Origin of the sequence: Mesorhizobium sp. M1006 (assembly GCF_040318825.1) — a bacterium.
Taxonomy (GTDB): domain Bacteria; phylum Pseudomonadota; class Alphaproteobacteria; order Rhizobiales; family Rhizobiaceae; genus Mesorhizobium.
The window spans coordinates 1-56,347 of record NZ_JAMYMZ010000009.1 but is presented as its reverse complement, the minus strand read 5'-3'; the positions used below and the strand labels follow the sequence as shown (position 1 = coordinate 56,347).

General features: G+C 63.1%; 54 protein-coding genes and 1 riboswitch (1 of these 55 cut by a window edge). Of the genes, 25 read left to right on the top strand and 29 right to left on the bottom strand.

Translation table 11 applies throughout. The features are described from left to right. The 7 genes from NKH60_RS11025 to murA all read right to left on the bottom strand — a co-directional run. On the bottom strand, positions 1–595 hold the 5' end (the start) of the coding sequence (locus NKH60_RS11025; RefSeq protein WP_352472237.1) for an ABC transporter ATP-binding protein. 1,154 nt of this gene lie to the left of the window's left edge; only the first 595 of its 1,749 coding nucleotides appear in the window; the start codon lies at positions 593–595; its stop codon lies off the left edge, out of view. Continuing rightward, entirely contained in the window at positions 592–1,431 is an 840-nt protein-coding gene (locus NKH60_RS11020) for an ABC transporter permease (protein ID WP_352472238.1), read from the bottom strand. The genes NKH60_RS11025 and NKH60_RS11020 overlap by 4 nt, the downstream gene beginning before the upstream one ends. Then, entirely contained in the window at positions 1,431–2,390 is a 960-nt protein-coding gene (locus NKH60_RS11015) for an ABC transporter permease (protein ID WP_352472240.1), read from the bottom strand. The genes NKH60_RS11020 and NKH60_RS11015 overlap by 1 nt, the downstream gene beginning before the upstream one ends. A gap of 32 nt (positions 2,391–2,422) precedes the next feature. Next, the gene (locus NKH60_RS11010) at positions 2,423–3,943 is read right to left on the bottom strand and encodes an ABC transporter substrate-binding protein (protein ID WP_352472241.1); all 1,521 of its coding nucleotides are present in this window, start codon (positions 3,941–3,943) and stop codon (positions 2,423–2,425) included. 99 nt (positions 3,944–4,042) lie between these two features. Continuing rightward, positions 4,043–4,966, bottom strand: coding sequence for an N-acetylmuramic acid 6-phosphate etherase (gene murQ, locus NKH60_RS11005; protein WP_352542256.1), 924 nt, complete (start codon positions 4,964–4,966; stop codon positions 4,043–4,045). A 183-nt stretch (positions 4,967–5,149) separates the two neighbouring features. Continuing rightward, positions 5,150–6,040 carry a glucosamine kinase nucleotide-binding domain-containing protein gene (locus tag NKH60_RS11000; RefSeq protein WP_352472242.1) on the bottom strand — a complete coding sequence of 297 codons (891 nt, stop codon included), beginning with the start codon at positions 6,038–6,040 and terminating at the stop codon, positions 5,150–5,152. After that, the gene (gene murA, locus NKH60_RS10995; RefSeq protein WP_352612225.1) at positions 6,037–7,293 is read right to left on the bottom strand and encodes a UDP-N-acetylglucosamine 1-carboxyvinyltransferase; all 1,257 of its coding nucleotides are present in this window, start codon (positions 7,291–7,293) and stop codon (positions 6,037–6,039) included. Before murA ends, NKH60_RS11000 begins: the two co-directional genes overlap by 4 nt. A 187-nt stretch (positions 7,294–7,480) precedes the next feature. Between murA and NKH60_RS10990 the strand changes: the two genes are divergently transcribed. The 3 genes from NKH60_RS10990 to NKH60_RS10980 all read left to right on the top strand — a co-directional run bounded on the left by NKH60_RS10990 (position 7,481) and on the right by NKH60_RS10980 (position 10,593). Further along, the gene (locus NKH60_RS10990) at positions 7,481–8,329 is read left to right on the top strand and encodes a MurR/RpiR family transcriptional regulator (RefSeq protein ID WP_352872115.1); all 849 of its coding nucleotides are present in this window, start codon (positions 7,481–7,483) and stop codon (positions 8,327–8,329) included. Between the two features lie 212 nt (positions 8,330–8,541). Beyond that, a complete protein-coding gene (locus NKH60_RS10985) occupies positions 8,542–9,651 on the top strand; it encodes a carbohydrate kinase (RefSeq protein WP_352502989.1) in 1,110 nt (369 codons plus the stop codon). 12 nt (positions 9,652–9,663) lie between these two features. Then, the gene (locus NKH60_RS10980) at positions 9,664–10,593 is read left to right on the top strand and encodes a pseudouridine-5'-phosphate glycosidase (protein WP_352502990.1); all 930 of its coding nucleotides are present in this window, start codon (positions 9,664–9,666) and stop codon (positions 10,591–10,593) included. A gap of 35 nt (positions 10,594–10,628) precedes the next feature. Here the strand turns inward: NKH60_RS10980 and NKH60_RS10975 are convergent, their stop codons facing one another. The 7 genes from NKH60_RS10975 to NKH60_RS10945 form a co-directional block, all read right to left on the bottom strand. Further along, entirely contained in the window at positions 10,629–12,020 is a 1,392-nt protein-coding gene (locus tag NKH60_RS10975) for an FAD-binding oxidoreductase (protein ID WP_352612228.1), read from the bottom strand. A gap of 605 nt (positions 12,021–12,625) precedes the next feature. After that, positions 12,626–13,906 carry an amylo-alpha-1,6-glucosidase gene (locus NKH60_RS10970; RefSeq protein WP_352612230.1) on the bottom strand — a complete coding sequence of 427 codons (1,281 nt, stop codon included), beginning with the start codon at positions 13,904–13,906 and terminating at the stop codon, positions 12,626–12,628. A 32-nt stretch (positions 13,907–13,938) separates the two neighbouring features. After that, positions 13,939–14,979 (bottom strand): ABC transporter ATP-binding protein, encoded by a 1,041-nt coding sequence (locus tag NKH60_RS10965; protein ID WP_352455248.1) that lies wholly within the window; start codon positions 14,977–14,979, stop codon positions 13,939–13,941. A gap of 21 nt (positions 14,980–15,000) precedes the next feature. Continuing rightward, the gene (locus NKH60_RS10960; protein WP_352612232.1) at positions 15,001–15,843 is read right to left on the bottom strand and encodes a carbohydrate ABC transporter permease; all 843 of its coding nucleotides are present in this window, start codon (positions 15,841–15,843) and stop codon (positions 15,001–15,003) included. Beyond that, complete coding sequence (locus tag NKH60_RS10955; protein ID WP_352612234.1) at positions 15,840–16,685, bottom strand: carbohydrate ABC transporter permease; 846 nt, start codon at positions 16,683–16,685, stop codon at positions 15,840–15,842. The genes NKH60_RS10960 and NKH60_RS10955 overlap by 4 nt, the downstream gene beginning before the upstream one ends. 75 nt (positions 16,686–16,760) lie before the next feature. Continuing rightward, positions 16,761–18,029 (bottom strand): ABC transporter substrate-binding protein, encoded by a 1,269-nt coding sequence (locus tag NKH60_RS10950; protein ID WP_352872111.1) that lies wholly within the window; start codon positions 18,027–18,029, stop codon positions 16,761–16,763. Positions 18,030–18,065: 36 nt separating this feature from the next. Further along, positions 18,066–19,109: a LacI family DNA-binding transcriptional regulator gene (locus NKH60_RS10945; protein ID WP_352872109.1), complete on the bottom strand. Its 1,044-nt coding sequence runs from the start codon at positions 19,107–19,109 to the stop codon at positions 18,066–18,068. Positions 19,110–19,335: 226 nt separating this feature from the next. Here NKH60_RS10945 and NKH60_RS10940 point away from each other — a divergent pair, with 226 nt between their 5' ends. From NKH60_RS10940 to NKH60_RS10895, 10 genes are all read left to right on the top strand, one after another. Further along, positions 19,336–20,310 (top strand): sugar-binding transcriptional regulator, encoded by a 975-nt coding sequence (locus NKH60_RS10940; RefSeq protein WP_023676028.1) that lies wholly within the window; start codon positions 19,336–19,338, stop codon positions 20,308–20,310. Positions 20,311–20,354: 44 nt separating this feature from the next. Further along, a complete protein-coding gene (locus NKH60_RS10935) occupies positions 20,355–21,800 on the top strand; it encodes an ABC transporter substrate-binding protein (protein ID WP_352472259.1) in 1,446 nt (481 codons plus the stop codon). Between the two features lie 152 nt (positions 21,801–21,952). Beyond that, complete coding sequence (locus NKH60_RS10930) at positions 21,953–22,876, top strand: carbohydrate ABC transporter permease (RefSeq protein WP_352452414.1); 924 nt, start codon at positions 21,953–21,955, stop codon at positions 22,874–22,876. Positions 22,877–22,885: 9 nt separating this feature from the next. Then, entirely contained in the window at positions 22,886–23,743 is an 858-nt protein-coding gene (locus NKH60_RS10925; protein WP_023676025.1) for a carbohydrate ABC transporter permease, read from the top strand. A 4-nt stretch (positions 23,744–23,747) separates the two neighbouring features. Continuing rightward, complete coding sequence (locus NKH60_RS10920; protein WP_352612240.1) at positions 23,748–24,866, top strand: ABC transporter ATP-binding protein; 1,119 nt, start codon at positions 23,748–23,750, stop codon at positions 24,864–24,866. Beyond that, on the top strand, positions 24,863–25,987 hold the full coding sequence (locus tag NKH60_RS10915) for an ABC transporter ATP-binding protein (RefSeq protein ID WP_352612242.1): 1,125 nt from the start codon (positions 24,863–24,865) through the stop codon (positions 25,985–25,987). Before NKH60_RS10920 ends, NKH60_RS10915 begins: the two co-directional genes overlap by 4 nt. Next, positions 25,987–27,549, top strand: a complete 1,563-nt coding sequence (locus tag NKH60_RS10910; RefSeq protein ID WP_352612244.1) for an FGGY-family carbohydrate kinase — start codon at positions 25,987–25,989, stop codon at positions 27,547–27,549. Before NKH60_RS10915 ends, NKH60_RS10910 begins: the two co-directional genes overlap by 1 nt. A 7-nt stretch (positions 27,550–27,556) precedes the next feature. Next, positions 27,557–28,597 carry a 2-hydroxyacid dehydrogenase gene (locus NKH60_RS10905; RefSeq protein ID WP_352612246.1) on the top strand — a complete coding sequence of 347 codons (1,041 nt, stop codon included), beginning with the start codon at positions 27,557–27,559 and terminating at the stop codon, positions 28,595–28,597. Between the two features lie 19 nt (positions 28,598–28,616). Then, positions 28,617–30,134, top strand: a complete 1,518-nt coding sequence (locus NKH60_RS10900) for a glycerol-3-phosphate dehydrogenase (RefSeq protein ID WP_352872105.1) — start codon at positions 28,617–28,619, stop codon at positions 30,132–30,134. Further along, complete coding sequence (locus NKH60_RS10895; RefSeq protein ID WP_352472317.1) at positions 30,134–31,072, top strand: sugar phosphate isomerase/epimerase family protein; 939 nt, start codon at positions 30,134–30,136, stop codon at positions 31,070–31,072. Before NKH60_RS10900 ends, NKH60_RS10895 begins: the two co-directional genes overlap by 1 nt. Positions 31,073–31,119: 47 nt before the next feature. On the opposite strand, the gene fba is transcribed toward NKH60_RS10895, so the two are convergent. Further along, positions 31,120–32,184, bottom strand: a complete 1,065-nt coding sequence (fba, locus tag NKH60_RS10890) for a class II fructose-bisphosphate aldolase (RefSeq protein WP_352612250.1) — start codon at positions 32,182–32,184, stop codon at positions 31,120–31,122. Positions 32,185–32,439: 255 nt separating this feature from the next. Between fba and NKH60_RS10885 the strand changes: the two genes are divergently transcribed. From NKH60_RS10885 to derI, 3 genes are read left to right on the top strand one after another with little or no spacing between them, the layout of a single operon-like run. Continuing rightward, positions 32,440–33,204, top strand: coding sequence for a DeoR/GlpR family DNA-binding transcription regulator (locus tag NKH60_RS10885; protein WP_023676017.1), 765 nt, complete (start codon positions 32,440–32,442; stop codon positions 33,202–33,204). A gap of 10 nt (positions 33,205–33,214) precedes the next feature. Next, the gene (locus NKH60_RS10880) at positions 33,215–33,973 is read left to right on the top strand and encodes a triose-phosphate isomerase (protein ID WP_352472271.1); all 759 of its coding nucleotides are present in this window, start codon (positions 33,215–33,217) and stop codon (positions 33,971–33,973) included. 26 nt (positions 33,974–33,999) lie between these two features. Next, positions 34,000–34,443, top strand: coding sequence for a D-erythrulose-4-phosphate isomerase (gene derI, locus NKH60_RS10875; protein WP_023676015.1), 444 nt, complete (start codon positions 34,000–34,002; stop codon positions 34,441–34,443). Here the strand turns inward: derI and dhaL are convergent. The 10 genes from dhaL to mtnK form a co-directional block, all read right to left on the bottom strand. Then, complete coding sequence (gene dhaL, locus NKH60_RS10870; RefSeq protein ID WP_352472272.1) at positions 34,440–35,078, bottom strand: dihydroxyacetone kinase subunit DhaL; 639 nt, start codon at positions 35,076–35,078, stop codon at positions 34,440–34,442. The genes derI and dhaL overlap by 4 nt on opposite strands. Before the next feature lie 9 nt (positions 35,079–35,087). Beyond that, positions 35,088–36,095 (bottom strand): dihydroxyacetone kinase subunit DhaK, encoded by a 1,008-nt coding sequence (locus tag NKH60_RS10865; protein ID WP_352612252.1) that lies wholly within the window; start codon positions 36,093–36,095, stop codon positions 35,088–35,090. A 68-nt stretch (positions 36,096–36,163) separates the two neighbouring features. Beyond that, the gene (locus NKH60_RS10860) at positions 36,164–36,637 is read right to left on the bottom strand and encodes a 6,7-dimethyl-8-ribityllumazine synthase (RefSeq protein WP_352612254.1); all 474 of its coding nucleotides are present in this window, start codon (positions 36,635–36,637) and stop codon (positions 36,164–36,166) included. A gap of 77 nt (positions 36,638–36,714) precedes the next feature. After that, positions 36,715–36,861: riboswitch (FMN riboswitch) on the bottom strand. Positions 36,862–36,977: 116 nt separating this feature from the next. Further along, positions 36,978–39,287 (bottom strand): xanthine dehydrogenase family protein molybdopterin-binding subunit, encoded by a 2,310-nt coding sequence (locus NKH60_RS10855; protein ID WP_352612256.1) that lies wholly within the window; start codon positions 39,285–39,287, stop codon positions 36,978–36,980. A 98-nt stretch (positions 39,288–39,385) separates the two neighbouring features. Continuing rightward, positions 39,386–39,856 (bottom strand): nuclear transport factor 2 family protein, encoded by a 471-nt coding sequence (locus NKH60_RS10850; RefSeq protein WP_352503006.1) that lies wholly within the window; start codon positions 39,854–39,856, stop codon positions 39,386–39,388. 71 nt (positions 39,857–39,927) lie between these two features. Continuing rightward, the gene (locus NKH60_RS10845) at positions 39,928–40,914 is read right to left on the bottom strand and encodes an FAD binding domain-containing protein (protein ID WP_352612260.1); all 987 of its coding nucleotides are present in this window, start codon (positions 40,912–40,914) and stop codon (positions 39,928–39,930) included. Between the two features lie 3 nt (positions 40,915–40,917). Then, complete coding sequence (locus NKH60_RS10840; protein ID WP_352612262.1) at positions 40,918–41,580, bottom strand: 2Fe-2S iron-sulfur cluster-binding protein; 663 nt, start codon at positions 41,578–41,580, stop codon at positions 40,918–40,920. Between the two features lie 130 nt (positions 41,581–41,710). Beyond that, the gene (locus NKH60_RS10835) at positions 41,711–42,595 is read right to left on the bottom strand and encodes a helix-turn-helix domain-containing protein (protein ID WP_352612264.1); all 885 of its coding nucleotides are present in this window, start codon (positions 42,593–42,595) and stop codon (positions 41,711–41,713) included. 181 nt (positions 42,596–42,776) lie between these two features. Next, positions 42,777–43,871 carry an S-methyl-5-thioribose-1-phosphate isomerase gene (gene mtnA / locus NKH60_RS10830; protein WP_352612266.1) on the bottom strand — a complete coding sequence of 365 codons (1,095 nt, stop codon included), beginning with the start codon at positions 43,869–43,871 and terminating at the stop codon, positions 42,777–42,779. Then, the gene (gene mtnK, locus NKH60_RS10825) at positions 43,868–45,139 is read right to left on the bottom strand and encodes an S-methyl-5-thioribose kinase (RefSeq protein ID WP_352472279.1); all 1,272 of its coding nucleotides are present in this window, start codon (positions 45,137–45,139) and stop codon (positions 43,868–43,870) included. Before mtnK ends, mtnA begins: the two co-directional genes overlap by 4 nt. A gap of 135 nt (positions 45,140–45,274) precedes the next feature. On the opposite strand from mtnK, the gene NKH60_RS10820 reads away from it, so the two are divergent. From NKH60_RS10820 to NKH60_RS10795, 6 genes are all read left to right on the top strand, one after another. Further along, a complete protein-coding gene (locus tag NKH60_RS10820; protein ID WP_352472280.1) occupies positions 45,275–46,786 on the top strand; it encodes a sugar ABC transporter ATP-binding protein in 1,512 nt (503 codons plus the stop codon). An 83-nt stretch (positions 46,787–46,869) separates the two neighbouring features. Beyond that, the gene (locus tag NKH60_RS10815) at positions 46,870–47,865 is read left to right on the top strand and encodes an ABC transporter permease (protein WP_352472281.1); all 996 of its coding nucleotides are present in this window, start codon (positions 46,870–46,872) and stop codon (positions 47,863–47,865) included. Between the two features lie 46 nt (positions 47,866–47,911). Beyond that, the gene (locus tag NKH60_RS10810) at positions 47,912–48,967 is read left to right on the top strand and encodes a substrate-binding domain-containing protein (RefSeq protein ID WP_352472282.1); all 1,056 of its coding nucleotides are present in this window, start codon (positions 47,912–47,914) and stop codon (positions 48,965–48,967) included. 240 nt (positions 48,968–49,207) lie between these two features. Continuing rightward, positions 49,208–49,354 carry a hypothetical protein gene (locus NKH60_RS10805; protein ID WP_352472319.1) on the top strand — a complete coding sequence of 49 codons (147 nt, stop codon included), beginning with the start codon at positions 49,208–49,210 and terminating at the stop codon, positions 49,352–49,354. Positions 49,355–49,364: 10 nt separating this feature from the next. After that, a complete protein-coding gene (locus tag NKH60_RS10800) occupies positions 49,365–49,640 on the top strand; it encodes a DUF4440 domain-containing protein (RefSeq protein WP_352472318.1) in 276 nt (91 codons plus the stop codon). After that, positions 49,637–50,086 carry a GNAT family N-acetyltransferase gene (locus tag NKH60_RS10795; RefSeq protein WP_352612268.1) on the top strand — a complete coding sequence of 150 codons (450 nt, stop codon included), beginning with the start codon at positions 49,637–49,639 and terminating at the stop codon, positions 50,084–50,086. The genes NKH60_RS10800 and NKH60_RS10795 overlap by 4 nt, the downstream gene beginning before the upstream one ends. A gap of 18 nt (positions 50,087–50,104) precedes the next feature. On the opposite strand, the gene NKH60_RS10790 is transcribed toward NKH60_RS10795, so the two are convergent. From NKH60_RS10790 to NKH60_RS10775, 4 genes are all read right to left on the bottom strand, one after another. After that, positions 50,105–50,377: a type II toxin-antitoxin system YafQ family toxin gene (locus tag NKH60_RS10790; protein WP_352502059.1), complete on the bottom strand. Its 273-nt coding sequence runs from the start codon at positions 50,375–50,377 to the stop codon at positions 50,105–50,107. Between the two features lies 1 nt (position 50,378). Beyond that, positions 50,379–50,636 (bottom strand): type II toxin-antitoxin system RelB/DinJ family antitoxin, encoded by a 258-nt coding sequence (locus NKH60_RS10785; RefSeq protein ID WP_352472285.1) that lies wholly within the window; start codon positions 50,634–50,636, stop codon positions 50,379–50,381. Positions 50,637–50,708: 72 nt separating this feature from the next. Beyond that, positions 50,709–52,763 (bottom strand): bifunctional aldolase/short-chain dehydrogenase, encoded by a 2,055-nt coding sequence (locus NKH60_RS10780; protein ID WP_352612271.1) that lies wholly within the window; start codon positions 52,761–52,763, stop codon positions 50,709–50,711. An 81-nt stretch (positions 52,764–52,844) separates the two neighbouring features. After that, positions 52,845–53,810: a sugar-binding transcriptional regulator gene (locus tag NKH60_RS10775; protein WP_352612273.1), complete on the bottom strand. Its 966-nt coding sequence runs from the start codon at positions 53,808–53,810 to the stop codon at positions 52,845–52,847. A gap of 146 nt (positions 53,811–53,956) precedes the next feature. Here NKH60_RS10775 and NKH60_RS10770 point away from each other — a divergent pair, with 146 nt between their 5' ends. From NKH60_RS10770 to NKH60_RS10760, 3 genes are all read left to right on the top strand, one after another. After that, entirely contained in the window at positions 53,957–54,202 is a 246-nt protein-coding gene (locus tag NKH60_RS10770; protein WP_352612275.1) for a type II toxin-antitoxin system ParD family antitoxin, read from the top strand. A 17-nt stretch (positions 54,203–54,219) separates the two neighbouring features. Next, complete coding sequence (locus NKH60_RS10765; protein ID WP_352472289.1) at positions 54,220–54,534, top strand: type II toxin-antitoxin system RelE/ParE family toxin; 315 nt, start codon at positions 54,220–54,222, stop codon at positions 54,532–54,534. Positions 54,535–54,624: 90 nt separating this feature from the next. After that, positions 54,625–56,265, top strand: coding sequence for an acyl-CoA synthetase (locus NKH60_RS10760; RefSeq protein WP_352612278.1), 1,641 nt, complete (start codon positions 54,625–54,627; stop codon positions 56,263–56,265). Positions 56,266–56,347 lie beyond the last annotated feature (82 nt).

Below are 56,347 nucleotides of genomic sequence, written 5' to 3'. Positions count from 1 at the left end.
TCTGCGCCTGCACCGTAACATCCAGCGCCGTCGTTGGCTCGTCGGCAATGAGCAGGCGCGGGTTGCACGCAATCGCCATGGCGATCATCACCCGCTGCAGCATGCCGCCCGAAAGCTGGTTGGGCGTGTATTTCAGCCGCCGTGCAGCGTCGGGAATACGCACGCGGTCGAGCGCGTCCTTGGCCGCCGCCGTCGCTCGCCGGCCGGTCAGGCCGCGATGCAGGCGAAACGATTCCTCGATCTGCCTGCCGATGGTCAGCACCGGATTGAGCGAGGTCATCGGCTCCTGGAAGATCATGCCGATTTCGCCGCCGCGGATCTTCGTCAATTGCGGCTCGGCTGCGGCTGTCAGGTCGAAGGTGCTGCCGTCGGCCCGCCTCAGCTTGATCGACCCGCCGGTGATGCGGCCGCCGCCATAATCGACGAGGCGATTGATCGACAGCGCCGTGACCGACTTGCCCGAGCCGCTTTCGCCGACGATTGCGAGCGTCTCGCCGTCGGCGAGATCGAAACTGACGCCGCGCACGACCTCATTGGCTTGCGGGTTGCGGCCGAAGCCGACGCGCAATCCGCTGACGGACAGCAGCGGGATCATGCGATCGATCTCCGCATCTTCGGGTCGAGGACATCACGCAACGCATCGCCGAGCAGGTTGAAACCGAGGATGCCGATCATGATCGCCACGCCCGGGAAGATCATCAGCCAGGGAGCTGTCTCCATCAGATTGCGGCTGTCGCTCAGCATCAGGCCGAGCGACGCGGCGGGCGGCTGCGTGCCGAGCCCGAGGAAGCTTAAGCCGGCTTCGGTCAGCAGTGCCCAGGCCAGCGCCAGCGTCACCTGAACCGTCAGTGGCGCCACCAGATTGAGCAGCAGATGCCGTGTTACGATATAGCCCGCACTGCTGCCGAACGTGCGGGCCGCGTCGACGAACTCGCGCGCCTTGAGCGACAGAGCCGGACCTCGCACGACGCGCGTGAAGATCGGTGTGTAGACGACGGCGATGGCAATGACGCTGGTCGAGGTTCCCGGTCCCGCAACCGCGACGATCAGCAGCGCCAGCAGGATCGCCGGGAACGCCAGCACAACGTCCATGATGCGCATCACCATGCCGTCCCAGCGGCGCCCGAACCAGGCTGCCGCCAGCCCGAGCACGGTGCCGGCCAGTGTCGCAAAGGCGACCGAAAAGAAGGCCACGATGAAGGACTGGCCGATCCCGGTCATCAGCCGACTTGCGACATCGCGGCCGAACAGGTCCGTGCCCATCCAGTAGATGCCGTCAGGCGCATGCAGTCGCTCGACCCGGTGCTGCGTCAGCGGATTGTGCGGCGTCAGCCCCAGCATGCCAAGCACGGCAAGCAGCAGATAAAGCGCAACGATGGCACCGCCGATCCGGCCGCTGGGATGCGCAAATATAGCCCGCAATGTCGCCATCAGTGCTCGCTTAACCGGATACGCGGATCGAGCGCGACATAGGCGAGGTCGACGAGGAGATTGACGATCATGAAGTTGAAGGCGATGAATAGCACGCTTCCCTGCACCAGCGCGTAGTCGCGCTGCAGGATGGCATCCAGCACCATGCGGCCGAGACCGGGCAGCGCATAGATCTGCTCGACGATGACAGCTCCGCCCAGGAGGTAGCCGAACTCTATGCCGCTCAGCGTCACGACCGGGATGAGCGCGTTGGGCAAAGCATGCCGCCAGATGACGCCGCGCGCCGAAACGCCCTTGCTACGCGCCGTCCTGACATAGTCGTCGCTGAGCACATCGAGCATCGCCGAACGCGATATGCGGGTCACCGAAGCCGCGAAGGCAAATCCAAGCGTGACCGCAGGCAGCAACAGCTGGCCGAGATTGCGCAGCGGATCCTGCCACAGCGGCGAAAACTCGCCCATCGCCGGCAAAACGCCAAACCCCGCCGACAGCGTGTAGATGATCAGCAGGGCAAGGACGAAGTTCGGCGTCGACTGCCCGATCATTGCGACAACGCGCACGCCGAGGTCGGACAGCCTTTCGTTATGGGTGGCGGCAAAGATCCCCGCCGGCATGCCGACAAGCAGGGCGATGACCATCGACAGCAAGGCGAGTTCCAACGTTAGCGGGAAACGCTCGAGGATGACGTCGAGCACCGGCCTGCCATAGGTGGACGAAATGCCGAGATTACCTTGGAAAAGACCAAGCAGCCAGCGCCAGTACTGGATGAACCAGGGCTGGTCGATGCCGAAATAAGCTGCAAGCGCATCGCGCTGCTGCGGCGTCAGCAGGCCGGCTTCGGTCCCCAGCATTGCCGTGATCGAATCGCCCGGAACCATCCGGATCGCCAGGAACACCACGATGGATACGCCAAGCAGGACGAGAGGGAAGGTCGCCAGTCGCCGCATCAGATAGTTCACGCGAAGAATTCCTCTCGTCCGGCACAAAGCAGCTACTGGATCGTCACCTTGGCGAGGCTGAACAGCGAACCTGTCGGCACCGGTTCGAATCCTGCGATATTCTTCTGCTGTGCCGTGTAGCTGTAGGACGTGTAGAGCCAGATCCAGGGCGACATCTCAGTGATGTGCTTCTCGAAGTCGGCGAAGATCGCTTTGCGCGCTGCCGGGTCGGTCTCGGTGCGGCCCTTCTGCATAAGACTGTCCAGCGTGTCGTCGATATAGTTCGCCACCTTCTGCAGATTGCCCGTCTTGGTCCAGTAGCGGTTGTACATAGTGTAGGGATCGGCCCTGCCGCCGTTCAGCGCGACGGCCATGTCGAAATCGCCCTTCAGCCAGGCGTCGACATAGACGTTGAGCTCCATCATCTTGATGTCGAGCTTGACGCCGATTTCTGCGAGTTGCGACTGGATGACCTGGGCTTCCGCCGCTGCCGTCGGCGGCTCGCCGGTGGCGCCGATCACTGTCGCCGAAAAGCCGTCGGCATAGCCGGCTTCGGCCATCAACTGCTTGGCCTTCTCAATGTCGCGCTTATAGCAGAACAACTGCTTCGGATCGGTCGCCAGTGCCGGGATGGTCAGCGGGCCGGTGACCTTGCCTTCGCCGAGCGAGGCGGTGTCCAGCACTTCCTGCCGGTCGATGGCGCAGGAAATCGCCTGACGCACCTTGAGTTCGGTCATCGGCTTGCGGGAGGGATTGAGCTGCAGCACGTGATAGGCAAGCACCGGCACGCGGTTCAACTGCAGGCTGGCTTCCTTGGGCACCAGCGTGGCGACAAGCGGATCGTTGAGCAGGGCAAAATCGATCTGCTTGGTGCGCATCGCCGCCAGGATCGCCGTCTCGTCCGGCAGCACGCTGATTTCGATGCCGTCGACGCCGGTCGCGCCGCCTGCCCAGTCCTTGTTGGCGACAAGCACTTCCTTGGAATTCGGATCCCATTTTTCGAGCTTGAACGGACCCGAGCCGATCGTTGTCGTGCCGATCGAGCCGGCCGCGATTTCGCTTGCCGGGACGATCGCCGCATTGACGTCGCTCATCGCCGTCAGGATCGGCACGTCCGGCTGCGAGAGGTGGAACACGACGGTGGCGGGATCGGGCGTGTCGATGCTGGCGATCGAGAGAAAGTTGGCGCGCGCCGCAGCACCCGTCTTCTCGTCGAGTATGCGCTCGAACGATGCCTTGACGTCGGCCGAGGTCACGGCGGCGCCGTTCTGGAATTTTGCTTTCGGATTGAGCTTGAAGCTCAGCTCCTTGCCGTCCGGCGAGAACTGCCATGAATCGGCAATCGCGGGCGTGATTTGCAGGTTTGCGTCGAGCCGCACCAGCGGTTCGTAGATCAGCTCCAGCAGCCGCAGTGAGGAGAATGCCGTCTGCTTGTGCGGATCAAGACCGGTGGCGTCCTGCGACCACGCCATATGCAGCGTCGCCGCACTCGCCTGCACCGGTAGCGCGGCGATGCCAACCATTGCCGCGAGCGTCATGCCGGAAAGCAGTTTCTTGCCAATGTGCCGTACCATTGTCGTCTCCCATTATTGTTAAACCAGATGCCTTGCAGTTCCCCGGACCGCTTCAAAGGGACACACGCCCCGGAACATCGGCCCAGTATCCATGCGGTTTTACACCGTCTTTTCGCCTATCGCTTTGCGCAGGAAACCTCCCGCGTTGGCAAGCGCCTTACGTGCTTCTTCGACACCCATGCCGGTGATCGTCACCAGGATTGCCAGTTTTACATCATTGCCGGTCTGGTCGAGTGCCTGTCGTGCCTGCTGTGCCGCGCAGCCGGTCGTCTGCATCACGATCCTGACCGCCCTTGCGACAAGCTTCTTGTTGCTTGGATTGAGGTCAACCATCAGGTTCTGATAGCTCTTGCCGATGCGGATCATGCTGGCGGTAGACAGCATATTGAGCACCAGCTTTTGCGCGGTTCCCGATTTCAGCCGGGTCGAGCCGGTGAGGACCTCCGGGCCAACCACCGGAGAGATGGCAATATCGGCAATGCCGGCAATGGTCGATCGAGGATTGCAGGACAACGCCACGGTGGTGGCTCCCACCTCCTTGGCATAGGTCAGGCCGCCGATGACATAAGGTGTGCGTCCGCTGACAGCGATGCCGACCACCACGTCGTCGGCGGTCAGCTTGATGTCCTGCAGCGCCTTTATTCCCTGTTTCGGATCGTCCTCGGCGCCTTCCGCAGAGTGCACCAGCGCGTCGACGCCGCCGGCGATCAGGCCCACCACCATGTCCTCGGGTACGCCGAAGGTCGGCGGGCATTCCGAGGCGTCAAGGACGCCGAGCCGGCCGCTGGTGCCAGCCCCCATATAGACAAGGCGTGCACCGTCCTGGAACGCGCTCACGATCCGGTCCACGGCCGCAGCAATATCGGGGATGACCTTCTCGACGGCTGCCGCAACGCCTTTGTCCTCGTCATTGATCTTGCGCAGCACCTCGAGGGTCGGCAACAGATCGATGTCCATGGTTTTCGGGTTCCGGTCCTCGGAAACCAGCCGCTCCAGCTCCGACATCAACCCTTGTTCGACCACTTCGCTTACTTTCAAGTGCGACTGCGAGCAGGACTGTGATGCCCACAGCAAGCGGCGTCCAGTGCCTGCACCTGGCCGTCGGCTCCGTACCGGCTGCGCCGGTTCTGTTTCGTTAACTTTTTAGAATTCGATATTCCCTGTGTCAACGGAAAGTAGGAATATTATATTCCTGCGAGCAAGGCATCACTGGCGGCAGAGGGATTTTCTGGCCAGGATTATGGCCCCCGAAACCGCGTCGCCGTCGGCCGGCTTCAGCCGTCGGCGGACGTCGGGAGCGAGCCATGGCTCAAGCGGGCTGGACAACCCTCCGAGCAGCGTAACCCGCGGCGCGCCTTTTTCGAACAGCACCCGCACGAAGGTGTCGATCTGCTCGGCAGCGCCTTGCACGATCCGCCGACCGGCCGGATCGCCCTGATCGGCATGGCGGATCACCATCGGCGCCAGGGCGGCATAGTCCGTCGCACTGGCGCGGTCCATCCAGGCCACCGCCTCGAACGGATCGTCCTTGAAGCGCTGCATCACCTCGGCCAGCAGCGCCGTCCGCTCATGCCGACCGTCATGGGCTCGCAAGGCAAGCTGCACTGCCTTCAGTCCGAGATCGGCGCCGCTGCCCTCATCGGAAATCGGAAAACCGTAGCCGCCGACGCGCAGGTCGCGCCCTTCGACAAAGCCGAGCCCGATCGAACCGGTCCCGGCTATGACGATGGCGCCGTCTTGACCCGAATGCGCGCCAAGGCAAGCCGCGACGCCGTCGCTGACGAAGTCGATGCTCGCAAAGGGTTGTTCGATGCCATGAAACGCCTCGAGCGCACCCTTACGGCCGATGCCGGCAACACCGATACCCGCGCGGATCCTGGCGATTTCCGCCGCCGTGAACCCTCCCTCTTCGATCGCCGCGCCAAAGGCTTTGGCAATCGAGGCCCAGGCCACCTCTATACCGAGTCGCGTTGTCGCCGGGCCCGACAGGCCTTGCCCGAGCACGGTTCCTGCCTCGTCTTCGATACGCGCCCGGCAGCCGGTTCCGCCGCCATCGACGCCCAGGAAATAATGCGGAGACGCCCGACCGGCACTCATTGCCTTATTCGTTCGATCTGGGCGCCGCACAGCCGGAGCTTGCGGTCCAACTGCTCGTACCCGCGGTCGAGATGATAGACGCGATTGATCGTCGTCTCGCCCTCCGACACCAGCGCTGCTAGCACCAGCGAGACGGAGGCGCGCAGGTCGGTCGCCATCACTTGCGCGCCCTTCAGCTTCTCGCCTCCGCGCACCAGCGCCATGGTGCCTTGCAGCTTGATATTGGCGCCGAGCCGCATTAGTTCAGGCACATGCATGAAGCGGTTCTCGAAGATCGTCTCGCGCAACAGCGAAGCGCCCTCGGCACAGCACATCAACGCCATGAACTGCGCCTGGAGATCGGTCGGAAAGCCCGGATAGGGCTCCGTCGTCACGTCGACCGCCTTGAGCGGCCCGTCTCTCGATACGATCAGCCCGCGGTCGCCCGGCCATATTTTCACACCGGCTGCTTCGAGCAGCTGGACGACGGATGCCATGTGCTCGAGCCGCGCGTGGGTCAGCTCGAGCTGACCGCCGGTGACGGCCGCTGCGACGGCATAGGTGCCGGCCTCTATCCGGTCCGGGATGATGTCGTGCGTGGCGGCGCGCCAGTCTGTGCTGCCCCCGATCAGGATGCGGTGCGTGCCGGCGCCCTCGATCCGCGCGCCCATGTCGTTCAGGCAGGCGGCAAGATCGGCCACCTCCGGCTCGCGGGCCGCGTTGAGGATCTCGGTCTCGCCGTTTGCCGTCGTCGCCGCCATCATCGCCGTTTCGGTCGCGCCGACCGACGGCGAGCTCAAAACGATGCGCGCGCCTTTCAGTCCGCCCGGCGCAGACGCGACGATCAGTCCGTTTTCGATCGCGGTATCGGCGCCAAGTGCGGCAAGTGCGGCGACATGCATGTCGACCGGCCGTGCGCCGATCGCGCAGCCGCCAGGCAGCGAGACCCGGGCATGGCCGAAGCGGGCAAGCAGTGGACCGAGAACCAGCACCGTCGCGCGCATGCGCCTGACGGTATCGTAGCTTGTCTCCCTGGAAGCGGCAGCACTGGTATCGATTGTGGCGGCATGCGCCGATCTGGTGACTACGGCCCCATGAAGGCCGACGACGCCAAGCATGTTGTCGATATCCGTCACCTCAGGCAGGTTGGTCAGCTGCAGCGGATAGGGGCTGAGCAACGCCGCCGCTATTTGCGGCAAGGCCGCGTTCTTGGCGCCGGAGATCGTCACCGCGCCCTCAAGCCTGTGCCCGCCGACGATCCGCAATTTGTCCATGGCTCTGACCTAATCCCGAGCTGTCGGCGAGTCTACGATCTTTTCATGTCCGAATCGTCGACATGCCCGAAGGCTGGGCCGCAACCGCACCAGTCGAGATTTGATGGTTCATTCTTGGCTGTCAATCAGAGGCGGAATAATTTATTCCTTGGCTTGGCGTTGTCTATGACAGGTAATGGGGGAACGCATGTCCGTCCTGAAGAAGATCGAGGCCAAGCTCGAAGTCATGGCGCCCGGCGACCGCGAGATCGGTCAGTATATCGTCGATAATCCCGACCAGATGCTCCGCCTGTCGACGGCGGCGCTTGCCGCCGAGATCGGCCGCAGCCAGTCGAGCGTCGTCAAGTTCAGCCAGAAGCTCGGCTATTCCAGCTATCAGGAGCTTAAGCTCGCCGTCAGCGAGGCCAAGTCGCAGGAATGGCACGTGCCGGCCGGCATGATCCACGGTTCGATCGAGGTCGGCGACAGCTATCTGGTCATCCTGCGCAAGCTGATCGGCAGCAAGCTTTTCTCGATGCAGCAGACCGTCGCGGCCAACACCGAGCAGGAAATCGGCAAGGCCCTCGAAGCATTGAATGGTGCGCGCCGCATTCATTTGGCCGGCGTCGGCGCATCCTCGCTGGTGGCGCGCGATTTTTCCTACAAGCTGATGAAACTCGGCCGCAACGTGCTGCACGACAGCGACAGCCATGTGCAAATGGCCAATGTCTCGACGCTTGGAAGAGGTGACGTGCTGTTCGCGCTCTCCTATTCCGGGGCGAGCATCGAAACCCTGCGGATAGCTGAACTTGCCCGCAAACGTGGCACCACCGTGATCGCCGTCACCGGACTTCGCGACAATCCGCTGAGCCGGGTTGCCGACATTCGCCTCCACACGATCGCCGATGAAGAGCGCGCGCGCTCGTCATCGATAACTGCGCGTGATGCACAACTGACGCTGACCGACCTGCTGTTCATCCTGCTCGTGCAGAAGCAGCCTGACGCCAACGAATACGTCCACAACAGCGAATTGGCCGTCTCGGTGCTGAAGGCTTAGTGGTGTTCGCAGTCTCGCGTTAAGGCTCCCTGTTCTCGGAGAAATGCCCGCGCCGTAGGGCCTTCAGCGCGAGCGCGTCCGATAGGTCGACACAAGTGGCCTGACCAAATGTGGGCACCCGACCGGAAATGCCCAGGTCCAAACAACTGTTGACAACAGCATCTGTTGTTATATCAACATTCAGCCTCGAATTCGACCGGCCGGGTGAGACAATGGACGACCTTGGAGCACAGGAACAAGCGGTTCTCGACCTCATTGCCGCGAACCCATTCGCCGGCCAGCAGGACATAGCAACGGTGCTCGGCATCGCCCGCTCGACGGTTGCGGCCCACATCGTGCAACTCGTCAACAAGGGATACATTCTCGGCCGTGGTTACGTCTTGCCGACGTCCAAGCGCATGGTCTGCGTCGGCGGCGCGGTGCTCGACCGCAAATACCACGCCAAGAAGGATCTGATTTTCGAGACGTCGAACCCGGTCGACGGCTATCGCAGCTTCGGCGGGGTTGCCCGCAACGTCGCCGAAAACCTTGCCCGCCTCGGCGTCGACATAAGCTTCGTCTCGATCGTCGGCGACGATGAAACCGGCCGCTCACTGGTCCGGCATCTGCGCGACCTCGGCGCCGATGTCAGCCAGATCATCACCACCACGGAACGGCCGACGGCGGAATACGCGGCCATCCTCGACCGCAACAACGACCTCGTGCTCGGCATTGCCGACATGGAGATATTCGATCTGTTTTCGTCGTCCTATCTCGACCGCTTCTGGCCGCATCTGGCTTCGGCGACATGGGTGTTCATCGACTGCAATCTGCCGGCCGCGACCCTCGCGGCACTGATGTCGCGCAAGCAGGGTGCGCGCTTCAAGCTCGCCGTCGACACGGTATCGGCGCCGAAATCAGCGCGCCTGCCGAAGGACCTGACCGGCATCGATCTTCTGTTCACCAATCATGACGAGGCCAATACGATGCTCGGCATGACGGATGCCGACAGGCGGCTGACGCCGGAGGAAGCAGCGGCAGCGCTGCGCGCGGCCGGCGCCGGCGAGGTGATCGTGACCGTGGGCGCGCATGGATTTGCCGTTGCGACTGAGAGCGGTGTGACGACCATGCACTCCGTCCCGGCGCAGCCCGTCGATATCACCGGCGCCGGTGACGCGATGATCGCCGGCACACTGTACAAGGTGCTTTCGGGTGAGCCGGTCGCTCATGCCGTGCGCACCGGCGCGCTGCTTGCCACACTGACCACCGAGAGCGAAGCCAGCGTCCATCCCGATCTGTCGCCGCGCTTCCTTGCCGCCGGCATGTACCGCATTCCTGCCTGAAAGCGAGATGATATGAAACCTTTCCTTGTCCACCTGAACGATGAAGTCGCTGCTGCGCTTGATGAAGGCCGCGCGGTGGTGGCATTGGAATCGACGATCATCACCCACGGCATGCCCTATCCGGCCAATCTGGAAACTGCCCGTGGTGTCGAGACCGTGGTGCGTGAAAACGGCGCCGTGCCCGCCACAATCGCAGTGGTCGCCGGCAAGATCAAGGTTGGCCTCGACGACCGTGAGCTGGAAGAGCTGGCAGCGGCAAAGGGCGTGGTCAAGGCTTCCGGGCGCGATCTCGCCGCCATCATGGTGCGCGGCGGCTCGGCCGGAACCACCGTCTCGGCGACGATGCGGATCGCCGCGTTAGCCGGGATCGGCATTTTTGCGACCGGCGGCGTGGGCGGCGTGCATCGCGGCGCCGAAGCCACTTTCGATATCTCCGCCGACCTGACCGAACTCGGCCAAACCGGCACGACCGTGGTCTGCGCCGGAGTTAAGTCGATCCTCGATATTGCGAAGACGCTGGAATATCTGGAAACTCAGCGCGTCCCGGTGATCGCCTATGGGAGCGATGATTTTCCGGCTTTCTACACCCGCTCCAGCGGGCTCAAGGCCGATCATCGCCTCGACACGCCCGACGAGATCGCGCGAGCCATGCTGCTGCATGACGAGATGGAATCCGGCACCGGCATTCTCGTCGCCAACCCTATTCCCGAAGCGGACGCGCTCGATCCGGCGTTCATCGACGGCACGATCGCAGCGGCCGTGGCTGAGGCCGAGAAGCGCGGCATCGGGCGCAAGGAACTGACGCCGTTTCTGCTCGCACGCATCAATGAGCTTTCGCAAGGCCGCAGCCTGAAGGCCAACATCGCGCTGGTCCGCAACAACGCCGCGCTTGCTGCCCGCATCGCGGTTGCGCATGCGGAATTGAAGGGCGCGACCAGATAGAGACAGCGCCCGGCCAGCGCTACGCACCTTCGATTTCAGCCCGGCGCGAGGTCGAAGATGCGCCCGGCATTGAGGATGTTGTTCGGGTCGAAGGCTGCTTTCAGGCGCCGCATGGCCGCGATCTCGGCGTCGCTGCGCACAAGGTGCAGCCATTCCTTCTTGTCCAGGCCGATGCCATGCTCGGCCGAGACGCCGCCGCCAGCCGCGGCCACGCGCCGGTAGACGATGTCGTATGCGGCCGCCGGATCCCCGGTGCGAACCTGATAATGCAGATTGCCATCGCCAAGATGGCCGAAGACGTAGATGTCGGCGCTGCGGTCGACGGCCTTGATGACGGCTTCTGTTTCGCCCAGGAAAGTCGCCATTCTCGCCAGTGGGATGCTGATATCGACGCCGATCAGGCCTGCCATCGAAAACAGGAAACGGTTGGCCTCCTCGCGCACCGCCCAGAGCGCCCGGAATTCGCGCGGCGATTGCGAGACGACCACGTCGTCGATCACGCCATCTTCAACCGCCTGCATCAGCACCGCGGCAAAACGTTCGCGGTCGCGGTCGGGCTCGCTGCCCTGTATCTCGGCAAGCACATAGACGGGCGAGCCGACCGGCAGCGGCGCCGGCGCCTCCATGCCGGCGATCATGGCGCCATAGAGCGGTGCGAAATTCACCTCATAGGCCGATAGCAAGGGCCCGAGCTTCCGCCTGAGCAGCGCAAGCAACGTGATCGCCGCGTCCAGCGAAGCAAGCGCGCAGAAGGCATTGATCTCGGTGGCCGGCTTCGGATGCAGCCGCAGGCATGCGCGCGTGACCACGCCGAGCGTGCCTTCGCTGCCGATGAACAATTGGCTGAGGTCGTAGCCGGAGTTGTCCTTCGCCAAACCCTTGAGCGAGGTCAGGATACTGCCGTCGGCAAGCACCGCTTCCAGCCCAAGCACCTGCGCCCGGTACATGCCGTAGCGCAGCACACGGATGCCGCCGGCATTGGTGGCGACATTGCCGCCGACGGTGGCCGTGCCGCGCGCTCCGATGTCGACGCCGAACAGCAAGCCGGCCGCATCGGCGGCTTCCTGCACCGCTTGCAGCGGCGCGCCGGCCTCGGCGATGATGGTCGCCGCCTCGCGGTCGATAGCCTCAACGGAAGTCATGCGCTCCAGCGACAGCACCGCTTCGCCGCGCTGGATGCGCGCCGCGCCCGCAAGACCGGTGCGGCCACCCTGGACGACGAGCCTTTGCCCGACCTCGTTGCACAGGCGCAGAACGTCCGACACCTCGCCGGTCGTGCGTGGACGCAAGACGATCGCCGGCGGCGCGCCGTCCTTGCCGTCGGGGTCTTCCCGGTAGCGTGGTCCGGCCTCCTCAGCCGAGACAATCGCTGACCTGTCCAGCCGCTTTTCCAGCCGCGACAGAAGCTCGGTAATTTTCTGCGACATGTGGCTCAAGGACATGAACGGCCCGGGCGCATCGACGCGGCCGGGAGAGGGAAGGGCGAGGGCTGTGAAAGCGGCCGTGGCTGATTTCTACTGTTCAGCAAATGTGCGGAAAACCCGCCAAGAATACAGCCGGTTGTCTTCGCCATGCGTCGCTCCTGTAACAGGTCGACCATAGGCGCGGCCGGCTATTTGTCAAACCTTTGACCGCAAGCGCTTACCTGCGGGCGGCCCAGTATTCTGGACCGAGGCAAACGCTCACTCACGCGTCCCAGGCGCCTCAGCCTCGGCGCAAATGAGCTTGATGTCGGCTCCCGCCGCCCAGGCGCCGATATCCTCCCGCCGCAGTGCCGCCGCCATCATGTCCGGAAACAGATCCGGGGTGCAGGCGAAGACCGGAATGCCAAGTGCCGCGAGCCGCGCTTCTCCCCGCCTCGACGCAGTATAGATAGCGGTTTGTGAAGAATTATTATAGCTCTGGCATGGTGAAGATTGGCATGCCTTGGCCCTGTTTTGATGGACCAGGACGTGCCTCAGACGCAAATAGTATCGACTGTTATTCGGCGGACAGAACGGGCTTTGGTAGCCGGCGGCCTTGGCGGAAGCGTTCAGGCTCTGCCCTTCAGGAACTCGATCACCATTGCCGCGGTCCAGGTGAAGCGATTGCCGCCGAGCGGCTCGCCGTTGAGGGGATCGTAATATTCGGCAAAACCGCTCTCGGCGATCAGCTCGAGACTGGATTGCGTGATGCGTTGTGCGATTTGGCTGTGGCCGGCGACGGCAAGGCCGTCGGCGATCATGTAGTTGACCACCAGCCAGACCGGGCCGCGCCAGTAGCGCTTTGGGTCGAAGCGCCCATCCTCAGGATCGTGCGACGGGACGATGCAACGCGTTTTGCCGGCGATGCGCTCGATCGTTGCAGCGATGGTCGCTGCCCGGCTTTCCGGGATGGCCGAAAATACCGACAGAATGCCGCCGACCGACGCGCTGTCAACATGCTTTCCGGCCACTCGGTCGAAACAAATGTACTGGCCATGCGCGTCGCTCCACAGCCGTTCCATTGCCGAAAGCCCCTTTTCGGCACGGGCGCGATTGGCTTCTGCGATTTCGGTTTCGCCAAGTGCCTCGGCGAGATCGGCAAGGTCGGCGGCGGAACGGATCAGGATGGCGTTGAAGCCGGGATCGACGACCTGGAATGGCGAGGCATCGTGCAGCCGGGCATTGTCCCAGCCAAGCCCGCGGAAATGCTGCAACAGCCAGACATAGCGGTCATACTGTGCCTTGGTTGGACGATGCGCCGGATCGGCGTGCAGGATGTCGCGGCGGGTGTAGGGCTCGACGCCTTCGGTCGGCACGCGCTCGAACGCCTCGTCCCAGTCGATCGAGTTGTCGCGACCGGACTCCCATGGGTGGATTATGGCGACCAGCCCTTCGCCGTCCGGGTCGCGATTTTCGTAGAACCAGCGGTGCCAGGCATCGATTTTCGGCAACAGCGCGCGGGCGCGCTCGGCCGCCAGGGTCTTGTCCTTGGCCTGGTCGAACAAGCGGCGCACGGCAAAGCCGGCGACCGCCGGCTGGGTGATGCCGGAGGTGGCAGTCGGGCGATTGGTTCGCCAGACCTCCGGCCCGGGGAAATAGCCGTCGCTCCAGACATGGAAGACGATGTGCGGCACCATGCCGTCTGGCCATTGGTGGGCGAACAGCGTGTCGATCTCGGTCCAGGCGCGCGCCTCGTCATAGTGGGCAAGGCCGAGCGCGGTCAGGCAGGAATCCCAGTTCCACTGAAACGGGTAGAGGCCCTTGGTCGGTATGGTGTAGGTGCCTTGGTCATTTTCCCTGAGCACCTCGACGGCGCGGGCGATGGTTTCGTCGACAGCAAGAGATATCATCGGGGCGTTCGTACTTTCAGAATCGAAGGGGATCAAAGGGCGTTGGTGGTTTCGGGATCGAACCAGCGGATGCGATCGGGTTTGGGCGAAAGCCGCAAGTGATCGCCGACGGCGACCGTGGCATTCGATTCGAGGATGGCGCGGAACAGGCCGCCCTCGACGTCGCAGGTGACCAGCGTGTGCGGTCCGAGCGGCTCGACAACGCGCACGGTGGCGTTAATACCTTCGTTGCCGGCGTCCACATCCTCGGGGCGAATGGCGAATTCTATCGTCTGCTTGTCCGATTTGGGGCCGGGCAGCGTCAGCCCGGCGACGGTCCAACTGCCGTCGGCCGTCTTCGTCGCCGGGATGAAATTCATCGGCGGGTTGCCGATGAAGGAGCCGACGAAGCGGGCCGCCGGATTGCGGTAGACCTCTACCGGCGAGGCGGCCTGGACGATACGGCCCTGATGCATGACGGCGATGCGGTCGGCAAGGCTCATCGCCTCGACCTGGTCGTGGGTAACGTAGATGGTGGTGGTCTTGGACGCCGCGAGCACACCTTTGAGCTCGGCGCGCATTTCGAGCCGCAGCAGCGCGTCTAGGTTGGACAGCGGCTCGTCCATCAAGATCACGTCAGGCTCCATCGCCAGGGCCCGGGCCACAGCCACGCGTTGGCGCTGACCGCCGGAAAGCTGGCCCGAATAGCGCTTCAAAAGCTGTTCGATATGCATTAGCTCGGCGGTGCGGTTGACGCGCCCGTCGACCTCCTGCTGCGGCAGCTTCTTCATGCGCAGGCCGAAGGCGATATTCTCGAATACCGTCAGGTGCGGAAACACGGCGTAATTCTGGAACACCATAGCGATGCCGCGTTCGCGCGGCGGCAGATGGTCGACGCGACGGCCGCCGATCCAGACCTCGCCCTGGCTTGGCGTTTCCAGCCCGGCGACGATCCTCAGCAGCGTGGTCTTGCCGCAACCCGAGGCGCCGAGCAGCACCATGAATTCCTGGTCGGCGATGGTCAGGTCGATCGAATGCAGCGCGGTGAAGCCGCCGAAACGTTTTGCCACCTGCTTGATGACGATCTCAGCCATCGGCGTTCTCTTTTGTGCGCGTCATCGATTGGCGATCCCCCACATGGCGAACAGATATTTGCGGACGGCAAAAATGAAGATCAGTGCCGGGATAACCAAGGCAGCACCGCCGGTGAATTTGAGGTAGAGCGGCGATTCGCCAAGGCTCTGCAGCAGGAAGGCGGTCAGCGTCCGGTTCTCGATGGTGAGCACGGCGGCGGCAAACACCTCGTTCCAGGAGATGGTGAAGGCAAACACCGCGGACGCCGCGATGCCCGGCAGCGCCAGCGGCAGAATGACTTTTCGGAATGCCTGCAATCTCGTGCAGCCGAGCGTCCAGGCCGCCTCCTCCAACTCGACGGGAATGCCGGAGAACAGCGAGAAAGTGATCAGCACCGCAAACGGCAGCGCCAGCGTGGTGTGGACCAGCGCCAGCCCGATCGCGGTGTCGTCGAGGCCGGTGCGGATGAACATCACCGCCAGCGGCAGCGCCAGCAGCGGCAGCGGGAAGGCGCGGGTCATCAGCACGAGGAAACGGAACGTTTCCTTGCCTGGGAAATCGAAGCGCGACAGTGCGTAGCCCGCGGGTGCGCCGAAGCCGATCGAGAGGATCATCGTCAGCGTAGCGACGAGAACGGAGTTCCACAGCGCCTTGGCGACGCCGGCGAAATTGATGAAGAAAGAAAGGCTGCCGAAATCGAATGACGGGAAGAAGCGCTTGGGAAAGGCGGTCACCTCTTCCGGCGACGACAGCGCGTTGACGATCAGCAGATAGATCGGCAGCAGCACCCAGACGCAAAGCAGGATGACCGTTGCGACCAGCAACCAATTGCCGGCTTTGCGGGCCTCAGGCGCGGCGATCGAGATCTCCGCGACGGTGCTCATATCCGCGCCTCCTTCGGCACACGCAGCACACGCAGGAAGAACAGTGTGAAACCGATCGAGATGGCGAGGATGAACAGCGCCATGGCGGCGGCGACATTGTGGTCCTGCAGCGTGAACTGCCAATTGTAGGTCTCGCCCATCAGCACCGGCAGATTGGTGCCGCCGAGTGCTGCAACCACGGCAAAGACCTCAAAGGCAAGGATGACGCGCAGGATGATCGCCGTCTGCAGGCTTGGGCGCAGCAGAGGCAGCGTGATCTTGATGAAGCGCTTCCACGGGCTAGCGCCAAAAACCTCCGCCGCCTCGTAGTATTCCCGGGGGATCAGCCCCATGCCGGCGACCAGAATGACCATCATGATGGCGGTCGCGCGCCAGATCTCGGCCAGCGCCACGGCGATGAAGATCGTCAGCTTGCTCTGGTAGCCGAGGAACATGACCGGGCTGTCGATGACGCCGAGATTGGAGAGCAAGGTGTTCAGGAAGCCGGACTGGTCGAAGATGGCGAGCCAGATCAGCCCGGCGGCCAGATCGGAGATGCCGAGCGGAATGGCGAAGATATAAAGCGCGGCGCTGCGTCCCGTTTCGAGCCGCGACACCGCGGTTGCCATCAGCAGTGCCATGACCAACTGAATCGGCACGACGACGACGCTCAGCAGTAGCGTATTGCGGACAGTGACCGGAAACTTCCAGCTGCCCGCCATGGTGCGGAAATTGTCGAGCGTAAAGCCGCCGTCGCGGGTTAACGCCTCGAAGGCGACCAACACGAACGGGTAGAGGAAGAAGACGCAGAGGAACAGCGTCGCCGGTGTCAGCAGCAGATAGGGCAGGGCCTTGCTGTGCATGGAGCGCTCTCTATTCGAAGCTTCAAAAGGGGTGGGCGCCCGGCGCGCTGGAAATCCGGACGCCCGGGAGGATTCTTAATCGACCGGGCAGGCGCCTTGCGAGGGCTTGTCGGGCGCCCAGCACGGCGCCTTCGCCTGTTCGATGATCGCTTTCAGCGCCGTCGCCTGTTCGTCGAGCACGCCGTGCACATCCTCGCCGCCGAGCACGATGCGCTCGAAGCTGTCGGTGTAGATCTGATTGAACTTGCCGCCGAGGCCGCCAAGTCCCATCGGCAGCAGCGCCGGCAATGCATCGGGAGCTCCGGTCATGGTGGCGATCACTGGGCTGAAGGCCTTCACCGAGGCCGGCATGTCGTCGGGCAGCTTGACGTCGACGATGGGGAAGAAGTTTGTCGCCTTCAGCGTCGCGATCTGGGTTTCCGGTTTCAGCATATAGGCGACCAGCGCCTTGGCCTTGTCCATGTCGGGCGAGGTCTTCGGGATAGCGACGCCGGCCACCACCGGCATGTAGCCGCGGCCTGACGGGCCAGCCGGCGCCGGGAAGGCGACGAAGTCATCGGGTTTCTGGTTGAAGGCGTCGGCGAGGCGCGCCACGTGATCGAATGCCACCCAGACTTCGCCGGTCAGCAGCGGCTCCTGCATGAAGGCATAGTTGGTCGAATTCGGGTTGGTGTATTGCCACAATTCCTTGAACTTGTTCCACGCCGTTTCGGCCTCCGCCGAGCGGAACTTCGTCACCATCGAGCCGGTATACGATGGAAGGAGAAAACCCTCGAAGAAACGGTGCTTCAGCCCTTTCGGGCCGGCCGGAAAACCGAATTTGGGCGAACCGGTCTTTTCAGCGATGTTTTTCGCCCACTCGATCAGTTGGTCATAAGTGATGGTGTTGAGATCGGTGCCGGCCGGCAGATATTGCAGCGCCTGTTTGTTGGCCGCCATCAGAAAGGTGGCCTGCATCCATGGAAGGTACTTCTGCTCGCTGGTGCCGAGCATGCCGAGCTTCTTGTAGGTCTCGTTGACCTTGACGCCACCGAGATCGACGCCAGAGAGATCGACAAGGTTCGCGCCGACGGTGGAGAAGTCTCCGTGCAGGCCGCCGAGCACGCCTATGGTGCCGGCGCCGGCCTGCAGTTCGGCCTGAAGGCGGGTGAGCCAGGGCCCGTCCTCGGCGACCTGATAGTCGACCTGGCCGTCAAACCCCTTCAGCACTTCGCTGCGCATCTTCTGTGTCTCTTCCACTGGTCGCGCCTGTGTCGACCAGAACAACACCTGCTGGGCTTGTGCTGCGCCGGCAGCAAGCGACAACGCCAGCACCGCACCTGCCAATGTCCTCAACGCATTCATCGTCGTCTTCCTCCCTGGTTGTGCGCCGCTAAGGCGTCAGTTCCGTCCTGTGGGTGCCGGGCCATGGCTTGCCCGCAAGACAAGTGTCGGCCGGACCAGCCGCGTCAGTGGCGCGTCCGGCCTGTCGCCGATGACGGTCAGCAGCATCTCGCCGATCTCGCGCGCGCACTGGCGGATCGAGGCGTCGAAAGTGGTCAGCCCCGGCGGCGCATAGGCGGAGGCGGCTATGTTGTCGAAGCCGATCACCGAAAGGTCGCGAGGAATGGCAAGTCCGGCGCGCCCCGCCTCTTCCATCACAGTCAGCGCCAGCTCGTCGAACAGTGCGACAATCGCCGTCGGCCGCTCGGTGGCGTGCAGAAGCCGGTTGATTGCCTGGATGCGGGCACCGCGATCGAAACGCGGCGCCGTCGCCACATCGAGACTGACGGACGGATCGCCCCGGCGGGCCATCGCGGCGGCGAGCCCGTCCTGCCTGAGATGGCGAAATGTCATCGGCTCCGAAATCGTCACCAGGCCGAAATGGCGGTGTCCGAGATCGTAGAGCATGTCGAAGGCCTCGCCGAAAGCATGCGCGCCATCGGTATCGAGCCAATGGTAGGCAAAGTCGCCGTCGAGCAGCCGGCCATGCGCGACGAACGGGAAATTGCGCTGGCGCAGATAGGCAAGCCGCTCGTCGACCTCGGCGATGCGGGTGACGACGACCCCGTCGGCGCGGCCCGATTCGACGACATGGCGAAGCACGGAAAGTTCCGACTGGCCCTGCGCCGCTGCGGCCAGGATCAGGTCGGAGCCGTGCGAAACCAGCCCTTCGCCGAGCCCTGTGACGAATTCACCGAGGAAGGAGTCGACCAGATTGGGGCCGCGGATCGGAAGCACCATGCCGACAAAGCCGCTGCGGCCGGAGACCAGCGTGCGGGCTGCGGTGTTCGGCACATAGCCGGCCTGATGCGCAGCCTCGGCGACACGTTGGCGCGTTTTCAAGGCGATCTGCACGTGGCCGGCAAGGGCGCGCGAAACGGTGGTAATCGACAGGCCGAGCTGCGCAGCAAGTTCCTTGAGGGTGGTAACGCGGGCCGGCATCGTTTCTCCCGAACGAAGTTTGAAACGTTTGTAATGCGTCCAATCCAAATTGCAAACGTTTTAAATGCGCATGGTCGGTGTTGTTTCTTGCCCGTTGGTTAGCGCGGCCCAATTCGGCCCCGGCCGGCAAGCTCCTGGCCGGAGATTTAAACGCAGCGGTTGCTTGACTCGGGCGACGCCTTGTGAAAAATTTTGCAGCAACTGATAAAAATATCAAAGGGCGGAAATGGTTGGTTTTGGCAACGGCCTGCTGCGCGACGATGAGACCGGGATGGCCGCCCGTGCCGCCTGGCTTCACTATGCCGGCGGCCTGACCCAGTCGGAGGTCGCCAAGCGGCTCGGCCTAACCAGTCTCAAGGCGCATCGCCTGATCACCAAGGCCAATCAGGAAGGCCTGGTCAAAGTCTACATCGACGGCGAAGTCTCAGAATGCGTGGAGCTTGAGGATGAGTTGTCCGGCCGGTACGGCCTCGACTACTGCGAGGTGGTTCCGGACTTCGATGCCGAAGACCTGCCGCTCAAGGCGCTCGGCATTGCTGGCGCGCAGTTTCTCAAGCGCGAGATCGAACGCGGCGAAGAGGCGCTGATCGGCGTCGGCCACGGCCGCACGCTTGCCGCATGCGTCGAATATCTGCCGCGCATATCGGCCGGCAGGATCCGTTTCGTTTCGCTGCTTGGCGGCCTGACGCGCAAGTTCTCCGCCAATCCGCATGACGTCATCCACCGTGTCGCCGAACGCACCGGCGCGGAGGCCTATGTGATGCCCGTACCGATGTTCGCCAACACGGTCGAGGATCGAACAGTATTGCTCGGGCAGAAAGGCGTCAGCGATGTCTTCGACCTCGCCAAGTCCGCCGACTTGCTCATCGCCGGCATCGGCACCGCCGAACGTGAGGCCTCGCTTGTCGCCACCGGCATGATCGAGAAGGGCGAGATGGAGGAGATCCGCCGCAACGGCGGTGTCGGCGAACTGCTCGGCCATTTCTTCGACGATGCCGGAAAGGCCGTTGCGACGACGCTTTCCGACCGGGCGCTGGCACTGGCGCGCGAAGACATCAGCAACCGCAGGATTGTCGCCGTCGCCGGCGGCAAGGTGAAGGTTCGCGCCATCAAGTCAGTGCTGGAGGGCCGTTATCTCAAAGGCTTGATAACCGACGAGCGGACGGCGCGATCGCTCGTGGAACAGACGCCGGTCGGGTAGCCGGCAACCATTTCGTTGAAACTACCCTGTGGAGGAGAAGAGAAATGCATGAGAAAGAGAAAGACCTCATCGACGCATTCCTGCGTGGACAAGTCGACCGCCGTGGGCTGATCAAGGGCCTCGGTGCAATGGGCCTTGCCGCCAGCACCGCCGGCACACTGCTCAATTTCGGGCAGACCCGCGCCCTGGCGGCTGATTTCGACTGGCAGGCGCATAAGGGCAAGACCATCAAGCTGCTGCTCAACAAGCATCCTTACGCCGATGCGATGATTGCCAACCTCGACAATTTCAAGAAGCTGACCGGCATGGAAGTCGTCTATGACGTGTTCCCCGAAGACGTCTATTTCGACAAGGTTACCGCCGCGCTGTCGGCCAGCTCGCCCGAATACGATGCCTTCATGACCGGCGCCTACATGACCTGGACCTACGGCCCGGCCGGCTGGATCACCGACCTCAACGAATGGATCAAGGATCCGGCCAAGACCAACCCGAAATATGCCTGGGACGACTTCCTGCCGGGCGTCAAGAATTCCTGCGCCTGGAACGGCCAGCCGGGCGGCGCGCTCGGTTCGGAAGACGCCAAGCAATGGTGCATTCCGTGGGGCTTCGAACAGAACAACATCACTTACAACAAGGGCATGTTCGACAAGGTCGGCGTCAGCGTTCCCGGCAATATGGATGAGATGGTCGCTACGGCGGCGAAGCTCACCAAGGACGTCGGCGGTGGCGTCTACGGCATCGGCGTGCGCGGCTCGCGCTCCTGGGCAACGATCCACCCGGGCTTCCTGTCGGCCTACGCCAATTTCGACCAGAAGGACCTGAACGTCTCGGCTGACGGCAAGCTGTCGGCCGCGATGAACACCGCCGAATCCAAGGCTTTCCACAAGCAGTGGGTCCAGATGATCCAGGAGAGCGGCCCGAAGGACTGGTCGACCTACACCTGGTACCAGGTCGGCACCGATCTCGGTGCAGGTGCTTCGGCGATGATTTACGACGCCGATATCCTTGGCTACTTCATGAATGGCGGCGACAACAAGATGGCCGGCAAGCTCGCCTTTTCGGCATTCAAGGCCAATCCTGCCGCCAAGGCGCCGACGCCCAATATCTGGATCTGGTCGCTGTCGATGTCCAACTTCTCCAAGGACAAGGACGCCACCTGGTACTTCATGCAATGGGCATCCGGACCCGAGCATGCATTGTTCGGTGCGACCAAGATGGACTTCGTCAATCCGGTTCGTCAGTCGGTCTGGAACGACGAGATGTTCCGCGAGAAGCTGAACAAGAGCTATCCGGGTTATGTCGAGATGTTCGACGTCTCGGCGCCGGGCGCCAGCATCAAGTTCACCCCGCAGCCGCTGTTCTTCGATCTCACCACCGAATGGGCGGCGACGCTGCAGAAGATGGTGGCCAAGGAAGTGCCGGTCGACGAGGGCCTCGACAAGCTGGCCGAGAGCATCAACAGCCAGCTCAAGGAAGCCGGGCTCGGCTAAGCCGCGGCCAAGGCTGGCCCGTCCGCGGGCCAGCCTTTGAGATGTGATACGTTTGCGACGCGGTCCCGAAAGGTGCCGCCTGCTCGCCCGACCGGCCGCCTTGCTCCCTTGGGCGGCCGGGACGGCGAAGCAACAGGATGACGGAGCAGCCGATGACTGCGGCGACAATACAAAGAAACAGGCCGTCGGGCTTCAGGATCAGCAAGCGGGTGCTGCCCTATCTCCTCAGCCTGCCGGCTCTGCTGGTCTGCATCGGCATCCTGATCCCGTTCCTGACGTCGGTGGTCTATTCGTTCCAGCGCTACCGGTTGAGCCAACCCTGGGCGCGGCAGTTCAACTGGGGCGACAACTATATCTCCTTCTTCACCGACCCGAAGTTCTGGAACACCCTGGAGATCTCGCTGCTCTACGCCGGCATCACCGTTGTGCTTGAACTGCTTCTCGGTCTCGGCATCGCCATGCTGCTGCAAAAGCGCTCGACGCTGAACAACTTCATCTCGATCATGCTGCTGATGCCGCTGATGACGGCGCCGGCGCTCGCCGCGCTGATGTGGAAGCTGATGACCAATCCCGGTTTCGGCGTGCTCAGCTATCTCGCCAGCCTGATCGGGTTGCAGGATTTCCGCTGGGCCTCGTCTCCGTCGACGGCGCTGCTCACCGTCGTGCTCGTCGACATTTGGGTCTACACCCCCTTCATCATGATCCTGCTGCTTGCAGGCCTGCGCAGCCTGCCGACGCAGCCCTTCGAGGCGGCAGCACTCGACGGCGTGCCACGCAGCTTCGTCTTCTTCCGCATCACACTGCCGATGCTGACCCCCTACATCCTGACGGCGACCCTGTTCCGCCTGCTTGATTCCATCCAGCAGTTCGACATCATCTACGCCATGACGCAGGGCGGTCCGGGCGACACGCTGACCGTGTTCCAGGTCGAGGCCTACCTCAACTTCTTCCAGTCGACCAATGTCGGCCGCTCGGCGGCACTGATGATCATCCTGTGGGCGATCACCTATTTCCTCTCGAACATTTTCATCAAGAACTGGCTGCGGCTGCGCGAACGCGCCCGCGGCCAGGCATAGGAGGCTGGCGTGGAACACACCTCGCTTCTCGAACGCATCCTGCGCGGCATTGCCCTGGCGCTGGTCGTGATCTTCTTCATGTTCCCGATCGTCTGGATCCTGATGATGTCGTTCCAGACCAACGAGACAATCCTGCGGATTCCGCCGCAGCTTGTCTTCGAGCCGACGCTCGCCAACTACACTGCCTTGATCACCGGCAAGCTGATGACGGCGGCCGGCACGCTCGACATCGCCTTCATGCGCAACCTCTGGAATTCCGTCTTCCTGTCGGTCACCTCGGTTGCCGTCGCGTTGCTGCTCGGCGTTCCGGCGGCCTACGCCTTTGCGCGGCACAAATTCCGCGGCTCGGAGGACATTGCCTTCACGCTGCTGTCGTTCCGGTTCGCGCCGGCGCTGCTGGTGCTCCTGCCGCTCACCCTCTATTTCCAGAAGCTCGGGCTGGCCAACACCTATATCGGGCTGATCTGGGTCTATCAGTTGATCTGCCTGCCGTTGATCCTGTGGATCGTGCGCGGCTATTTCGAAGACATTCCCGCCGACATCGAATACGCCTACCGCATTGCCGGACATTCCTGGTTTGCCACCTTCCGCAAGATCGCGCTGCCGCTCGCCGGCCCAGGCATTGCCGCTGCCGGTCTGCTCGCCTTCATCTTTGCCTGGAACAATTTCGTTTTTGCGCTGGTGCTTGCCTCGGCCGACAAGCAGCCGGTGACGGTCGGCGCGCTCGCCTTCATCACCTCCTCGGGCATCCAGTATGGCCAGATATCGGCGGCGATCGTGCTGTCGATCACGCCGACGCTGGCGCTCGCGCTTTATGCGCAGCGCTATCTCGTCGAAGGCCTGTCGCTTGGCGCGGTGAAAGGATAGTCCGATGGCAAGCCTCGAACTGCGAAACATCGTCAAGCGCTACAAAAGCCAGACCGTTCTCGACAATCTGTCGCTGACCGTCGCCGACGGCGAAACGCTGGTCCTGTTCGGGCCGTCCGGCGCCGGCAAGACGGTGCTATTGCGGCTGGTCGCCGGCGTCATCGACCCCGACGAGGGAAAGATCCTCATCGGCGGCGAGGACATGACCGACGTCGACGCCGAGTTCCGCGGCGTCGGCATGGCATTCCAGAACTTCGCGCTATTCCCGCATATGACGGCGTTCGACAACATCGCCACGCCGCTGCAGGCGAAGCATTCGTCGCAGGGCGCGATCAAGGCCGGCGTCGAGAGCGTCGGCAAGCTGTTGAAGATCGGCCATGTGCTCAGCCACAAGCCGCGGGCTCTGTCCAACGGCCAGAAGCAGCGCACCGCGCTTGCCCGCGCCCTGGTCGGCTCGCCGCCGCTTCTGCTGCTCGACGATCCCTTGCGCAACGTCGATGCCAAATTGCGCTTCGAAATGCGGCTCGAGCTGCCAAGGCTGCTCGCCGATCGTGGCGCAACCGTTGTCTACGTCACCCAGGACTACAAGGAAGCGATGGCGCTTGGCGATCGCATCGCAGTGATGTCGCAGGGCGTCGTGAAACAGCTCGGCACGCCCGAACAGATCTATCGCGAGCCGGCCAACGTCGAGATTGCCCGGCTGTTCGGCGACCCGACCATCAACCTTCTGGACGTCAAGCCGGCGCGGGACGCCAAGGGCATCTATGTCGGCCTGTCCAACGTCCAGGTCCATCTTGCCGGCGCTCATGAGACGGCGGTCGGCCGCGACTGCGTGATCGGTTTGCGGCCGGAGGCGCTGGCGTTTGTCGATGAACGCACGCTCGGCGCCATCCCGGTGACGGTCGAGGCTGAGACGCCGCTCAACGAGAAGATCGTCACGCTGGTGCGCACCGTGCGCGGCCGTGAAATCCTGGTTTCGCGTCCTTCCGGGACACCGGGCCAATCCGAGGGCAAGGTCTACATTGCCGTCGACAGTAAAAGCGCCCTTTTGTTCGATCGCACAAGCGGCGAGCGCATCGGCTCGAAAAACGTCGTCAATTTGCGCAGCGGAGAAGCGGCATGAGCCCGACCGCAATCACCATTTCGGGCGTCGACAAGTTCTACGGTCCGATTGACCGTGGCGTACACGCCGTCAAGAACCTGACGATGGAAATCGTCAAGGGCGAGATCGTGGCGCTGCTCGGCTCCTCCGGCTGCGGCAAGACCTCGACATTGCGCATGATCGCAGGCTTCGAAGAGGTCTCGCGCGGCGCCATCGCGGTTGCCGGCCGCAAAGTGCACACGTTGCCGCCGGTCAGGCGCAACGTCGCAATGGCCTTCGAGGGCTATTCGCTCTACCCGCCGCTGACCGTGCGCGAGAACATGGCCTTCGCCCTCAAGGCCGCCAGGCTGGCGAAGAGTGCAGTCGATGCAAAGGTTGCCAACATCGCCAAGCTGCTCGAGATCGAGGACATTCTCGAGCGCTATCCGAGCTCGATCTCCGGCGGCCAGCAGCAGCGCGCCAGCCTTGGCCGGGCGCTGATCCGCGAGGCCGACCTGCATCTGCTGGACGAGCCGATGGGCCAGCTCGAGCCGCAGCTTCGCGCCGTGCTGCGCGGCCGCATCAAGCATTTCATCAAGGAGCGCGGCCTGACCGCGATCCTGGTCACCCACGACCAGACCGAGGCCAACGCGCTTGCCGACCGCATTGCCGTCATGGAGGGCGGCGTGCTGCAGCAGTTCGATACGCCTGACAGGCTCAAGGAGCGGCCGGCAAACCTGTTCACCGGCACCTTCGTTGGCGAGCCGCCGATGAATGTCTTCGAGGCCTATGTCGGCACGGCCGCCGGCAAGATCAGTCTCAAGCTGCCCGACGGGCTTTCGCTCGACTACGACAAGGATGCGTTCAGCGGCCCGGTTCGCGACGAATTGCTCAACCGGCAGCGCGTCGTCATCGGCGTCAGGCCCTATGCGGTCCGCCGCTCGAAGGATGGTGTGCCGGCGACGGTTTCGGCCAATCAATGGCTCGGCGACCAGACCCATATCGCCGCCGATTTCGCCGGCGGTTCGCTGGTCCTGGTCGAACATGACCGAACCCGCTTGGAGCTTGGCGCGCCGATCAAGATCAGCATCGATCCGAAAAACCTTCACGTCTTCGATCAGGCGAGCGGCAATGCCATTTCGCACGGCACGGAGCTGGCTTGATGCAGGATGTGCTGATCGGCATCGACGCCGGCACGTCTGTCATAAAATCCGTCGCCTTTGACACGGCGGGCAGGCAGATCGCGTCCGCCGCGCTGCCCAATAAATACGAGACACTGCCGGGCGGCGGCGCCGAGCAGGACCTGACACGCACCTGGGCCGATACCGCGACGACCTTGTGCGAGCTTGCCGACAAGGTGCCGGATCTCGCCAGCCGGACCATTGCCATCGCCGTGACTGGGCAGGGCGACGGTACCTGGCTGATCGACAAGGATGGCGAGCCGGTTGCCAAGGGCTGGCTGTGGCTCGACGCGCGCGCTGCCGCGGTCGTCGAGGAGATCCGCGCGCGGCCGGAGGACCGGCTGCGCTTCGAAAAGACCGGCAGCGGGCTCGCTGCCTGCCAGCAGGGATCGCAGTTCGTGTTCATGAAGCGCCACATGCCCGCGATGCTTGCCAATGCAGCGACGGCGTTCCACTGCAAGGACTGGCTCTATTTCAAGCTGACCGGCCACCGCGCCACCGACCCGTCCGAGGGCACCTTCACCTTCGGCGACTTCCGCACGCGCGGCTATTGCGATGATGTGCTCGAGGTACTCGGCGTCACCGATCTCCGGCATCTGTTGCCGCCCATCGTCGATGGCACCAGGCAAAGCACCTCGCTGTCGGCGGCAGCAGCCGATGCGACCGGCCTGCTCGCCGGCACACCGGTCGTTCTGGCCTATGTCGATGTCGCCTGCACGGCGCTCGGCGCCGGCCTGTTCGATCGCGAACGCAAGCCGGGATGCTCGATCATCGGCTCCACCGGAATGCATATGCGGCTTGCCGAAACGCCGGACCAGGTTCTGCTCAACGAGGCTGCAACCGGCTACACGATGACGATGCCGGCACCCGGCGTCTTTGCGCAGATGCAGTCGAACATGGCGGCAACGCTCAATATCGACTGGGTCCTTGGCCTCGCCTCCGGCATTCTCGCCTCGCAAGGTATTACGCGGACCAATGGCGAGATGATCGCGCTGGTCGACCAGTGGATATCGTCGTCCGAGCCAGGCTCGCTGCTCTACCAGCCCTATGTCTCGGAGGCCGGCGAGCGCGGGCCGTTCGTCGATGCCAATGCCAGGGCCGGCTTCATCGGCATTTCGTCCAGGCACGGCTATGCCGACATAGTCCGCGCGGTGTTCGAGGGGCTGGCTTTCGCGGCACGCGATTGCTACGCCGCCATGGGCCCCCTGCCCAAGGAAATCCGCCTGACCGGCGGAGCGGCCAGGAGCCCGGCTCTGCGCAAGATCCTGGGTGCTGCGGTCGGCGCCGACATTCGCACCAGCGAGCGCGAGGAGGCCGGTGCTGCGGGCGCCGCAATGATTGCTGCGGTCTGCGTCGGCCAATACGCATCGATGGATGATTGCGTCAGCGAATGGGTCACGCCTTTGCTCCGTACGGCCGAACCCAGCGACCGGAAACTTGCCGCTGCCTATGAGGCGATGGCTCCGTCCTACACATTGGCGCATGAGGCGTTGCGGCCGGTCTGGCGCTCGATGGCCGCGTCCAGGCAAACCGACGTGAATTGAGAAGAGCATGCCCAAGAAAATTGCGATCATCGGCGACCGCTTCATGCTTCCGGAAGTGTTTCGCGAGAAAATCGAGGCGGCCTGCGGCGACAATCTCGACATCCGCAGCATTGAGACCGCTTGGCCCGACGAGCCGATGCAATTCGGCAATGCGGCACTTGGTCTGGACAAGGTCAAGGAGTATTTCGGCGATCCCGACGAGGTGGTGGATTTCATCGGCGACGCCGAAATCTTCGTCACTCAGCTTGCGCCGCTCTCCGAAAGCATGATGCAGCGCCTGCCCACGCTCAAGCTGGTTGCGGTCTCGCGCGGCGGACCGATCAACATCGACATGGCCGCCGCCAAGGCCCACGGCATCACCGTGGTCAATGTGCCCGGCCGCAACGCCAGCGCCGTGGCCGAGTTCACCATCGGCGCCATTCTCGCTGAAACGCGGCTGATCCGCGTCGGTCACGAAGCCTTGCGCAAGGGCGAATGGCGCGGCGATCTCTACCGCGCCGATCGCACCGGCCGCGAGCTCAACGAAATGACCGTCGGCGTCATCGGCTACGGCAATATCGGCACCAGGCTGGTTCGCCTGCTGCGCGCCTTCGGCTGCCGCATCTTGGTTTGCGATCCCTATGTGCAATTGAGCGCCGAGGACCGCAATGCCGGCGTCGAACTGGTTGCGCTGGACGATCTGCTGTCGCGCTCCGATGTGGTCACGCTGCATTCCCGGGTCACCGAGGAGACGCGCGGCCTGATCGGCAAGAACGCCATCGCCCGGATGAAACCCGGCGTAATCTTCGTCAATACCGCGCGCGGACCGCTGGTCGACTACGATGCGCTCTACGATGCGCTCGTCTCGGGGCAGATCGGCAGCGCTATGCTGGAGACGTTCGCCATCGAGCCGGTGCCTGCCGACTGGCCGCTGTTGCAACTGCCGAACGTGACGCTGACGCCGCATATCGCCGGCGCGTCGGTACGCACCGTGACCTACGCGGCCGAGCAGGCGGCCGAGGAAGTGCGCCGCTACATCGCCGGGCTGCCTCCGGTCAATCCATGCTGACGACAGGGCATAGAGCGAAATGAACGGTGAAACCGAAATCGTTGACCTCTTCGTCATCGGCGGCGGTGTCAATGGCGCCGGAATCGCGCGCGATGCGGCGGGCCGGGGTCTGTCGGTCATTCTTTGCGAAAAGGACGATCTTGCCGAGGGCACCAGTTCGCGATCGGGAAAGCTCGTTCATGGCGGTTTGCGCTATCTCGAATATTACGAGTTCCGCCTGGTGCGGGAGGCGCTGATCGAGCGCGAGGTGCTGCTCGAATCCGCGCCACACATCATCTGGCCGATGCGCTTCGTGCTGCCACACAGCCCCGATGATCGGCCGGCCTGGCTGGTGCGGCTCGGCCTGTTCCTCTACGACCATCTTGGCGGCCGCAAGCGACTGCCGGCCACCCGCACGCTCGACCTGCGCACCGCGCCAGAAGGCGCGCCGATCAAGGACAGCTTCAAGCGCGGCTTCGAATATTCCGACTGCTGGGTCGACGACGCCCGCCTGGTCGTCATCAATGCGCTCGACGCCGCGGAGCGTGGGGCCAGGATATTCACCCGCACTGCCTGCACCGCCGCCCGCCGCGAAAACGGCCTGTGGTCGGTGGAGATGCGCGACGGTCGAACCGGCGTCAGGACCACAGTCCGGGCACGGGCGCTGATCAACGCCGCCGGACCCTGGGTCAACGACGTCATCAACCGCGTCGCCGGCCAGAATTCCAGGCGCAACGTGCGCCTGGTCAAGGGCAGCCACATCGTTGTGCCGAAATTCTGGGAAGGGCGGCAGGCCTATCTCGTTCAGAACAGCGACAAGCGGGTGATCTTCATCAATCCCTATCAGGACGATCTGGCGCTGATCGGCACCACTGACATTCCCTATGACGGGCGGCCGGAGGACGTGACCGCCGATGCCAGCGAGATCGATTACCTGATCAAGGCAGTCAATCGCTACTTCAAGCGCCAGCTTGCGCGCAGCGACGTAGTCTACTCGTTTTCCGGCGTCAGGCCGCTCTATGACGACAATGCCGACAATCCGAGCGCGGTGACCCGCGATTACATATTCGAACTCGACGCACCGGCTGGGCAGGCGCCGCTGCTTTCGGTCTTCGGCGGCAAGATCACCACCTTCCGCAAATTGGCCGAGCACGCGCTCGACCGTATCGCCCCGTTCTGTCCGAAAATGGGCAAGCCGTGGACCTCGAAAGGGCACCTGCCGGGCGGCGATATCGCCAATGCCGATTTCGAGCAGTTTCTGGGCGACCTCGGCCATGAATTTCCCTGGATGCCGGCATCGCTGGTCAAGCATTACGGCAGGCTCTACGGCACAAGGACGCGCGATCTGGTCGGCGCGGCCACCTCGCTCGCCGAACTGGGCCGGCGCTTCGGCAAGGATTTTTTCGAGCGCGAAGCCAATTACCTGTTCGAGCATGAATGGGCCGAGACCGCCGCCGATATTCTCGAAAGGCGCACCAAGCACGGCCTGCATCTGTCCGCCGCGGAAAGAACCGCCTTCGAGGACTGGTGCTCGAGCCGGCTGGCAAAGGCCGGCTGATGGCCTTTACGCTTTCGCTCAACACCAATCCGCTGGTCAACCGCTTTGCGGAGCCGGACGACCTGATCGACGCGATCGCCTATCAGATCGGTATCAGGGACGTCCAACTCACCCATGAATTCGTCAATCCCGGCTGGCCGGCGGCGACGATCGCCAAATTCGTCCGCCTGTTCCGCTCCGCGCTCGACCGCACCGGTGTGCGCGTGACCTCCGCGATGACCGGCCCTTACGGCCGGCTCAATCATTTCGGCCATCCCGATGCCGACGTGCGGCGCTACTACGTCGACTGGTTCAAGACCTTTTCAGAAGTTTCGGCCGAGCTCGGCGCCGCAGGCATGGGCACGCAATTCGCGATCTTCACTCACCGGGATTACGACAATCCTGAACGTCGCGCGCGGCTTTTCGACATCGCGCTGGAATGCTGGCGCGAGGTCGCCGAGCATGCCAAAGCAGCCGGCTTGACCTACCTGTTCTGGGAGCCGATGTCGGTCGGCCGCGAATTCGGCCATACGATCGAAAGCTGCCGGGCACTGCAGCGCGAGATCGAAGCGGCCGGCATGGCCGTCCCGTTCAAGATGATGGTCGACATCGACCATGGCGACGTGACCTCGAGCAATCCGGCGGACACCGACCCTTATGCCTGGGCCGAAGCCTTTCCCAGGCAATCGCCGATCATCCACGTCAAGCAGTCGTCGATGAATAAGGGTGGTCACTGGCCGTTCATTGCCGCTCACAACAAGGACGGCCGCATCACGCCGGAAAAGCTGCTGGAGACGGTTCGCCGTGGCGGCGGCGTCGACAACGAGATCTGCCTCGAATTGTCGTTCCGCGAGCGCGAGCCCGTCGACCACCAGGTCATCGCCATGATCCGCGAGTCGGTCGACTACTGGGCACCCTTTATCGAGACCGGCAGGGCCGATCTCTTGCCGCGAGCATGATCGGATGAGCAGGAGCTGAGGCAGCTCCTGCTCAGAGCCGGAATACGTCAGCCAAATTTCGGATCGAGGCTTCCGGACTTGTAGCGCTTGGCCATTTCCGACAGCGGCAGCGGCTTGATCTTCGGTGCGTTGCCGGCGGTGCCGAATTGCTCGAAGCGCTCCTTGCACAGCTTCCGCATCGCGGCCATTGCCGGCGTCAGATATTTGCGCGGATCGAATTCGCTCGGGTTCTCGGTCAGCACCTTGCGGATTGCGCCGGTCAGCGCCATGCGGTTGTCGGTATCGATATTGATCTTGCGCACCCCGTGCTTGATGCCGCGCTGGATCTCTTCGACCGGCACGCCCCATGTCGGCTTCATCTGGCCGCCATATTTGTTGATGATCTCCTGCAACTCCTCCGGCACCGAGGACGAGCCGTGCATGACGAGATGCATACTCGGCAGACGGCGGTGGATTTCCTCGATGACGTTCATGGCCAGTACAGCGCCGTCCGGCTTGCGGCTGAACTTGTAGGCGCCGTGGCTGGTGCCCATGGCGACTGCCAGCGCATCGACACGGGTGTCGCGCACGAACTGTTCGGCCTGCACGGGATCGGTCAGCAGCTGGTCGTGGCTGATGACGCCCTCGACGCCATGGCCGTCTTCCTGCTCGCCGCCGCCCATCTCAAGCGATCCAAGGACGCCGATCTCGCCTTCCACCGAGACGCCGCCCCAATGCGCCATGTCGACGACGCGGCGGGTGATGCCGGAATTATAGGCGTAGTCGGCCGGCGTCTTGCCGTCTTCCTTCAGCGATCCGTCCATCATCACCGAAGTGAAGCCGTGCTGGATCGCGGTGACGCAGGTGGCTTCGTTGTTGCCATGGTCGAGATGCATGCAGACCGGGATATCGGGATGGATTTCGACCAGCGCGTCGATCAGCTTGGCTAGCACCACGTCGTTGGCGTAGGCTCGGGCGCCGCGGCTCGCCTGCAGGATAACCGGCGATTTGGTCTCCTCGGCTGCCTCCATGATGGCGAGGCCCTGTTCCATATTGTTCATGTTGAAGGCAGGCACGCCATAGCCGAATTCGGCGGCATGATCGAGCAATTGTCTCAGTGTGATGCGAGCCACTCAGTAGTCTCCCGTATCCGGTTTCGAGCCAGTGTTTGCGGGCCGTTCGGTTGTCGTCGAGCCCCTGATGCTTCTGGCCGGATTTCCGCGGCACCGCAACCGCTGGGCGCTCGGCCGGCAGCAATTCTTGTTACAGGACGCGACCAGAAGCGTCATGATATCCCATAGAGATATAACATTATCACAAAAATTTGGTGGCTTGTGCGACGTTTGGTGTTATATCTCGGAACCGGATTGCACGAGGAAGCCGCGGAAATGAAGAGCGACGGCCGTCGGCAAGGCATCATGGATTTTCTGATGGACATCGGCACCGCCAGTGTCGACGATCTTGCCTCACGCTTCGGCGTGTCAAAGATGACTGTCCACCGCGACCTCGACGAGCTCGAGGAAAGCGGCTTCCTGCGCAAGGTGCGCGGCGGCGCCTCGATCCAGCCGAGCAGCCTTTTCGAGAGCGATTTCCGCTACCGCCAGCGGCTGGCCGGCGACGAGAAGAAGCGCATCGCCGCCGCTGCCGTGACGATGATCGAACCGGGTCAGACGGTGATCATCGACGATGGCTCAACCGCGGGCGGCGTTGCTCGGCATCTTGCCGATCTGCGTCCGCTGACGGTGATCTCGAACAATCTGGCCGTCATCCAGGATTTGGCGGGCGTTGCCGGCATCAACCTGATTGCGCTCGGCGGCCAATACAACAAGAAGTTTCACGGCTTCTTCGGCCTGCTCGCCGAGGACACGCTGAAATCATTGCGCGCCGATGTCGCGTTCCTGTCGTCATCGGCCATCCATGGTGCCTCTGCCTTTCACCAGGATCAGGAAGTGGTCCAGACCAAACGGCTGATGATGGCCGCAGCAGCGCGCAAATATCTGCTGGTCGATCATGGGAAATTCGGCCGCACTGCCTTGCACTTCCTGACAGATCTCAAGGCCTTTGACACGGTCTTCACCGGCCGCGAGCCGCAGCCGCAGATGCGCGCCGCGCTGGATGGTGCCGGCGTTTCGCTGACAGTGATCGCAGAATAGGAGGGCACGTATGGTTTATTGGGTCGGCACCAGCTGGAAAATGAACAAGACGCTCGCCGAGGCGATGGCTTTCGCCGAGGCGCTGGCGGAGTTCGTCCCCGGTTTCGACGAGCGCATCCAGCCTTTCGTCATCCCGCCCTTCACGGCGATCCGCGAGGTCAAGAAAGCGCTGTCGCCGACGCGCATCAAGGTCGGCGCGCAGAACATGCATTGGGCCGACGCCGGCGCCTGGACCGGCGAGATCTCGCCGGTCATGCTGAAAGACTGCGGCCTCGACATGGTCGAGCTCGGCCACAGCGAACGGCGCGAGCATTTCGGCGAGACCGACAACGCCGTCGGTCTGAAGACTGCGGCGGCGGTGAAGCATGGTCTCGTGCCACTCATCTGCGTCGGCGAGACCCTGGCTCAACGCGACAGCGGGCAGGCCGCTGCGGTGCTGGCCTTGCAGGTGCACGGCGCGCTGCAGTTTCTCGAAGGCGCGGCGAAGGCGGCGACGATCCTGTTTGCCTATGAGCCCGTCTGGGCGATCGGCGACAAGGGCGTGCCGGCCAGTTCGGACTATGCCGACAGGCAGCAGGCGCTAATCAAGAAAATCGCACGCGACCTGCTGCCGGTGGTGCCGCCGGTGCTTTATGGCGGCAGCGTCAATCCGCAAAATGCCGCCGAACTGGTCGGCCAGCCCAACATCGACGGCTTGTTCATCGGCCGCTCGGCCTGGCAGGCGGACGGCTATATCGACATCCTCAAGCGCGCCTCGGCGGCGATCTGAATCACCAAACAGGAAGGAAACGGAACATGAAAATTGCCATTGGAGCTGATAGCGCCGGTAAGCCGCTGCTCGACGTCATTGCCGCTCACCTCGCTACCAAGCCCGGCCTCACGGTTAGCGACCTCAGCCAGTCGGGCTACTATGCCGACCTGTCACAGAAGCTCGCCCAGACCATCCTGGACGGCGAAAACGATCGCGGCATCCTGTTTTGCGGCACCGGCATCGGCGTATCCATATCCGCCAACAAGGTGCCCGGCATTCGCGCCGCACTCACCCACGACACCTATTCGGCCGAGCGCGCGGCAAAATCCAACAACGCCCAGATCATCACCATGGGCGCCCGCGTCATCGGCCCGGAACTGGCCAAGTCGATCGTCGATGCATGGCTTGCATCGGAATTCGATGAGAAGGGACCGTCGGCCGGCAATGTCCAGGCGATCGACAGGCTCGACGCGGCGAAGCGGGGTTAAGCCAGACTGTTCCACATCGCTCTGATAATCGTCACGGCCGATGCGGCGCCGGGGTCCATATGCCCGAGCGAGCGCTCGCCGAGCCGCGATGAGCGGCCCTTGGCGGCGATCATGTCCTTGGTCGCCTCGGCACCTCGTTCGGCCGCTGCAAGTGCAGCCTCCAGGCTCTCGGACAGGCTCTTGCCGGCTTCCTGCGCGGCACCCGCTGCTTGCGCAGCCGGCAGCCAGGCGTCGACCATGGTCTTTTCGCCGAGCTCGGCCTTGCCGCGATCCTGGATGCCTTGCGCCATCGCCCGGAGCATGGCGATGGTGTCAGCGTCCTCCAGAATTGCCTTGCCTTTGACGGCGGCGGCACCGCGCATGAAGGCGGTCGCATAGAGCGGGCCTGACGAGGCGCCGACCGCGTTGAGGAAGGATTTCGCCGCAGTGTTGAGCAGCGCCGTCGGCTCGGTCGCCGCGAGGTCGAGTTGCGCTAGTGCATCGCGCGCAGCTGTGAAGCCTAGTGCCATGGCGATGCCATGGTCGGCGTCGCCGATGACGCCGTCGAGTTGGCAGAGCCTGTCCTTGTCGGCGTCGATCGCCGCCGCGATCTCATCGAACATTCTTTTCAAGCCGACTGAATCGATCGAGGTCATGATGCTTTCTCAGCCGGCGCGGAACATGGCGCCGTCGCAAGGATGGTCGAGCATCGCCTGCAACTCGCCGTCGAGATGCATCAGCGTCACCGAGGCGCCGGCCATTTCGAGCGAGGTGCAGTAATTGCCGACCCAGGTCGCATGGACGGAAATACCGACGTCATCCAGCCTCTGCTTGACGCGTCGGTTCATGATGTAGAGCTCCATCAACGGCGTTGAGCCGAGCGAATTGACCAGAACGGCGACCTTATCGCCGCGCGCCGGCGCCATCTCGTCGAGGACCTTGTCCAGCATTTCGTCGGTGATCTCGTCGGCCGTTTTCAACTTTCCACGCGCGGTGCCTGGCTCGCCGTGGATGCCCATGCCGATCTCCATTTCGTCCGGGCCGATCTCGAAATTGGGCCGGCGGGTCTGCGGCAGCGAGCAGGGCGACAGCGCCACGCCCATGGTGAAGGTGTGATCGTTGGCCTTCCTGGCGATACGCTCGCATTCATCGAATGACAGCATCTGGTCGCATGCGGCACCGGCGGCCTTGAAGATGAAGAAATTGCCGGCGACGCCGCGCCGCTTCTGCCTCTGGTCGCGCGGCGCCGAGGCGACATCGTCGGTGGTCAGCACGGTGCGCACCTCGATGTCGTCCATTGCCGCCATTTCGGCGGCCATGTCGAAGTTCATCACGTCGCCGGCATAGTTGCCGTACATGAACAGCACGCCGGCGCCACCGCTGGCCGCCTTGGCGCATTCGAGGATCGGGTCCGGCGGCGGCGAGGCGAAGACATTGCCGATCGCGGCGGCGTCGGCCAGCCCCTTGCCGACGAAGCCGAGGAAGGTCGGCTCGTGGCCCGAGCCGCCACCGATGACGAGACCGACCTTGCCTGGGCGTGGGCCGTCGCGGGCGATGATGGAGCGCCGGCTGCCGTCCGCACTTCTGAGATGGCGCGGATGCGCGGCCAGGATGCCCTCCAGCATCTCATCGACGGAGCGGTTACCGTCATTGATGATCTTCTTGGTCTGCACCGGCATCCTCCCTGGTTTTCGTGAGATACTACAGCGCCTTACCGGGATTTCCACCCGCGACGGAGATTTCACGCCGCGATGCGTTCGCGTGCTGCCAGCAGTTGCACGCAGGCACTGGCCGCCTCTTTGCCTTTGACCCTGAAATGCTCGAAGAAGAAGCGGTGATGGTCCGCGCTGTCATGATAGTTGTGCGGCGTCAGCACCGCCGAAAGCACCGGCACGCCAGTCGACAATTGCACATTCATCATGCCGTCGATGACCGCGCTTGCAACAAACTCGTGCCGGTAGATGCCGCCATTGACGACGAACGCGGCGCCGAGGATAGCGGCATAGCGGCCGGTCACGGCAAGCGTCTTTGCATGCAGGGGAATCTCATAAGCGCCAGGCACATCGAAGACATCGACGGCAAAGCGTTTCTCTCCGAGAACCGCCAGTTCCGCCTCGAATGCTTCAACGCATTGGTCGACGATATCGGCATGCCAACGCGCGCGAATGACGGCAACGCGGATCGCTTCATAGTCGTTGTGGGAATGCTGATTCATGGGTCCATCCTTCCGTTTCGAACCAGAATCAGGACGCACGATACGGAGTCCGAACCGCGAAAGCGGACCGTCTTCCATTTCGTTCTCTTCCATCCGGACTGTGACCGTCGGCTCCGGAATCACACCGGATCTGCTGACCTCTCCGGCTAACCGGAAAGCGCTCGCGGGCTTGGGCCGAGACCCTTACCGCCGGTGGGGACTTTCACCCCGCCCTGAGAACATTGACGGCGTTTGTATGGAAGGGTCGGAAAGCGCTGTCAACCACCGTCGTCGTCGTCGATGGCGCAGAAATAGCGATCCGTTTCGACCTGGTCACCGTTGAGGGCGAGGGAGGAGAGCGTCAAATAGCGATCACAGGTAAGGCAGGCAGCACCTTGTCCAAGGTGATGGGAAATTCACGCACTCGCACGCCGGCCGCGTTGTAAACGGCGTTGGCGACAGCAGCCCCCGCACCGCACACGCCGAGCTCGCCGAGACCCTTTGCGCCAAGCGGGTTGGCCTTGTCGTCGTCTTCCTCGAGGAAGGCGACCTCCATATCGGGGACATCGCCATTGACCGGCACATGATACTCGGCAAGATCGTGATTGACGAAGTGGCCGTAGCGCGGGTCGAGCACCGTCTGCTCCATCAGCGCTGCACCGATCCCCCAGGTCATGCCGCCGATGATTTGCGAGCGCGCGGTCTTGGCGTTGAGGATACGGCCCGCGCCGATCACAGCCAGCATCCGGCGCATGCGGATTTCACCGGTATCGCAATCGACAGCGACCTCTGCGAAATGCGCGCCATAGGAATGCTGCGAATAGGTCTTGTATGACTGGGTGGTGGCGCCCGCGGCTACGGAGCCTTCGGCTTCGAGTCCATCGGGAGAGATCCCTCGGATAAGATCGGTCAGGCTCGCCGATCGCTGGCCGACCCTGACCTCGCCGTCGGCAAAGCTTGCCTCGGTGGCGTTCGCGCCGCGCAACGGCGAGGCTTCGTTCGACTGCGCCGCCTCCAGGATCCGTTCCTTGAGGACGTTGCACGCATTATACAAGGCCGAACCCGCGCTTGCTGCGCCCCAGGACCCGCCGGAGCCGGCGGTACGCGGGAAGCGGCTGTCACCGAGCTCCACCTTGACGGACGAGATCGGCAGGCCGAGGCTCTCGGCGGCAATCTGGGTCAGGATCGTATAGGTGCCGGTCCCAATATCGGTCATGTCGAGCCGCGCCGTCACCCGACCGTCCCGGTCGATCGCAACCCGCGCCGTCGCCGCGCCGATATAGTTCGGACGGATCGCCGCCGCCATGCCGTGGCCGATAAGCTTGCGGCCCTCCCGAGTTCGGCCCGGTGTCGGGTTTCTCCGCTCCCAGCCGAAACGGCGGGCGCCTTCCTCCATGCAGGCGACGAGATTGCGGGTGGAGAACGGCACGCCGCGCTCGGGATCCTGTGCCGGTTCGTTGCGGATCCTGAGTTCGATCGGGTCCAGACCGGCGCGCTCGGCGAGCTCATCCATGGCGCATTCGAAAGCCAGCATGCCGGGCGCTTCGCCGGGCGAGCGCATCCATTCGCCGCGGTTGATGTCCAGCGGAACCAGGCGATGGCGGGTGAGACGGTTCGGCGCCGCGTAGAGCGAGCGCGCAAAAACTGCCGTTTGTTCGCAGTACTCCTCGAAGCTGGACGTTGCCGACCAGACATCGTGTGCGATCCCGGTGAGCCGCCCGTCAGTGTCCGCGCCGAGACGTACCTGTTGGACCATCTCCGCGCGATGACCGGCATTGGCGAACATCTGTTGTCGCGTCAGCGCGATCTTCACGGGGCGCTGCAGCACCTGCGCTGCAAGTGCGGCCAGGATCGTGTCGGCATGGGCAATCAGCTTGGAGCCGAAGCCTCCGCCGATGAAGGGACTGACGATGCGCACTCGCTCGAGCGGGATGCGAAGCGTGCTGGCGACCCCGGCCCGGAAGTTCGCGAGGGTCTGCGCCGATGTACGGATCGTCAGCTCGTTGCCTGACCAGGCAGCAAGCGTCGCATGCGGCTCCATCGGATTGTGATGTTCGAAGGGGGTCCCGTAAGTGGAATCGATCTTGATCGGCGCCGTCGCAAAGGCGCGCTCGAAGTCGCCGACCACGCTGTCGGTCTCGAAGCCGGCATTGGTCCGCTTTGGCGCGTAGGCGTCGGCGATATGTCCCGGTAGATCGTAGAGGCCCGGCTCCTCGTCGTAACGTACTCTGATGAGGCCCGCAGCAGCGCGCGCCGCCTCGAACGTCTCCGCAACGACCAGCGCGACCGGCTCGTCGTAATACCGTACCCGATCGCTGTTGAGCGCGGGCCGGGGGCGCGTGAAGACCTCCGGCACCGTTGGCGTGACCGTTGGGCCGAAATCCGGCTGGGCCGGCGCATTGCGGTGCGTCATGACGAGCAGCACTGCCGGCGCCCGTTCGGCTTCGGTCGTGTCGATCTCGGCGATGCGGCCCTTGGCGACGGAGGCGCCGAGAATGTAGCCATAGGCTGTACCATCCAGCTCATTCTCGTAAGCGTATGTGGCGCCGCCCGTCACTTTGAGCGGACCGTCGATGCGGTCGATCGGCCTCCCGATGATGCCAGCATCGGCACGAGGTTTCACCCTTGAATGGGTGGCGGAGCCGGGCAGTCCGGGTATGGTCTCGTTCATAAGTCACCTAAAGATTTTTCATCTGGAGTTCGGAAACATCGAGGCCGCGACGACGCCGCTTCCTCGCACCTTTATGTTCGTCGCGCGGCGGCCGGAGCTCACGCGGCGATCTCGCCGAAATACTCGCGAAACTCGACCAGCCTCCCTGTTGGGCCGGCTCGCATGAAGATCGCATGCAGGCCAGTGTAGGGCGCGCCACCGATTGTCCCGCTCCCGCGATCGCAGACGATGACCCAGTCGGCGGCGAAGAGCTTGAGATCGACGGTCGATTTCGTGATCCTGTTCCCCTGCGCTTGATGCGCGGCGGTCCAGGCTGCGAGTGCCCGTTTGCCCTCTGGCGGTCCGTGTCGGCCTCGTTGCTCGCCGACAGGGAATTGGAAGGTCATCGTCTCATCGCAACAGTCAAGGAATGCCGTCCAGTCGCCAGAGGCCCAGCCGGCAAAGAAGGCGTCTACGGCGGCCTCGAGCCCGTGACGAGCTCCCGGGTCGGATGTGGCGCCCCAGGCTGTGGCGGCAGAGACGAGAAGGCCGCCACCCGCGGCGGCAACGGCGCGTCGCGTGAGTTTCATATCGATCTCCTGCTCGGCGCCGGCATCTGGGAACAGCGGTTCGGGGTCGTCGTCTCTGTCATCGCATCGCCTCATGCACTCTCGGCGGCAGCAGCCAGCGTGTGCCGTATCGTCCGTTTCGCCAGCGGGATCTTGAAACCATTGGCGCCATGACCGACGGCTCCGGCGAGCGCGGCTTCGGCCGCGTCGCTAAAGGCACCGTCGGATGCCGCCGCGCCTGCCAGCGCGCGCTCCGCCTCCGTCGCGCGCCAGGGTTTCGCTGCCACGCCGCCCATGGCGATCCGAGTGCTTCGGATACGGTCGCCGCTTTTCTCGACGATTGCTGCCACCGACACCAGCGCGAAGGCGTAGGAAGCACGGTCGCGCACCTTGCGGTAAACCTGTCGGCCGGGTGGCGGCGGCGGCAGGGCAACCGAGACGACTATTTCGCCGTGGCCGAGCACGGTCTCCACCTGGGGCGTCGCCTCGGGCAACCGATGGAAATCGCCGATCGGGATCGTGCGGGTCTCGCCGCCGGGCGAGACGGTCTCAATCCTGGCGTCGAGCCCGGACATGGCGACCGCCATGTCGGAGGGATGGACCGCAATGCAGGCTTCGCTCGCGCCGAGTACGGCGTGCATGCGATTGAAGCCCTGAAGTGCCGCGCAGCCCGAACCCGGCTGGCGCTTGTTGCAGGGCATGTTGCGGTCGTAGAAATAGGGACAGCGCGTGCGCTGCAGGAGATTGCCGCTGGTCGAGGCCTTGTTGCGTATCTGTCCGGACGCTCCCGCCAGCAGCGCTTGCGTGAGCATCGGATAACGCGACCTTACCCGCGGGTCGGCGGCAAGATCGCTATTGCGGACCTGGGCACCGATCCGAAGCCCGCCTTCCGCCGTCTGCTCGATCCGATCAAGCGGCAGCCGGCTGATGTCGACGAGATGCGCTGGGCGCTCGATCTCGAGCTTCATCAGGTCGAGCAGGTTGGTGCCGCCGCTGATGAACTTGGCGTCCGGCCGGGCCGCAACCGCGGCCGCCGCCTGCTCAGCACTCGCCGCACGTTCATAAGTGAAGGACTGCATTGCTCATGCCTCCTCTGCCGCGTCGCGGATTGCAGCGACAATGTTCGGATAGGCGGCGCAACGGCAGATGTTGCCGCTCATCCGCTCGCGGATCTCGGCATCGGTGGGAGCGACGGAAGCCGCTGCCACGTCGGCGCTCGCATGGCTTGGCCAGCCGGCCCGCGCCTCGCCCAGCATGCCAACCGCCGAGCAGATCTGGCCTGGCGTACAGTAGCCGCACTGGAAACCGTCGCGGGCGACGAAGGCGGCCTGGACCGGATGCAGCCGGTCACCCTCGGCAAGGCCCTCGACCGTGGTGATCTCGTCGCCTTCATGCATTGCGGCAAGCGTCAGGCAGGAATTGATCCGGCGCCCATCGACGAGCACCGTGCATGCGCCGCACTGGCCGTGGTCGCAGCCCTTCTTCGAGCCGGTGAGGCCGAGATGGTTGCGCAGGGCGTCGAGCAGCGTCGTCCGCGGGTCGAGCTCGATGGCAAGATCCTTCGCGTTGATCCGTAACGACATCGTCATCGTCGGTAGCGGTGAGGACGAGGACGACGCAGCCGTGACGGTCTCGGCCGGCTCGGCGTCAACCGGTAGTCCGGTAGCCAGGAGCACCCCGGTCGCAACACCGCCTTCCAATACCATCCGACGCGTCGGCCCGCTCCTGTTGTCCGTTTTGGCCATGCATGATCTCCCAGTCGCAATGAAGCCCAGACGGCAACTTGACCCGAGCGAACCCTCGAGTTCTGTCACCCAACGACACTGGAGGTGGGAGTGCGGGCGGCGGCTTTCTTTCAAGAAACCGGCGGCACTATCAGGATTCTGGAGAAGAATTCACCCGATAGGCACGAGGCGTCATGCCCCTCAGACGTCGGAAGGTCGTGGTGAAGTGGCTCTGGCTTGAGAAGCCGAGCCGAAAGGCAATGACACCGATCGACAAACCCGTTTCGCGCAGCAGCGCCTCCGCTCGCCGCACCCGTTCCTCGATCACATAGGCGTAGGGTGCAAGGCCGGTCGTCGCCTTGAAGCGACGCGCAAAACTGTCGACGGCCATGCCCGCGGCGGCTGCCAGCTCGCTTAGCGAAATGTCGGAATTCATATGCGCATCGATGTAATCCCGAACGCGACCAAGCGCCCGGCGGCTGAGACAGCCGTGACGTACAAACCGCGGTTGCTCCCCGCTCAGGTTGGCCACGCGGAGACTGACGAGGGCGACCAGATGCTCGACATAGGCAGTGTCTGGCTTGTGGCCGAGTGCCATCTCGTCACGAAGCGAACTCAAGAGCGTGGCGACGACCGCGTCTTTCTTGTTTACCAATATAGGCAGGTTCCTCAGGCGTTCGCATCCGGGAAGCCCGATATCGGGATCGATCCACAGGGCTGAATAGGAGAGGTTTACATCGCGATAGAAGCCCTGTCGTTCCGCGCCTGCCGGGACGAAGGTGAGGGCTCCGGGACGGTCCATTCCGTCGTAAAGGGATCGTGCCTCGTGCCGGATGGATGTATGGGACGTGCCGCCTTCTTCGGTCAGCACGATCAGATGATGAGGGGCTGTCCAGCGGAGCTCCGCCTCCCGGCACGCCCACCGCCGGTTGTCGAAGATGATCGAGGAGCTGACCCATGACGCGGTTTGCAGGGGCTCCGACTTCTCGTCCTGGCTCCGAACCCGTCCGTCACCAAGCAACGGTCTGAATGACATCGCGGTATCCCGCTGGTTCACTCGCCGAGCCGTGGGCAGCCCCGGCTTCGAGCGTTGGGCGCCGCCCCGCCGCTACGCATACGGCCGTCCATGTGGGACAGGCAACGGGCGTTTTTAACCGTGCCGTGTTCAAGAAATCGTGAGATTAGGCAAATCCGGAGCGCCCTCCCGGAAAAGCCGATCATCCGCGCTCGGGAAACATCACCCTCAGGCCTTCGCGCGAGGCCGTAGCGACACCGCGTTCGGTGATCAAGCCGGTGACCAGCCGCGCCGGCGTCACGTCGAAGGCCGGATTGGCCGCCGGCGTGCCTTCCGGGGATACGCGGACCTGGGCGATCTCGCCGGAAGCGGTCTTGCCCCAGACCAGTGAGACCTCGTCGGGCGAGCGCTGTTCGATCGGGATGTCGGCCAGCCCGTCGCCCACGGTCCAGTCGATCGTCGGCGACGGCAGCGCGACATAGAACGGCACGTCGTTGTCGGCGGCGGCCAGTGCCTTGAGATAGGTACCGATCTTGTTGCACACATCGCCGTCGGCGGTGGTCCTGTCGGTGCCGACGACGACCATGTCGATCTGGCCGCGCTGCATCAGATGGCCGCCGGCGTTGTCGACGATGAGCGTATGCGGCACGCCGTGGCCGGCCATCTCCCAGGCGGTCAATTGGGCACCCTGGTTGCGGGGTCGCGTTTCGTCGACATAGACATGGACTGGAATACCGGCTTCCGTCGCCAGATAGATCGGCGCGGTGGCGGTGCCGTAGTCGACGGTGGCCAGCCAGCCGGCATTGCAGTGGGTCAGGATATTGACTGGTTCGCCCGGCTGCTTGCGCGCCGCGATCGCCTTGATGATTTCGAGCCCATGGGCGCCGATGGCGCGGTTGAGGCCGACATCCTCGTCGGCGATCTCGCCGGCACGCCGATAGGCAGCCGCGGCACGTTCTGCCAGGGGAAGCGTCAGCAGGAAGCGCTGCATTTCGTTCAGCGCCCAGCGCAAATTGATCGCCGTCGGGCGCGTTTCGTGCAAGGTTGCCCAGACGGCGTCGAGTGCTGCATCCGACGGATCGTCGGCCATCTGCATGGCGACGCCATAGGCCGCGGTGACGCCGATCAGCGGCGCCCCGCGAACCCACATGTCGCGGATTGCCGTGGCGATGCCGGCGACGGTATCGATCTTTTCGATACGGAAATCATGCGGCAGCCAGCGCTGGTCGATGATCTCCACCGAACGCCCGTCGTCACTCGGCCAGATGGTGCGGTAGTGGCGGTCGCCGACGTTCAAATCCTGCTCTCCCGTTCGATCAGCGCGGCCAACCGGTTGACCTCGTCGATGCTGTGGATCTGGCGCCGGTTGACGGCGAGATGACGGCCGAATTTCAGCGCCTTTGCCTCACATCTGGCGCGCAGATCCGGATCGGCAATGGTCTCGAAATCGGCATTGTGGGCAAGGCCGAGAATTCGCCGGTGAACCTCGACGCCGGCAAAGCCGAGCAGATCGGTCCAGATCGAATGCAGCATGTGGTCTAGCGCCTGCTCGGCGCCAAGCCTGTCGCCCTGATCTTCGAACAGGCTCTTCTGGTAGAGCATGCCGGTACGCTCGGTTCGCCACAGATGCGAGAACTCGGCGCGAAACACCGACCATGTCTCGACCGTAACGCCGATCAGATAGTCACGCATGGCGTCGCGGCTTCCGTCCTGTTCATGGCCGCGCTGCGAGAAGAACGCCATCCAGAAGTTGGCGAGCAGCATGCCGACGTCGAAGGCGATCGGCCCGTAGAAGGCGAATTCGGGGTCGATCATCCTCGTTTCGGTGTCGGTGACCATGATCGAGCCGGAATGCAGGTCGCCATGCAGCAGCGTCTCGGCATTGGCAGCGAAGATGTGCTTCATGCGCTGCGCCTCGACCTTGAGGTCGCGGTCGGCGCGCAGCTCGGCGACAATGCCGTCGAGCTGCGGGCTGGTGTGCCGGTTCATCTTGGCATCGAAATATGGATCCGAGAAAACCAGGTTCTCGGTGATGTCGCAGAGTTCGACATTGTCGGCGAACAGCGCCAGATCGGCCTTGCGGTCCTTGGTCGCCATATGCAGATCGGAGCCGCGAAACAGCGTGCGGGCCATGAACAAGCCGATGTCTGTCGCGATGTTGGGCAATTGCCGGCCTTCGATCAGCGCCCGCCGCAGGATAATGTGCGGCGACAGATACTCCATGATGATCAGCGCCTGGCCTTCGTCGAAGTGATAGATATAGGGCACCGAACCCGGCGCCCGCGCCTGTTGCCGCGTCAGCGCATGGTATTCGAAGAAGGAGCGTTTTAGCGGCAGCGGCCAGCTGTCGCCGACCAGCCGGACGTAGGGCAGGGCCTGCTTGACGACGGCCGCACCCTCAGCACCCTCGACGATGAACACCAGGTTCAGATTGCCGTCGCCGACTTCACGAACCTTCCACTGGCTCGTATCCTTGCCGATCTGCGAACACAGGGCCTCGTTGGCACCGAGACGGCCCGCCAGTGTCTCGACCGACAGTGCTTCGAACGGCGATTTCCCAGTCATCCTCACCTCCCGCTCATGTGCTCCGATGATAGCGGAGCCAACGCGGTCGGGCCAAGCTAGGAAGCCTGCTGGCAATTGTCAATCGTGTTGACAATTGCCGATATAGCCCATAGCGTCATGTTCAGGGAGGAACGAATGGGCAATGATGCCGTGTTCCGCGTCGACGGCCTGAGGAAATCCTTTGGCCATATCGAGGTGCTTGGCGGCGTCTCGCTCGAATTGCGTGCCGGCGAAGTGACCGTGCTGATGGGCGCCAACGGCGCCGGCAAATCCACCCTCGTCAAGATCATCAGTGGTGTCTACGACCATGGCGGCGGCACGATGTCGCTTGCCGGTCACGTGTTCGACCCGAAAACGCCGGCGGAGGCGATCCGCGCCGGCGTCGTTACCGTCCACCAGAACATCAATGACGGTGTCGTCGCCGACCTCGACGTCGCCACCAACCTTACCCTCGACAGGTTGAGCGGCAGCGGCGTGCCGACCCTGTTCAATCCAGGCCGGGTGCGTCGCGAGGCAAAGGCGGTGGCCCACCGCATGGGACTGGCCATCGACCTCAAGGCCCGGATCAGCGATCTCTCTCTGGCCGACCGCCAGATGGTGGCGATCGCCCGCGCCATGGCGCATCGGCCGAAAGTGCTGATCCTCGACGAGCCGACCTCCTCGCTGTCCAGCGCCGAAGCCGACCGGCTATTCGCGCTGCTCGACCGGCTTCGCCAGCAAGGCGTGGCCATCCTCTACATCTCGCACCGTATGTCGGATATCAGACGGCTTGCCGATCGCATCATTTCGATGCGCGATGGGGTTATCTCAGGTATCTTCGACAAGAAGCCGCTGGATTACGAAGGTGCGGTCAACGCCATGCTCGGCCGCAAGATCCAGCTCGAGCGGATCGTCGCCAGGAATTCGGCCAAAGCAATTTTCACTGCCGACGCGCTGCGGATTGCTGAAGGCGCCAGGCCGATCTCGCTGACCCTCGGCGATGGCGAGGTCGTTGCCATCACCGGCCTTGTCGGTGTCGGCAAGACCGTGCTCGCCGAGACGCTGTTCGGCCTGCGCCAGCCGCTGGCCGGGACCATGGTGCTGAACGGGAAACCTTATGCTCCGGCATCGACCGGCGAAGCGATTGCCGCCGGTGTGTTTCTCGTCGCCAAGGACCGAGGCGAAAACGGCATCGTCGGCGACTTCAACATCCAGGAGAATATCAGCCTGCCGTTCCACAGCCGCATGTCGCGTCTCGGTGTTCTCAAACGCCGTATCGAACGCGCCATTGCCCGCCAGCAGATCCAGGAGCTCGGCATCGTCTGCCGCTCGGAGAGGGACGAGATGGCGTCGCTTTCCGGCGGCAATCAGCAGAAGGTGATGGTCGCCCGCTGGATGTCGCAGGCGGCAAGGCTTTTCATCCTCGACGAGCCCTTTCAGGGCGTCGACATTTCGGCTAGGCGCGACATCGCCGCCAAGCTGCGGGCCAGCGCCCACGGCCGCGCGACGCTGCTGTTCGTCACCGAACTCGACGAAGCCCTGGAGACGGCCGATCGCATCCTGGTGATGTCGGAGCAGACGATCGTCGGCGAGCACCGCAATACCGATGTCGATCTCGAGCGTCTGCTGGCCGAAGTGGCGGGCGGGCCGTTGCACAGCGCAGCCTGACGGCGGGATGACGATGAGAATTGGAATGGAGAGGGCATGAATTCGGGTTGGATAAAGACGGTGCCGGCGTGCGGGAGCGCTGAATGATCCTGCGCGACAATGCTATTCGCTACGGCTTCATCGTTCTGTTGTTCGGGCTGATCGGCTATTTCGCCGTCGCTGCCGATGGTTTCGTCTCGCCGCAAAGTGCTGTCTTCATCTTCCAGTCGGTCGCCATCACCGGCGTTCTGGCGCTCGGCGTCACCGCCACGCTGGTCGTCGGCGGCTTCGACCTGTCGATCGGCTCTGTCGCCACCAGCGCCATGATGGCGGCTGCCTATGTCATGGTGGTGCTGGGGCAGAACGCCGTCGTGGCGGTCGTCGTCTGTCTTGTGATCGGCGCCGTCGTCGGCCTGATCAATGGCTGGCTGATCGTCTATATGCGGGTTCCGGACCTTTTGGCGACGCTCGGCATGATGTTCCTGCTTGTCGGCCTGCAGCGCATCCCGACCGAAGGCCGTTCGATCGCCACCGGCATGACCATGCCCGACGGCTCGGTCGCCAACGGCAGCTTCGGCGCCGCGTTCCTGGCGCTTGGCCGCCATCGCTTCGATTTCTTCATCCCGAACCTCATTCCGGTGTCGGTCGTCGTTCTGCTCGTGCTGGCGGTGCTGATCTGGTTTTTTCTCGAATACACGCGTTTCGGGCGCATGATGTATGCGGTCGGCAGCAACGAACGCGCCGCAGAACTCGCCGGCGCGCCTGTCAAGGCATACAAAATCTGGGCCTACGTTATTTCGGGAGTTTTTGCCTCGATCGGCGGCATTTTGCTCGCTGCCCGGCTTGGACGCGGCGACATCGCCTCGGGTAATAATCTGTTGCTCGACGCGGTGGCTGCGGCACTCATCGGTTACGCGGTTCTCGGCGCCGCCAAGCCGAACGCCTTCGGCACGGCTGTCGGCGCGGTGTTTGTCGGCGTGCTGCTGCAAGGCCTGACGATGATGAACGCGCCTTACTACACGCAGGATTTCGTCAAGGGCGTGGTTCTCGTGGTCGCCCTTGTCTTTACCTTCGCCCTTTCCGGCAGGGGCAGGAGATAGGGTTCGACCGGGTCATATTTTGGGTTCAACAAGTGGAGGAAACGACGTGAACATCACAAGAAGGCTTTTGGGGAAGGCAGCGCTCGGGCTTGCCGGCGCAACATTGCTGATGCAGATGCCGGCAATAGCGCAGGACAGGCCGGCGCCGTTCGACAAGCCGGGTGCCGTCAAGATAGCGCTGGTCCGCTATCTCTCGACCGGCGACTTCTTCCAGGCCTACCTTTCCGGCGTCGAGGCGCAGGCCAAGGCGCTCGGTGTCGACCTGCGCGTGCTCGATAGCCGCCAGGACGCGGCGCTTCAGGCGGACATGGTCGACCAGGCTATCGCGCTCGGCGTCCAGGGCATCATCATCCAGCACGGACTGACGGAATCGATGAAGGACGCCGCCCAGCGTGCGGTCGACGCCGGCATCAAGGTTGTCGCCTTCGACGTCAATGTCGAAAACCCCAAGATCCCGCAGATCGAACAGTCCGACCGCGACCTCGCGCGCCTGGCGCTCGAACAGGCGGTCAAGGACAATGGCGAGAGCTGGAAGGCCGGCTATGTCTATGTCGCCGGCATCGCGCCGCTCGACCGCCGCAACGAGACCTGGGTCGAATTCAAGAAGAAATATTCGGGCATCAACGAAGCCGCCATGTTCGGCACGCTCGACAATCCGATCGCCAATTCGGTCGCCAACCAGGCCCGTTCGGTGCTATCGGCCCATCCCGACATCAAGGTGATGTTCGCGCCCTATGACGAATTCGCCAAGGGCGTGAAGATCGCGGTCGACGAGGCCGGGCTGAACAAGGACATCAAGATCTATTCGGCCGACATCTCGACCTCGGATATCGCCGCGATGCGCGAGCCGGACAGCGCCTGGGCGGCAACCGCCGCCACCAACCCGGCCGTCGTCGGCCAGGTCTCGGTGCGTGCGCTGGCGCAGCTCCTGGCCGGCGAGGATCCCGGCCACAACGTCATCGTGCCGCCGACGCTGATCACCCAGAAGGATCTGCTCGACAAGGACATCAAGAACATGGAGGACCTCTCGGCCAAGCTGCCGCAATTCGCCCATGCCGATGTCGCGATGCCGACCTGGATGCCGAACCCGAACGCGAAGTAGCGTTTCAAGCAAAAGGAAAGAGCGGACAAGGCTATAAGCCTTTGGCGGACATGTGGAACTAGACGCGTACTCGGAACCAAGAGCCGCCTGCTGCAGGGTGTTGCAGGCGGCTCTTCTTGTCTTGCCGAAGATGTTTTCACCGCGGGTTTGCCGGATTTAATTGTCGCCAGTTCCGATTTTGCAACGTTGCAAAAATCATGCGCGAAAGTATCGGTTTATCGGGAGTTTTGCGAAAGGCTGATGATGTCAGCGAATGAGATTGATGTTGAAGTCTTTAAGCAGATCGAACAGCAATTGCACTGGCCAGAGGTTCGTTCTTCCCGGGACGCCGTCTCCCCATTTTTGGGGGAAATTTCTTGGATTTTGGCAGTTCTGGCGGGTTTATGACAAAGCTGTAGTGATTGATTCTCTGTTCCAAGAAACGCACTCGGGCAGAGCCACTCTACCTGAAATCCGTGATTTCGCCGTCAAGCCCATCGCGGCGGATGCTGTCTTGGTTCTATATCGTAGTATCCGCCGATCAGATGGGGGGACGCCTGAGAGGAGGACTCTTCGGAGTTCGATCTGGAAGCTTTTTGATGGGCGATGGCAGATGCTCTTCCATCAAGGAACGATTGTTCCGTATGTGTCGTCAGTTTCGGATATTTGCGAACCTCGGAGAGGTAGCTTGTGAAGATTGAGGTTTTGACAGAGGCAACTCCGACCGTGACGGAAGCGATCTCCCAATTGGTGTCTCAACTATCAACGAAGGCAGCCACCCCAACATTCGACAGCATCACTAGGGTCGTAAAATCGCCTGCTACTATTCTTCTCGTAGCCCGTTCGGAAGAGGGTGCCTACGTTGGCATGTTGACGCTCGTGCTCTTCGAAATCCCTACGGGGATCAGGGCTATAATTGAAGATGTCGTTGTTGACGCTGGTCATCGAGGTCAGGGCTTCGCGGAAGCCCTGACACGAGAAGCGCTGAGGCAGGCACAAGAGGCTGGCGCAAGAACAGTGGACTTAACTTCCCGCCCGTCGCGAAAGGCTGCCAACGCCTTATATCAGAAACTTGGTTTCGAGCGGCGGGAGAGCAACGTGTATCGCTTCTCGTTCCCTTTCCAGTCGCAGAATTCCTAAGTTTCGCGACAGCTTCGGCTATTCGTTGAACAGATCGGAATGGGAGCCGGTGCGAGCTAGCTGGAGTTCATCGCCGGCAACTCGGTAGATCAAGAGCCAGTCCGGTTCTATGTGAGCGTCACGAAAGCCTTTCCAATCGCCTTTCAGCGAGTGGTCCTTATAGCTCGCCGGTAGCTCATCTCCGGCGAGCAGGAGGCCTAGCAGTTCGCGCAACTTGCCAAGATCTTTGCCCCGCTTCTCCGCACGTTTCACGTCGCGACGGAATTGCCCAGAGCGAACGGGCGTCAGCACGTCACATTCCCAAATCCTTGAACAACTCATCGGCCGAGGCGAAAGGCTTGCCCTTGCCACGTTCCAATTCGGTCATGGCCTTTCGAGTCGTTGCGTTCGGCACTTTCACCGGGAAGGGAAATTCCTTGTCGGCGGCGACGCGGACCAGCAGCAGGCGAATGGCGTCGGAAACGGACAATCCCATTGCCGCCAAGGCCTCCGTTGCCTGATCCTTTGTCGCCGTATCGATCCGAGCGCGGACCACGGTATCCGTTGCCATGTTGTGACTCCTTAAGAGAGCCACAATGTAGCTACAAAATACCAATTACGCAAGTGTGATCCCCGATCGCGCCTACCTCAACGCCGCCGCGATGTTGCCGCCATCGACCGTCGTCACATCGGCGGTGGTCCGCTCGGCCAGCGCCTGATGCAGGAAGGCCTGGGCCACGTCTTCTGCCGTCACTTCCTGCCCGAGCAGGTTGCCCGACATGTACTCCTTCTCCGACACGCCGCGCGCGCCCGAGCGGCTGGCGATCATGGCGTCGGTCAACAGCCCCGAACGGATGCGGTCGGCGTTGACGGCATTGGAGCGGATGCCATGCGCGCCGTAGTCGAGGGCATATTGCCTGGACAAAAACAGCGTTGCCGCCTTGGGAATGCCATAGGCGCCGAATTTCGGCCCCGGATTGACCGCCTGCTTGGAGGTATTGAACAACAGCACGCCGCCGGTGCCCTGTTCCAGCATGATGCGCACGGCATTCTGCGCCGCCGACTGGTGGGCGAAGAAATTGAGTTCGAAACTCTTGCGCAAGGTGGCGTCGTCGAGTTCGCCGATCCGGCCCTCCCAGGCAGCACCGGCATTGGAGACGAGAATGTCGAGGCCGCCGTAGACGTCGACCGCTTTGTCGAAGGCGGCGCGCATCTGCACCGGATCGGTGATGTCGGCGCCAATGCCGATCGAACCGTTACCGGCCTTTTTTGCCGCCTCGGCAGCCCTTGACCCATCGAGATCGACGACGACGGCATGGGCACCGTTGTCGGCGAACAGCTTTGCCGTGGCAGCACCGATCGCGCCGGCGCCGCCGGTGACCAGCATCACCTGGCCGGTCAGCGGCTTCGGCTTGTTGGCGGCGAGCTTGGCCTGTTCCAGCGACCAGTATTCGAGCGGGAACAGGTCGGCTTTGGAGAGCGGGCGGAAATCGCCGACGGCTTCGGCGCCGCGTACCGCCTCGATCCACATTTCGCCGACGTCGGAGGCGATCTTCGCATCCTTGAGCGTGCGACCGTGGCCGAACATGCCGAGGCCGGGCACCAGCGTCAGCCGCGGCATCGGGTCGAGCATGGTGCGCTTCACGTCGTCGAGCGCATCATTGGTTTCGAAATAGGCGCGATAGTCCTTGGCGAATTTCTCGACATGCTGGCGGATGACGGATTTGTAGTCGCCGACCTTGTCCGCGTTGGGCGCCGGCAGTGCCATCGGTCCGGTCTTGATGCGGATCGACAGGTCGGGTGTCGACACGCCGCGTCCGGCATAGTCGGCAATTTTTGCCGAATTGGTGAAATCGACGATCGCATCCGAGGTGCGGAAATCGCTGATCATGCGGTCGAAGCGGCCTTCGCCGCGTGCCACCGCCGCTGCGCCGCGCAGCATCGGCGCAATCTCCGCGGGCTTCGCCAGCCTGGCCGGCAGTGCCACCTTTTCGGTGCGCGGCTTGCCGTTCCCAGCGATGAAATCCTCGGCGACGTTCACATAATGGATCATCCTGTCATAGGCCTGCCTGGCATCGTCGCCGAAGGTGAAGATGCCGTGCTTGTCGAGGATCAGGCCTTCGACCGTCGGATCGGCGTCGAATACATCGGCGGCCGCCTTGGCCAGATCGAAGCCCGGCATGATGTAAGGCACGAATCCCATTTTCTCGCCGAACACCTTCCGGCTCAGCGCCTCGCTGTCCTCCTGGTCGACGATGGCCAGGATCGCCGTCGAATGGGTGTGGTCGACGAATTTGTGCGGCAGGAAGGCGTGCAGCAGCGTCTCGACCGAAGGGTTGGGCGAGGACGGGTCGATGAGGTTCGCCCGCTGCAGCGCGACCATGTCCTCGTCGGAGAGCTTCTTGAGCGACCGCGCCTTCAACAGCGCGCCGAGCTTGACCGCCGGCAGGCCCTGCGGCTCGATGACGCCCATGTCCCAGCCGCTGCCCTTGACGCAGAGCACGTCCCATTCGTCGCCGACAAGGTCGGTGGCCTTGGTCTTGCACGATGTATTGCCGCCGCCATGGAGGACGAGCCGCGGCTCGCCGCCCAGCAGCCTGGTCGTATAGACGCGCAGCGCCAGGTCGCGGGCCACACCCTTCTTTGCATAGTCGGCGACCAGCTTCTCCGCCTCGCCGTCATTCCACAGGTTCTTCATGTCAGCTTCGTCCGATTTCTCTTTTGTTGTGAACAGGAATACCGCGACGCCTTGATGACAATGCGTCGGCGGCTCTAGGTATCAGGCGACCTCTTTTGCTGCTGCTCCGGCATGGTCGAGCAGCCGTCGCGCCATGCGCGCGCCTACGACCAGATGGGTGCAGAGCCCGCCGGCGATCGCCGCGACGAGCGGTTCGAACTTGCTGTCCTCCTGCACCACCACAAGGCGCTTTTCGATGCTGTGCAGCGATGACAGCTCTGCCGAAATCAGCCGGCGGTTGTAGCTGCAGTCGAGCGCCTGGCCTCGGGCGTCGATGATCTGCCCGGCAATGACGCCGGCCGCACCCGCCTTGCGCAATGCAGCCATTTCGCTCTCGGTCAGCGCGCCGCATTTGACCAGATGGCTGTCGGTGTCCACCGAGCCGACCGAATACAGCGCCAGGTCGCACTCACCGATGCCCGACAATTGCTCGCGGATCACCGGCTCGGCGCGCAGGCCGCGTGCCAGTTCTTCCGTCGTCAGAACCAGCGGCGCGTAGAAGTTCAGTCCCTTGGCGTTGAGCCGGCGCGCGATTTCCATGGTGCACTGGTCCGGCCGGTACGAATAGGGGGCGCCCAGATTGCCGCAGAGCTGCACCACGGTGACGTCCTGCAGATCGGCATAGGACATGATGTCGGCGATGGTGTAGATGGTCCGCCCCCAGGCGACGCCGATACGGTCGCCCTTCCTGACCAGCTCGAGAAAGACGCTTGCCGCCAGCACCGCGATGTCGGTCGAGGGGTCGGCGACATAGCCGTTTTCCGGCGCGATCCAGACCGCGTCGAGCTTCAGCGCGTCTTCCAGCTTGCGCGCCAGCACGTCGTCGGTGAAAAGCTGGGTCGAGGTCGAGATGTTGACGATGCCGGTCTCGCGCGCCTTGCGCAGATACATCGCCACCGAGGCACGGGAAATCTTGAGCTGGCTGGCCACCTGGTCCTGGCGCAGGCCGTGTGCATAGTAAAGCCAGGCGGCCTTGTGGATAAGCTGTTCTGCCGGTCGGATCGCCATGCCATCTCCTCGCTGACATTATTCACGGCTCTCGACAAAAGTCAAACCTTAGGCTGCGCACCTGATCCGACACCTGGCATTCCGGATGTCAGTAATTGCGCATTTATTGTTATCTCGGTACAATAAACCGATCAGGAGGTCCGACAATGAACGTATCATTGGGAGAGCGTTGGGAAACCTTTGTTTCCAACATCGTCAAGTGCGGCCGCTACGGTTCTGCCAGCGAAGTCGTGCGCGAGGGCCTGCGCCTTGTCGAAGAGCGCGAGGAAAAGCTGAAGGCGCTCCGTGCCATGGTGGACAAGTCGTTTGCTGAAGGCGGCGAAGCCACCGAGCAGGATATTGACGCCGCCTTGGAAGCCAAGGCCAAGCAACTCGCAAGGGAAGGCTTTTAGGAGTGCCACGGCTGCGCATGCTGCCGTCGGCACAAGCAGATTTGGTCAATATCCTTGAATACCTCACTCGTGAAAGCGGCAGCCTGTTTATTGGCGGGCGTTTTGTGGATGCTCTGCGCCAGAAATGCCGTGATCTGGCGAGCTTGCCGGCGACGATTGGTCGTGCTCGTCCCGAACTCCGGCCGGACGTCCGAAGTTTCGCTTTCAGGGGATACGTGATTTTCTTCCGCTATAATGGCGACTTTTTCGAAGTGGCGAATATCGTGGAAGGGCATCGGGACATCGACGCTTTGTGGCCGGAGGGTGAGGGCGGGGAGGGGCGTCCCAAGTAATGGGCGAAGTGTCTGATGGCGGTGCACGAATCCAGTACGCGCTCAGGATCTGGTGGTAAGAAGGCTCGACCAGACATTGCGGAGGACGGGATGGGCAATCCCTACGAACAGGATCTCGACAGGAATCCGGCCAACCACCAGCCGCTGACGCCGCTCACCTATTTTGAGCGGGCGGCAAAAACCTTTCCCGACCAGACCGCCATCATCCATGGCCGCCAACGCACGACCTATCGCGATTTCTGGAAGCGCTCGCTGAGGCTTGCCTCGGCGCTGGCGAAGCGCGGTATCGGCAAGGGCGACACCGTCACCGTCATGCTGTCGAACACACCGCCGATGCTGGAAGCGCATTTCGGCGTGCCGATGACCAGGGCGGTGCTGCATTCGCTCAACACCCGCCTCGACGCCGCCGTCATTGCCTTCCAGCTCGATCACGCCGAAAGCAAGGTGCTGATCGTCGACCGCGAATTCGCCGGCGTGGTTCGGCAAGCGCTGACGCTGGCCAAGGTCAGGCCGCTGCTGATCGATTACGACGATCCCGACTATGCCGCCGATGCGCCCTATGCCAAGGGCGAGCGGATCGGCACGCTGGACTACGAGGCGTTTGTCGCCGACGGCGACGAGGATTTCGCCTGGTCGATGCCGGACGATGAATGGGATGCCATTTCGCTCAACTACACCTCCGGCACGACAGGCAATCCGAAGGGCGTCGTCTGTCACCACCGCGGCGCGGCACTGATGGCCTATGCCAACACCATCCATGCCGGGATGGGCAAGCACCCGGTCTATCTGTGGACGCTGCCGATGTTCCACTGCAACGGCTGGTGCTTTCCCTGGACGCTTGCCGTGCAGGCCGGCACGCATGTCTGCCTGCGCTGGGTGCGGCCGAAGCCGATCTACGACGCCATCGCCGATCACGGCGTCACCCATCTGTGCGGTGCACCCATCGTCATGTCGGTGCTGATCAACGCCTTGGACGAGGACAAGCGGCAATTCCCGCAGACCGTCACCTTCAACACCGCCGCGGCGCCGCCGCCTGAGGCGGTGCTGTCGGGCATGGCCGATGCGGGCTTTGCCGTCACCCATCTCTACGGCCTGACCGAAACCTATGGCCCGGCCGTCGTCAACGAATGGCATGGCGAGTGGGACCTGCTGGAGAAAGGGGCGAGGGCGGCGAAGAAGGCCAGGCAAGGCGTACGCTATGCCGCGCTCGAAGGCCTGACGGTGATGGACCCGCAGACGATGCAAGAGACGCCGGCCAACGGCGAGACGATCGGCGAGGTGATGTTCCGCGGCAACATCGTCATGAAAGGCTATCTCAAGAACCGCAAGGCGAGCGACGAGGCCTTTGCCGGCGGCTGGTTCCATTCGGGCGACCTCGGCGTCATGCACCCGGACGGGTACATCCAGCTCAAGGACCGTTCCAAGGACATCATCATCTCCGGCGGCGAAAACATCTCCTCGATCGAGGTCGAGGAGGCGCTGTACAAGCATCCCGCCGTCGCTTCTTGCGGCGTTGTCGCCCGATCCGACGACAAATGGGGCGAGGTGCCGGTCGCCTATGTCGAGCTGAAGCCGGGCAAGGCGGCGACCGAGGCGGAGGTAATCGAGCACTGCCGCGCGCTGCTCGCCCGCTTCAAGGTGCCGAAAGCGGTGATCTTCGCGGAAATCCCGAAGACTTCGACGGGCAAGATCCAGAAGTTCCGGCTGCGGGAGATGGCAAAGCAGCCTTAGGTCGTGTGGACTCTTGGGATTCCCAAGGCTGAGCAAATCAGATTCAAGGCTGTCTTTTGGAGGCAGCCATGGGTGTTCTCGA

Excerpts from the sequence above, each read along its gene's own strand:
- NKH60_RS10990 (WP_352872115.1), top strand. The coding sequence starts at position 7,481 with ATGTCCGTCCTGAAGAAGATCGAGGCCAAGCTCGAAGTCATGGCGCCC.
- NKH60_RS10910 (WP_352612244.1), top strand. The coding sequence starts at position 25,987 with ATGCAGGATGTGCTGATCGGCATCGACGCCGGCACGTCTGTCATAAAA.
- NKH60_RS11020 (WP_352472238.1), bottom strand. The coding sequence starts at position 1,431 with ATGGCGACATTGCGGGCTATATTTGCGCATCCCAGCGGCCGGATCGGC.
- NKH60_RS10835 (WP_352612264.1), bottom strand. The coding sequence starts at position 42,595 with ATGTCATTCAGACCGTTGCTTGGTGACGGACGGGTTCGGAGCCAGGAC.
- NKH60_RS10845 (WP_352612260.1), bottom strand. The coding sequence starts at position 40,914 with ATGCAGTCCTTCACTTATGAACGTGCGGCGAGTGCTGAGCAGGCGGCG.
- NKH60_RS10850 (WP_352503006.1), bottom strand. The coding sequence starts at position 39,856 with ATGAAACTCACGCGACGCGCCGTTGCCGCCGCGGGTGGCGGCCTTCTC.
- NKH60_RS10915 (WP_352612242.1), top strand. The coding sequence starts at position 24,863 with ATGAGCCCGACCGCAATCACCATTTCGGGCGTCGACAAGTTCTACGGT.
- NKH60_RS10765 (WP_352472289.1), top strand. The coding sequence starts at position 54,220 with ATGCTGCCGTCGGCACAAGCAGATTTGGTCAATATCCTTGAATACCTC.
- dhaL (WP_352472272.1), bottom strand. The coding sequence starts at position 35,078 with ATGACCTCGATCGATTCAGTCGGCTTGAAAAGAATGTTCGATGAGATC.
- NKH60_RS10970 (WP_352612230.1), bottom strand. The coding sequence starts at position 13,906 with ATGATATCTCTTGCTGTCGACGAAACCATCGCCCGCGCCGTCGAGGTG.
- NKH60_RS10770 (WP_352612275.1), top strand. The coding sequence starts at position 53,957 with ATGAACGTATCATTGGGAGAGCGTTGGGAAACCTTTGTTTCCAACATC.
- NKH60_RS10985 (WP_352502989.1), top strand. The coding sequence starts at position 8,542 with ATGGACGACCTTGGAGCACAGGAACAAGCGGTTCTCGACCTCATTGCC.
- NKH60_RS10895 (WP_352472317.1), top strand. The coding sequence starts at position 30,134 with ATGGCCTTTACGCTTTCGCTCAACACCAATCCGCTGGTCAACCGCTTT.
- NKH60_RS10965 (WP_352455248.1), bottom strand. The coding sequence starts at position 14,979 with ATGGCTGAGATCGTCATCAAGCAGGTGGCAAAACGTTTCGGCGGCTTC.
- NKH60_RS10885 (WP_023676017.1), top strand. The coding sequence starts at position 32,440 with ATGAAGAGCGACGGCCGTCGGCAAGGCATCATGGATTTTCTGATGGAC.
- NKH60_RS10820 (WP_352472280.1), top strand. The coding sequence starts at position 45,275 with ATGGGCAATGATGCCGTGTTCCGCGTCGACGGCCTGAGGAAATCCTTT.
- NKH60_RS10805 (WP_352472319.1), top strand. The coding sequence starts at position 49,208 with ATGATGTCAGCGAATGAGATTGATGTTGAAGTCTTTAAGCAGATCGAA.
- NKH60_RS11000 (WP_352472242.1), bottom strand. The coding sequence starts at position 6,040 with ATGAGTGCCGGTCGGGCGTCTCCGCATTATTTCCTGGGCGTCGATGGC.
- NKH60_RS10950 (WP_352872111.1), bottom strand. The coding sequence starts at position 18,029 with ATGAATGCGTTGAGGACATTGGCAGGTGCGGTGCTGGCGTTGTCGCTT.
- NKH60_RS10840 (WP_352612262.1), bottom strand. The coding sequence starts at position 41,580 with ATGGCCAAAACGGACAACAGGAGCGGGCCGACGCGTCGGATGGTATTG.
- NKH60_RS10935 (WP_352472259.1), top strand. The coding sequence starts at position 20,355 with ATGCATGAGAAAGAGAAAGACCTCATCGACGCATTCCTGCGTGGACAA.
- NKH60_RS10775 (WP_352612273.1), bottom strand. The coding sequence starts at position 53,810 with ATGGCGATCCGACCGGCAGAACAGCTTATCCACAAGGCCGCCTGGCTT.
- NKH60_RS10980 (WP_352502990.1), top strand. The coding sequence starts at position 9,664 with ATGAAACCTTTCCTTGTCCACCTGAACGATGAAGTCGCTGCTGCGCTT.
- NKH60_RS10815 (WP_352472281.1), top strand. The coding sequence starts at position 46,870 with ATGATCCTGCGCGACAATGCTATTCGCTACGGCTTCATCGTTCTGTTG.
- NKH60_RS10905 (WP_352612246.1), top strand. The coding sequence starts at position 27,557 with ATGCCCAAGAAAATTGCGATCATCGGCGACCGCTTCATGCTTCCGGAA.
- NKH60_RS10930 (WP_352452414.1), top strand. The coding sequence starts at position 21,953 with ATGACTGCGGCGACAATACAAAGAAACAGGCCGTCGGGCTTCAGGATC.
- NKH60_RS11010 (WP_352472241.1), bottom strand. The coding sequence starts at position 3,943 with ATGGTACGGCACATTGGCAAGAAACTGCTTTCCGGCATGACGCTCGCG.
- NKH60_RS10960 (WP_352612232.1), bottom strand. The coding sequence starts at position 15,843 with ATGAGCACCGTCGCGGAGATCTCGATCGCCGCGCCTGAGGCCCGCAAA.
- NKH60_RS10940 (WP_023676028.1), top strand. The coding sequence starts at position 19,336 with ATGGTTGGTTTTGGCAACGGCCTGCTGCGCGACGATGAGACCGGGATG.
- NKH60_RS10955 (WP_352612234.1), bottom strand. The coding sequence starts at position 16,685 with ATGCACAGCAAGGCCCTGCCCTATCTGCTGCTGACACCGGCGACGCTG.
- NKH60_RS10860 (WP_352612254.1), bottom strand. The coding sequence starts at position 36,637 with ATGAATCAGCATTCCCACAACGACTATGAAGCGATCCGCGTTGCCGTC.
- mtnK (WP_352472279.1), bottom strand. The coding sequence starts at position 45,139 with ATGACTGGGAAATCGCCGTTCGAAGCACTGTCGGTCGAGACACTGGCG.
- NKH60_RS10855 (WP_352612256.1), bottom strand. The coding sequence starts at position 39,287 with ATGAACGAGACCATACCCGGACTGCCCGGCTCCGCCACCCATTCAAGG.
- NKH60_RS10900 (WP_352872105.1), top strand. The coding sequence starts at position 28,617 with ATGAACGGTGAAACCGAAATCGTTGACCTCTTCGTCATCGGCGGCGGT.
- NKH60_RS10880 (WP_352472271.1), top strand. The coding sequence starts at position 33,215 with ATGGTTTATTGGGTCGGCACCAGCTGGAAAATGAACAAGACGCTCGCC.
- NKH60_RS10760 (WP_352612278.1), top strand. The coding sequence starts at position 54,625 with ATGGGCAATCCCTACGAACAGGATCTCGACAGGAATCCGGCCAACCAC.
- NKH60_RS10945 (WP_352872109.1), bottom strand. The coding sequence starts at position 19,109 with ATGCCGGCCCGCGTTACCACCCTCAAGGAACTTGCTGCGCAGCTCGGC.
- NKH60_RS10920 (WP_352612240.1), top strand. The coding sequence starts at position 23,748 with ATGGCAAGCCTCGAACTGCGAAACATCGTCAAGCGCTACAAAAGCCAG.
- NKH60_RS10975 (WP_352612228.1), bottom strand. The coding sequence starts at position 12,020 with ATGTCGCAGAAAATTACCGAGCTTCTGTCGCGGCTGGAAAAGCGGCTG.
- murA (WP_352612225.1), bottom strand. The coding sequence starts at position 7,293 with ATGGACAAATTGCGGATCGTCGGCGGGCACAGGCTTGAGGGCGCGGTG.
- NKH60_RS10780 (WP_352612271.1), bottom strand. The coding sequence starts at position 52,763 with ATGAAGAACCTGTGGAATGACGGCGAGGCGGAGAAGCTGGTCGCCGAC.
- derI (WP_023676015.1), top strand. The coding sequence starts at position 34,000 with ATGAAAATTGCCATTGGAGCTGATAGCGCCGGTAAGCCGCTGCTCGAC.
- NKH60_RS10785 (WP_352472285.1), bottom strand. The coding sequence starts at position 50,636 with ATGGCAACGGATACCGTGGTCCGCGCTCGGATCGATACGGCGACAAAG.